47 protein-coding genes and 2 tRNA genes (1 of these 49 running past the window's edge) are annotated in these 57,671 nt (G+C 38.4%); 30 read left to right on the top strand and 19 right to left on the bottom strand.

Going from position 1 to position 57,671, the window contains the following annotated elements; all coding sequences use genetic code 11:
• Positions 1–419, top strand: partial view of a pyridoxal-dependent decarboxylase gene (locus AC4IF5_RS19160; RefSeq protein ID WP_490737363.1) — the end only. It extends 826 nt beyond the left edge of the window; 419 of the gene's 1,245 nt are visible here — the last part of the coding sequence; its start codon lies off the left edge, out of view; it ends in the stop codon at positions 417–419.
• An 8-nt stretch (positions 420–427) separates the two neighbouring features.
• On the opposite strand, the gene AC4IF5_RS19155 is transcribed toward AC4IF5_RS19160, so the two are convergent.
• From AC4IF5_RS19155 to AC4IF5_RS19140, 4 genes are all read right to left on the bottom strand, one after another.
• The gene (locus AC4IF5_RS19155; protein ID WP_490737362.1) at positions 428–1,051 is read right to left on the bottom strand and encodes a DUF502 domain-containing protein; all 624 of its coding nucleotides are present in this window, start codon (positions 1,049–1,051) and stop codon (positions 428–430) included.
• Positions 1,052–1,075: 24 nt separating this feature from the next.
• Positions 1,076–1,654 (bottom strand): MiaE family protein, encoded by a 579-nt coding sequence (locus AC4IF5_RS19150; RefSeq protein ID WP_490737361.1) that lies wholly within the window; start codon positions 1,652–1,654, stop codon positions 1,076–1,078.
• A 76-nt stretch (positions 1,655–1,730) separates the two neighbouring features.
• Positions 1,731–2,819, bottom strand: a complete 1,089-nt coding sequence (locus AC4IF5_RS19145; RefSeq protein ID WP_490737359.1) for an acyltransferase family protein — start codon at positions 2,817–2,819, stop codon at positions 1,731–1,733.
• A gap of 119 nt (positions 2,820–2,938) precedes the next feature.
• Positions 2,939–3,826 (bottom strand): neutral zinc metallopeptidase, encoded by an 888-nt coding sequence (locus AC4IF5_RS19140; RefSeq protein WP_490737357.1) that lies wholly within the window; start codon positions 3,824–3,826, stop codon positions 2,939–2,941.
• A gap of 185 nt (positions 3,827–4,011) precedes the next feature.
• Between AC4IF5_RS19140 and rplU the strand changes: the two genes are divergently transcribed.
• The gene (rplU, locus tag AC4IF5_RS19135) at positions 4,012–4,587 is read left to right on the top strand and encodes a 50S ribosomal protein L21 (RefSeq protein ID WP_490737355.1); all 576 of its coding nucleotides are present in this window, start codon (positions 4,012–4,014) and stop codon (positions 4,585–4,587) included.
• Positions 4,588–4,605: 18 nt separating this feature from the next.
• Positions 4,606–4,863: a 50S ribosomal protein L27 gene (rpmA, locus tag AC4IF5_RS19130; protein WP_027372929.1), complete on the top strand. Its 258-nt coding sequence runs from the start codon at positions 4,606–4,608 to the stop codon at positions 4,861–4,863.
• Positions 4,864–5,145: 282 nt separating this feature from the next.
• Here the strand turns inward: rpmA and AC4IF5_RS19125 are convergent, their stop codons facing one another.
• Both AC4IF5_RS19125 and AC4IF5_RS19120 read right to left on the bottom strand, forming a co-directional pair.
• On the bottom strand, positions 5,146–7,677 hold the full coding sequence (locus AC4IF5_RS19125) for a DUF5686 family protein (RefSeq protein WP_490737353.1): 2,532 nt from the start codon (positions 7,675–7,677) through the stop codon (positions 5,146–5,148).
• 263 nt (positions 7,678–7,940) lie between these two features.
• Positions 7,941–9,566, bottom strand: coding sequence for an AraC family transcriptional regulator (locus tag AC4IF5_RS19120; RefSeq protein ID WP_490737351.1), 1,626 nt, complete (start codon positions 9,564–9,566; stop codon positions 7,941–7,943).
• A gap of 619 nt (positions 9,567–10,185) precedes the next feature.
• On the opposite strand from AC4IF5_RS19120, the gene AC4IF5_RS19115 reads away from it, so the two are divergent.
• The 6 genes from AC4IF5_RS19115 to AC4IF5_RS19090 all read left to right on the top strand — a co-directional run bounded on the left by AC4IF5_RS19115 (position 10,186) and on the right by AC4IF5_RS19090 (position 15,162).
• Positions 10,186–12,051, top strand: a complete 1,866-nt coding sequence (locus tag AC4IF5_RS19115) for a phage tail-like protein (protein ID WP_490737349.1) — start codon at positions 10,186–10,188, stop codon at positions 12,049–12,051.
• Positions 12,052–12,138: 87 nt separating this feature from the next.
• Positions 12,139–12,306 carry a hypothetical protein gene (locus AC4IF5_RS19110; protein WP_490737347.1) on the top strand — a complete coding sequence of 56 codons (168 nt, stop codon included), beginning with the start codon at positions 12,139–12,141 and terminating at the stop codon, positions 12,304–12,306.
• 202 nt (positions 12,307–12,508) lie between these two features.
• A complete protein-coding gene (locus AC4IF5_RS19105) occupies positions 12,509–13,861 on the top strand; it encodes a TlpA family protein disulfide reductase (protein ID WP_490737345.1) in 1,353 nt (450 codons plus the stop codon).
• A 195-nt stretch (positions 13,862–14,056) separates the two neighbouring features.
• Entirely contained in the window at positions 14,057–14,494 is a 438-nt protein-coding gene (locus tag AC4IF5_RS19100; RefSeq protein WP_490737343.1) for a transposase, read from the top strand.
• Positions 14,495–14,618: 124 nt separating this feature from the next.
• On the top strand, positions 14,619–14,828 hold the full coding sequence (locus AC4IF5_RS19095; protein ID WP_490737341.1) for a hypothetical protein: 210 nt from the start codon (positions 14,619–14,621) through the stop codon (positions 14,826–14,828).
• The gene (locus AC4IF5_RS19090) at positions 14,815–15,162 is read left to right on the top strand and encodes a helix-turn-helix domain-containing protein (RefSeq protein ID WP_490737339.1); all 348 of its coding nucleotides are present in this window, start codon (positions 14,815–14,817) and stop codon (positions 15,160–15,162) included. Before AC4IF5_RS19095 ends, AC4IF5_RS19090 begins: the two co-directional genes overlap by 14 nt.
• A 245-nt stretch (positions 15,163–15,407) precedes the next feature.
• Here the strand turns inward: AC4IF5_RS19090 and AC4IF5_RS19085 are convergent.
• From AC4IF5_RS19085 to AC4IF5_RS19065, 5 genes are all read right to left on the bottom strand, one after another.
• Positions 15,408–15,481 (bottom strand) — tRNA-Asn (locus AC4IF5_RS19085).
• Between the two features lie 382 nt (positions 15,482–15,863).
• Positions 15,864–19,046 carry a S41 family peptidase gene (locus AC4IF5_RS19080; RefSeq protein ID WP_490737337.1) on the bottom strand — a complete coding sequence of 1,061 codons (3,183 nt, stop codon included), beginning with the start codon at positions 19,044–19,046 and terminating at the stop codon, positions 15,864–15,866.
• 569 nt (positions 19,047–19,615) lie between these two features.
• Positions 19,616–19,689 (bottom strand) — tRNA-Asn (locus AC4IF5_RS19075).
• A gap of 81 nt (positions 19,690–19,770) precedes the next feature.
• Complete coding sequence (gene rseP, locus AC4IF5_RS19070) at positions 19,771–21,261, bottom strand: RIP metalloprotease RseP (protein ID WP_490737336.1); 1,491 nt, start codon at positions 21,259–21,261, stop codon at positions 19,771–19,773.
• Positions 21,262–21,367: 106 nt separating this feature from the next.
• A complete protein-coding gene (locus AC4IF5_RS19065; RefSeq protein ID WP_490737335.1) occupies positions 21,368–21,808 on the bottom strand; it encodes a DUF6646 family protein in 441 nt (146 codons plus the stop codon).
• Positions 21,809–22,009: 201 nt separating this feature from the next.
• On the opposite strand from AC4IF5_RS19065, the gene AC4IF5_RS19060 reads away from it, so the two are divergent.
• Complete coding sequence (locus AC4IF5_RS19060) at positions 22,010–22,762, top strand: nitrilase-related carbon-nitrogen hydrolase (RefSeq protein WP_490737333.1); 753 nt, start codon at positions 22,010–22,012, stop codon at positions 22,760–22,762.
• A 44-nt stretch (positions 22,763–22,806) separates the two neighbouring features.
• Here the strand turns inward: AC4IF5_RS19060 and AC4IF5_RS19055 are convergent, their stop codons facing one another.
• The 3 genes from AC4IF5_RS19055 to AC4IF5_RS19045 all read right to left on the bottom strand — a co-directional run bounded on the left by AC4IF5_RS19055 (position 22,807) and on the right by AC4IF5_RS19045 (position 25,966).
• Positions 22,807–23,106 carry a thioredoxin family protein gene (locus AC4IF5_RS19055; RefSeq protein ID WP_490737331.1) on the bottom strand — a complete coding sequence of 100 codons (300 nt, stop codon included), beginning with the start codon at positions 23,104–23,106 and terminating at the stop codon, positions 22,807–22,809.
• Positions 23,107–23,284: 178 nt separating this feature from the next.
• Positions 23,285–24,694 (bottom strand): MBL fold metallo-hydrolase, encoded by a 1,410-nt coding sequence (locus AC4IF5_RS19050; protein ID WP_490737329.1) that lies wholly within the window; start codon positions 24,692–24,694, stop codon positions 23,285–23,287.
• A 207-nt stretch (positions 24,695–24,901) separates the two neighbouring features.
• On the bottom strand, positions 24,902–25,966 hold the full coding sequence (locus AC4IF5_RS19045; protein ID WP_490737328.1) for a hypothetical protein: 1,065 nt from the start codon (positions 25,964–25,966) through the stop codon (positions 24,902–24,904).
• 140 nt (positions 25,967–26,106) lie between these two features.
• Between AC4IF5_RS19045 and AC4IF5_RS19040 the strand changes: the two genes are divergently transcribed.
• The 11 genes from AC4IF5_RS19040 to AC4IF5_RS18990 all read left to right on the top strand — a co-directional run bounded on the left by AC4IF5_RS19040 (position 26,107) and on the right by AC4IF5_RS18990 (position 40,079).
• Positions 26,107–27,633: a helicase HerA-like domain-containing protein gene (locus AC4IF5_RS19040; protein WP_490737326.1), complete on the top strand. Its 1,527-nt coding sequence runs from the start codon at positions 26,107–26,109 to the stop codon at positions 27,631–27,633.
• A 156-nt stretch (positions 27,634–27,789) separates the two neighbouring features.
• Entirely contained in the window at positions 27,790–29,013 is a 1,224-nt protein-coding gene (locus AC4IF5_RS19035) for a 3'-5' exonuclease (protein ID WP_490737324.1), read from the top strand.
• A 262-nt stretch (positions 29,014–29,275) separates the two neighbouring features.
• Positions 29,276–30,478, top strand: a complete 1,203-nt coding sequence (gene lysA / locus AC4IF5_RS19030; RefSeq protein ID WP_490737323.1) for a diaminopimelate decarboxylase — start codon at positions 29,276–29,278, stop codon at positions 30,476–30,478.
• 275 nt (positions 30,479–30,753) lie between these two features.
• Entirely contained in the window at positions 30,754–32,487 is a 1,734-nt protein-coding gene (locus tag AC4IF5_RS19025) for a thiamine pyrophosphate-dependent enzyme (protein ID WP_490737321.1), read from the top strand.
• 129 nt (positions 32,488–32,616) lie between these two features.
• On the top strand, positions 32,617–33,099 hold the full coding sequence (locus tag AC4IF5_RS19020) for a hypothetical protein (RefSeq protein WP_490737319.1): 483 nt from the start codon (positions 32,617–32,619) through the stop codon (positions 33,097–33,099).
• Positions 33,100–33,395: 296 nt separating this feature from the next.
• Entirely contained in the window at positions 33,396–34,838 is a 1,443-nt protein-coding gene (miaB, locus tag AC4IF5_RS19015) for a tRNA (N6-isopentenyl adenosine(37)-C2)-methylthiotransferase MiaB (RefSeq protein ID WP_490737389.1), read from the top strand.
• A gap of 4 nt (positions 34,839–34,842) precedes the next feature.
• Entirely contained in the window at positions 34,843–35,361 is a 519-nt protein-coding gene (locus AC4IF5_RS19010) for a hypothetical protein (RefSeq protein WP_490737317.1), read from the top strand.
• A complete protein-coding gene (locus AC4IF5_RS19005; protein ID WP_490737315.1) occupies positions 35,333–36,130 on the top strand; it encodes a tetratricopeptide repeat protein in 798 nt (265 codons plus the stop codon). The genes AC4IF5_RS19010 and AC4IF5_RS19005 overlap by 29 nt, the downstream gene beginning before the upstream one ends.
• Before the next feature lie 36 nt (positions 36,131–36,166).
• On the top strand, positions 36,167–37,456 hold the full coding sequence (locus AC4IF5_RS19000) for a sigma-54 interaction domain-containing protein (RefSeq protein ID WP_490737313.1): 1,290 nt from the start codon (positions 36,167–36,169) through the stop codon (positions 37,454–37,456).
• 51 nt (positions 37,457–37,507) lie between these two features.
• Entirely contained in the window at positions 37,508–38,062 is a 555-nt protein-coding gene (locus AC4IF5_RS18995) for an LptE family protein (RefSeq protein WP_490737311.1), read from the top strand.
• A 1-nt stretch (position 38,063) separates the two neighbouring features.
• Positions 38,064–40,079, top strand: a complete 2,016-nt coding sequence (locus tag AC4IF5_RS18990) for a DUF8458 domain-containing protein (RefSeq protein ID WP_490737309.1) — start codon at positions 38,064–38,066, stop codon at positions 40,077–40,079.
• A 38-nt stretch (positions 40,080–40,117) separates the two neighbouring features.
• Here the strand turns inward: AC4IF5_RS18990 and AC4IF5_RS18985 are convergent, their stop codons facing one another.
• The 4 genes from AC4IF5_RS18985 to AC4IF5_RS18970 form a co-directional block, all read right to left on the bottom strand.
• Positions 40,118–40,729, bottom strand: coding sequence for a DUF4126 domain-containing protein (locus AC4IF5_RS18985; RefSeq protein WP_490737307.1), 612 nt, complete (start codon positions 40,727–40,729; stop codon positions 40,118–40,120).
• Between the two features lie 575 nt (positions 40,730–41,304).
• Complete coding sequence (gene rnpA, locus AC4IF5_RS18980; protein WP_490737306.1) at positions 41,305–41,676, bottom strand: ribonuclease P protein component; 372 nt, start codon at positions 41,674–41,676, stop codon at positions 41,305–41,307.
• Positions 41,676–42,401: a tRNA threonylcarbamoyladenosine dehydratase gene (locus tag AC4IF5_RS18975; protein ID WP_490737304.1), complete on the bottom strand. Its 726-nt coding sequence runs from the start codon at positions 42,399–42,401 to the stop codon at positions 41,676–41,678. Before AC4IF5_RS18975 ends, rnpA begins: the two co-directional genes overlap by 1 nt.
• Positions 42,394–43,020 carry a TatD family hydrolase gene (locus tag AC4IF5_RS18970; protein WP_490737302.1) on the bottom strand — a complete coding sequence of 209 codons (627 nt, stop codon included), beginning with the start codon at positions 43,018–43,020 and terminating at the stop codon, positions 42,394–42,396. Before AC4IF5_RS18970 ends, AC4IF5_RS18975 begins: the two co-directional genes overlap by 8 nt.
• Before the next feature lie 97 nt (positions 43,021–43,117).
• Here AC4IF5_RS18970 and AC4IF5_RS18965 point away from each other — a divergent pair, with 97 nt between their 5' ends.
• The 6 genes from AC4IF5_RS18965 to AC4IF5_RS18940 all read left to right on the top strand — a co-directional run bounded on the left by AC4IF5_RS18965 (position 43,118) and on the right by AC4IF5_RS18940 (position 49,535).
• Positions 43,118–43,747, top strand: a complete 630-nt coding sequence (locus AC4IF5_RS18965) for a TetR/AcrR family transcriptional regulator (RefSeq protein ID WP_066693165.1) — start codon at positions 43,118–43,120, stop codon at positions 43,745–43,747.
• A gap of 103 nt (positions 43,748–43,850) precedes the next feature.
• Positions 43,851–44,846, top strand: coding sequence for an outer membrane protein assembly factor BamD (locus AC4IF5_RS18960; RefSeq protein ID WP_490737300.1), 996 nt, complete (start codon positions 43,851–43,853; stop codon positions 44,844–44,846).
• A 42-nt stretch (positions 44,847–44,888) separates the two neighbouring features.
• Positions 44,889–45,212, top strand: coding sequence for a DNA-directed RNA polymerase subunit omega (locus AC4IF5_RS18955; protein ID WP_027372958.1), 324 nt, complete (start codon positions 44,889–44,891; stop codon positions 45,210–45,212).
• Positions 45,213–45,333: 121 nt separating this feature from the next.
• Positions 45,334–46,539 (top strand): bifunctional phosphopantothenoylcysteine decarboxylase/phosphopantothenate--cysteine ligase CoaBC, encoded by a 1,206-nt coding sequence (gene coaBC / locus AC4IF5_RS18950; protein WP_490737298.1) that lies wholly within the window; start codon positions 45,334–45,336, stop codon positions 46,537–46,539.
• A gap of 122 nt (positions 46,540–46,661) precedes the next feature.
• Positions 46,662–47,567 (top strand): type IX secretion system protein PorD, encoded by a 906-nt coding sequence (gene porD, locus AC4IF5_RS18945; protein WP_490737296.1) that lies wholly within the window; start codon positions 46,662–46,664, stop codon positions 47,565–47,567.
• A gap of 318 nt (positions 47,568–47,885) precedes the next feature.
• Positions 47,886–49,535, top strand: a complete 1,650-nt coding sequence (locus tag AC4IF5_RS18940; RefSeq protein WP_490737294.1) for a DNA repair protein RecN — start codon at positions 47,886–47,888, stop codon at positions 49,533–49,535.
• 112 nt (positions 49,536–49,647) lie between these two features.
• Here AC4IF5_RS18940 and AC4IF5_RS18935 read toward each other — a convergent pair whose 3' ends face one another.
• Positions 49,648–50,040, bottom strand: a complete 393-nt coding sequence (locus AC4IF5_RS18935) for a helix-turn-helix transcriptional regulator (protein ID WP_490737292.1) — start codon at positions 50,038–50,040, stop codon at positions 49,648–49,650.
• Positions 50,041–50,413: 373 nt separating this feature from the next.
• Between AC4IF5_RS18935 and AC4IF5_RS18930 the strand changes: the two genes are divergently transcribed.
• The 3 genes from AC4IF5_RS18930 to AC4IF5_RS18920 all read left to right on the top strand — a co-directional run.
• Entirely contained in the window at positions 50,414–52,075 is a 1,662-nt protein-coding gene (locus AC4IF5_RS18930; protein WP_490737290.1) for a T9SS type A sorting domain-containing protein, read from the top strand.
• A gap of 9 nt (positions 52,076–52,084) precedes the next feature.
• Positions 52,085–54,835: a hypothetical protein gene (locus AC4IF5_RS18925; RefSeq protein ID WP_490737288.1), complete on the top strand. Its 2,751-nt coding sequence runs from the start codon at positions 52,085–52,087 to the stop codon at positions 54,833–54,835.
• 16 nt (positions 54,836–54,851) lie between these two features.
• A partial coding sequence (locus AC4IF5_RS18920) for a DUF6443 domain-containing protein (protein WP_490737286.1) occupies positions 54,852–57,671 on the top strand: 2,820 nt, incomplete at its 3' end.

Below are 57,671 nucleotides of genomic sequence, written 5' to 3'. Positions count from 1 at the left end.
AGTCATTGATAGAATATGTACAGACAAAAGAAGCAGCATATGTATATGGGTCTGATTTTACGCTTTGTGGCAGCCGGTCCGGAGCGAATGCCATCTCTATGTGGATGATACTGATGACCCATGGATCTGATGGTTGGACTCATGTAATACAGCAATTGATAAATCGGACAAATTATTTATGTGATGCTTTGGATGAGATGGGGATTAAATATTATAGAAATCCTAACATGAATATTGTTACGATTGATTCTAATGAAATATCTGAAGACCTTGCTGAAAAGTACTACCTTGTAGCAGATAATTATTTACATCCACAATGGAGGAAAGTAGTTGTAATGAGCCATGTCAAAAAAGAATTGATAGATAGCTTTTTGGCTGATTTAAAAAAAGAAAGACAAATAGCAGGCTCTATTAAATAAACAATCAGCTAGTCTGCTGATTTAAATATATTAGGGTCATCTACAGAATTAAAACCAGCTACACCGCCGCTTACCGCAAACTTCATGGCAGAAGCGGCGGTCATTCCCACTACAGGCTTGATGTTTTTTTCTTCAGTAACAATTACCCATCCCGAAATCGCATAGGAATGGGGAAGGTATACCGCAACATAATTATGTTTGTCAACGTCTGACATTTCTTTTTGCGTCAGAAAACCGATTCTCCAGATCTCCGGATTCTCATTGGTCTTTACCCATACCGGATCGTTGAATTTTTTCTTATCACCTACAAATGAAGACATTACATCTTTTGTAGGAGTGTAGATGTGCTTTACTCCGGGAGTCTTTTCCAGTAAGCTGTCCATGGTGTCGAAAAAGAATTTTCCCACCACAAACTTGTTTCCCAGGTAGCCTAAAATAGCAGTAAACAATATAATTGAGACGAAAACAAGCCCTGGAATCTGTTTTGCCAGGGAAGGGATAAGATTATCGATTGCACTGACAATATACCAGATCACAAAAATGGTAAGTCCGATAGGTCCGATAATAACCAGTCCCTGAAAAAAGTTTTTCAGAAATACATTGGCAATACTTTCAAAGGTTGGTTTCTTCAATGTCTGTTTTTTACTGTTTATAGTTTAGCCGTGAATGGTTTCTTTGTTTCCATAGGATTTAATAATGCTAGCTTCATATTCCAGCCATTCTTCCCAACGCTGGTTTACCTTTTCAGGATTTCCAAGCTGCCTTGCAAATCCGATGAATGTGGTGTAGTGGTTGGCTTCAGAAATCATGAGTTCTCTGTAGAAGACCTTAAGCTCTTCATCCTTGATGTTTTCAGTAAGAACTTTAAACCTTTCACAGCTTCTGGCCTCGATCATTGCGGCAAAAAGCATTTTGTCTGCGATGAGGTCCTCTCTGCTTCCCTGAATGATAAATTTTGCCAGCTCATTCACATAATCATCTTTTCGGGCTCTTCCAAAAGTATAGCCTCTTTTTTTGATGATCTCATGGACCTGATTAAAATGGTCAAGCTCTTCCTGTGCAATGGCAAGAAGTTCTGTAACGATCTCCGGATATTCAGGAAGCATTGTGATCAGGCCAATAGCGTTGGTCGCTGCTTTTTGTTCGCACCATGCATGATCCGTTAAAATTTCTTCAATGTTTCCTTCTGCAATATTTGCCCACCTTGGGTCGGTAGGGAGTTTCAACTTAAACATGTTGTAAAATTTTTTGTAAATTTAAAACAAATTGAAGTAAGAAATGTGACTTTATTTCAATTTGATCCCCAAAGTATTAAGAAGCGGTCTTTCTTCTTAGGAATTCCAAAATATTCCATCCTGAAGCATCTACCTTTTTCAGGCCTGCTGAGATAATAAATGCCAGAAGGATATTAATACCATAAATGATGATCATCAGAAGCCACCAGGGCATATTTTCTTTTAACGGAACTACCAGAAAATAAACCAGCGATGAGCTTATTCCCTGGGCAAAGTAGAAGAAAATGGCATTTTTACCAATGTGAGTAATGAAATTTTCTTTTGTGATCTTTAATCTGTTATATAGAACAAACAGAGTTACCAGAGAGAATTGTGCCCAAATGATATAAGGGATCTTTGGAGGAAATTTATTTTTATTGATTTTGTAAAAGATCTCATTCCCGTAATACCAGAACATCCATATCAGAAGTCCTGCCACCAGGGCATATAAAACAGGGACTATCTTATCGGGAATCCTTTTTCCACGCATTCTGTTGCCTGCTAAAAATACCGCGAGATAAAATGTGACATAGCCTGCCTGTCCCGTCGGGTAATATTCAGGGAAGATATTGAATAATAACGTTAAGGTGATACAAAGTCCAATGAACCAGTTGATGTGCTTGGGAAAAAACCTTAAAATCAATACCCCGAATACGGTGAGAATAAAATACACTTTAAGATACCAGAAGCTTCCCATAACCACAGGGAAAGTATCCGCATTAGTGTATTGGTGGACATACCAGTTCCCAAGATTCTGCCACTGTGGAGAAGCGGAAATGTTTGTGGCTGAGTATTTGGATCCGAATGTTGAGTAAAAATTCTGAAGCCACTCTATGGAGAAGAAAGTAAGTCCAAAGACTTTAAAGAAGTAATCTAAAAAGAAAAGGAAGGTTACAAAGATCATATAGGTAATCTGCAGTTTCAGCAATCTGTAAAAAGTTTTTTCAATATTGGCTCCTGAAGTAATCCCACTGAGCGCATAGAAAAGAGCTACATCAAAAACAAGAGAGAATACCCTTACTTCTGCGGGAATATAGAATTGTCCGGACCAGAACGCTGTATGGATGAATATGATGGAGAGTGTTGCCAGCCCTTTAGCAAAGTCAATGTAGAGATCTCTGTTCATTATAAATAGGATATGGGTCAAAAGTAAATAAACTTCCGTTATTTTTCAAGACAAATAAAAAGAGGCAGAACAAATAGCCTGCCTCCTTTCTTAAAATATGCTAAAAATGAATGTTTGCGTTATTTAAGATTTTTAAATTCTTCCGCAGAAATTTCCCCGGACTGAATTTTTCTCAATTCATCAATATATTGACTCATGTAAGCGTCAATCTCCGGATTTACTGTGTTTTTAGCCATCTTATAGGTGCCGTTCAGGACTCCCTGATAGTAATAGAAGAAATTGTAATCAAAATTGGAAGCGGAAAGGTCATACTGTCCTAAAAGGAATCCCAGACGAACAGCGGATCTTCTTTGTGCAGGTGTTCCGTGGTGATTGACGTTGTTGGTCTGATAGTCACCTATGCTTTGAGCAAATTCATAAGCTGCTGCAATCTCTGAGAAGTTGGTTTTATTGTAACCATTTGGTCTTCTTAAATAGTATCCTGCAAAACCATCTGCTTCCAGCTCGTTGGGTCTGTAGGTGGATTCTGATACGGAAGGGAGATTAAAGATATACTGCAGCTGATGTCCGTACTCATGGGCAAGAATCATTGCGTTTACGATATCTCCGCCTTTTGATTTTGCATCATAGTAAATGGCATACCCATAATAAATTCTTCCATTACTATAAGAGATAGCATTGTAGGTAGAGTTAAAATTTGTAGGGTCATTGACAAAACGTAAAGTAGGATTGCTTCTTCCCCACATGCTTGCAATTTTAGTCATTTGTGAATTCATAAAATTGGTGTCTGCAGAGTTTTGAAGTCCAGTCATTAAAACTGAATTAGTGCTCCAGTAGCTGTCCACATAAGAGCAGCTTTTTTCAAGATCTCCGGGCTGATCGATTTTTGCGTTGAGTGTCTCTTGTTGAGGTTGAGCACTGTTATCCATCTGATCATCACTACATGCTGTCAATGAAGTTACAGCAATGGCGCCTGCTAATAAGCAGAGATTAAAGTTTTTTTTCATATTAAAATTTAATTTGGTAAAACGAATATATGAAATTATCTCTTAATTGTGAATACATTATTGCAAAAAATTATTCAAAATATAGTGAATAGGATAATTATTGCAAAAAACATTGCTTTGATTGTAAGCTATTTAGATTTTTATTTGTATATTTGCACCTCGAAATAACTAAAAATTTATAAACAATGTTTGCAATTGTAGAAATAGCAGGGCTTCAATATAAAGTTGAGCAAGACCAGAAGTTGTTTGTAAACCGTTTAAAAGGAGACAAAGGAGGAAAAGTTTCTTTCGATAAAGTACTTCTTACTGTAAACGGTGCAATCACTGTAGGCGCCCCAGCTGTAAACGGAATCACTGTGGAAGCAGAGATCCTTGACCACGTAAAAGCTGATAAAGTAATCGTTTTCAAAAAGAAAAGAAGAAAAGGTTACAAAGTGAAAAACGGTCACAGACAATCTTTAACTCAAATCGTAATCACTGGTATTACAGGTTTTGAAGGAGGAGCAAAAAAAGCTGCTAAAAAAGAAACTGTGAAAGGTGAAGTTCTTTCTGACCATGCAACTGTTAACTTTGGTGAAGATCACGAGCTGAACTATCACTTAAAGAAAAACGGATTGTCTCAGTCTAAAGAAAACAGAGAAGCTTTAATCGCTTTAGGTAAAGAGGTAAAAGCTGAATTAGGTAAAGATGTTCTTACTCATGAAGATGTAGATGCGGCAATCGTTAAGAATATCGAATCTTTTAAAGCACTTAACAAATAATAATAATCCACTAATAAAATGGCACACAAGAAAGGAGTCGGTAGTTCCAAGAACGGTAGAGAGTCTCACTCTAAAAGATTAGGTGTGAAGATTTTCGGAGGACAAGCAGCTATTGCCGGAAATATTATTGTTAGACAAAGAGGTACTCAGCACCACCCAGGTGATAACGTGGGAATCGGTAAAGACCACACTTTGTTTGCATTAGTAGATGGTAAAGTAGTTTTCAGAAAAAAAGCAAACAACAGATCTTTCGTATCTGTAGAACCAAACGCATAATTTTTAAGCGTTTTATAAAAATTAAATCCTCAGCAAATGCGCTGAGGATTTTTTGTTATGTAAATATGAAACAGATAGTGGCATAGGATTGATCAGAGGCGGAAAGAGATTATGTATGTTCGGGAACATGATAGCAATAGCTATAGAATGATACAGAGTGGTTACATGGTAATAGCAATTATGGTTTAATGAAGTAGTTGACCCTTTCTGTATTTCTTTAAATTAAATAAGAACGGGCGGCTTCGAAGAAGCCGCCCGATTTTGTCCGTTATATTGTTTTGTTTAAAATCCTACCTGAAAACCTGCCTTCACTCCGAATTTTGAGATATCCGGTCTGTCAAGATAGTTTCCTCTCCAGTTAAAATCAACCCTGAATATTCTAAGGTTGCCAATTCCTATATTTTCAATACCAAATCCATACTCATAATAGATATGCTCGCTTGGAGCTGAATATTTGAATCCTTCAACGTTAATGGCTTTAGAAGCATCGCTTAAGGTTCCGTATGCTCCTCTGATAAAAGCAACTTCCCTGAGCTTCAGCTTTTTGATCAAAGGAATATAAGAAAGAATTTTACCATTAAAATGGTGTTCCAGATGAAGAGTCGTATAAGCATCCGCTACAAATTCATAATAGTTAAGCTGTGAAAAGGTATAGGGCACCAAACCATAGGAGAGGTTGGCCGGAATGATATTCTGTAATGCTAAAGGAACTGTGTTAAAATTCTTTCCTGCTTCGAAATTAACAACCATTTTCCCCAGGCTTCCTATCAAAAACGGCTTTTCTAACATAAACTGAAGCTTGTTATAATTAAAATCAGCATTGAAAAGACCTTCTATCCCACGGGTATATCTTAAAACAATGGTAGGGGCTAAATTTCTGGCCTGGTACCGGTCTATTCCGGTTTGGGAAAACTTAGCTCCCGGTTTTGCAATTAAACTGATCGTTACATGGGAATCGTTGACCGTTTTTCTCAGGTTTCCATCCTGGTAATACATGAGGTTGAACTTCTCGGGAATGGCGGATTTAATACTCTGCATTACGCCGTCAACCCTTATCTGTATGTTCTTCCATGGTTCTATGGCAGCAAATACATTAGTCTGATTTACTGAACTTAAAGAAATATTTTCTCCCCTTGCAAAAAAGGTGCTGGAAGATGAAGAACGGGATGCAAGCCCGTCACCTGATGTGAGCTGTCCGCCAAGCTGAACGATATCCCGGCTGGTTCCGGCCCCAATCATAAAACGGTTCAGCCTGTTGAACATAAACCGTGCATCAACACCGTATTTTACCTGTTGATCTTTAAATCCGTAAGCTGTATAGAACTGAACCCTCCACGGATCATTTAATCCAAAGTATGATCTGGCTCCTAATCTTATTCTGTCACCTTCTACCTCATTTCTTCCGTATATCGAGAAAATAGGGCCGATATCTATCCCTTTAAAGGCATTATAATAGCGGGAACCAAGCGTTTCAAACAGCTTTACCATTCTGTTGAACTTTGGAGTCTGCTGAAGCTGATCGAGCATGTCATAAACGCCCTGCTCTGATTTGGATAAGCTATCAGGTCTGGCTTTTGTCCAGTAAGTATCATCCTTATTGGTAAATTTATCTTCATATTCCTCCTCCTTTCGTTTGAATACATTAGGATCGAGAGGTTTATTAAACTCGTAGTCGGAATAATCTACCGATCTCTTAGCTATAATGCTTTTGGATCCTTTCTTTTTTGAGAAAGGGCTCATTTCAAATTCTGTAACCAGTTTTTTAGGGAGGAATGTTGTTTCGTCAGGATTGTCATATTCCAACTGAGTATACACACTGTTGACGAAGTTTACGTTGATCTTTTGTGTTGATTTTAAGGTGGCGCCTAAAACCGCATAAGTATCTGTGTCAATATAAAGGTTACCCTGGAAAGCAAGAATATCTTTTCTTTTAGGCTGATATCTTATCTGAAAAGCCTGCTCGCCACGGATAGAAATAGTATCTACCAGGCTATAATCATAGGTGCTGAAACCATCTGTTCCTACAGGACTCTGAAATCCTATATCAAAATAATTGAGGGTATTATCATAAATATTGATATCCCGGTACAGGTTTTTAGCCGAAACGGTAATGACCTGATTGTCCTGGAATCCGGAAGTTTTCTGAGCCACCAATGTTCTTTTGCTGTCCTTATCAGGTTTGTTCTTACCATAATTTTCATAAACAGCTTCATTCAGAAAGATCGGAAGTCCCAGTCTGCCGCTGGCAGTAGAATCTGCATAATCGAAAATGAAGTCCAGCTTATTGAAGATCTTCCTTTTCATGAATGCGCTATCCAGATTGTTCAGATCAAACTGGGTCTTTTCATATTCTTTGAACGAATAGGTATCAAACTTTTCAAGTCCGTTATTTCTTTTTTGAGCCCATACTTTTTGCATGATAGCGTAAGCCGGGTTTTCTTTTTTGTTTTTGTATTTGGGTTTTCCGCTCTGAATGACAATTTCCTGGATATCACTTACTTTAGCCTGGGAAAGCTGTACGAAAATATTTTCGGCATTCTCAGGAGTGATTTCTAGCGTTTCTGTAGTATAGCTTTTTCTGGAAAATTTTAAGGTATGGATGATGCTGTCCGACTGAACACTAAAACTGCCGGATGTAGTAGTAAGGGAAGGAGTCGTATTATTGTTGATAAAGATGTCAACTTTGCTAAGTTCCTTTTTGCTTTTTTCATCGACAATCCTGCCACTGACCCGGTTCTGGGCATATACTGATCCGGTAAGTATCAGAAAAAAAAATAAAAAATAGTGTTTTTTAGAATTATTATTTAACATCATTCGTTTCTTCAGGCAATTAGCAAAACAAAAAGTATGCAGATTATTAAAAAAATACATAAAAAAATAAAATATTTTTACTGTTCTATGTAAAACGGCAAATGTAGCGAAAATAACGATAAAATATTGTGATAATAATCCATTTGACGGTAATCAATTTTAGAATGAAATACTAATATGGTCAAAGTTTATAATGTAGATAGGGAAGTGAACTAAAAATTTTGCTATTCACAGTTTTTATACATGAGCTGAGCCATGCGGTTGTCCTATTTATTGTTAGCTGAAATTTGAGTACTATCTTTTTTAAGATTCTTAATAAAATAAGAAGGAGTAACTCCTGTTTCTTTCTTGAAGGCAATTACGAAAACCTGAGAAGAAGAATAACCACATTCCTCAGCCAGATAGCTTATTTTGTATTCCCGATATAAAGAGTTTTTGAATAATTTTTTGGTTATATAGTTGATTTTTAAACCATTAATGTAGCTGCTGAAAGTTTTGTTTTTGTTGATTTTTATGATCTCTGAAAGATATTTAGGGTTGGTATTAAGCTGATGGGCAAGAAGAGTAAGTGTAATATCCTTTTGCAGGAATTCCAAAGATCTTTCGAATGTGCTCAGTTTAGACAGAATTTGCTGCTGGGTTTCATTTGATATATTAAGGCTATATGATTCTTTCTCTGATTTTTTTTCAGGTATTTTTTCTTCAGCCATGTCCTCGTTTTTTTCTGTTTTAAGGTGATCTATAACCTTTTGATAACTCCTGTGCAGTTTTTTGATATTCCTCTTCCATACTAAGAAAGTAATCGTAACAAGCAGGATAATAGTACCTGAGGCAATGTATATAATCAGATTGATTTTTTTAGTACCATCTTTTTCTTTTTTGGAAATTATTTTTTCAGCTGATTGATCAGCCCTGACTTTAATACTCCTATTGATGCTGTCACTAAGTCTGAAATAAGCATCCATATACTCCTGTGATTCTTTTTTCTTTCCTAGCTCGAGGTATGATTTGGACAGGAACTCATAAATATTTTTTCTATCTCCCGGGGAAGATGCTTTTTGACTTGCTTTTAATGCTTTTTGGCCAAATTCAATAGCTTTTTCAAAATTTTTGTCTGTATAATAAAACCTGCATAAAAAAGAAAGAAATCTCACTTCATTTTCTGCGATCATTTTGGTGTCAGAGGTTTCATATATTTCCTGGGCATGCATAAAATATTTTCTGGCCAGGATCATATCAGGCTCTCTGGCTGTCATATAGTTAGTGCCTAAAAAGTAGTTTAGCATAATGATCCATTCATTTCTGGCTCCTGTTTCTGCCAGCTTGCCGTCTTTACTTATAAGCTCTCCTACTTTCAGCCCTTTTAATAAATAATAGTCTATAAATTTTTCTTCAGAAGGCTGGGGAGATTGGGCATAATAATATGAAAGATCAACGTATATGGCAGATATTCTGTAATATCTTTCATCATTATCCGGTATTTTTTCTGCCATTTTGAGAGCCTTCTGGTACTCCCGGTAGCTTTCACCTGACAACCCCAGAATTGTATAGTTCAATGCCCTGTTCTTATAAAATTCAGTGGCAATGATATAGTTATCACTGGATTTTTCCACTAAGTTTTCTATCTCATCTGAAATTTTGATAGACTTTTCAAAATCTCCTTTGCTGTAATATAAAAAGGCAAGGCTTAAGCCGCTGAGTCTGATTCCGTAACTATATTTTATCAGTTTTGAATCTTTATAGCACTGATCTGCAATGGAAATTGCAGTATTTGTGGTTATGGTTTGTTTGAAATTTGCATCTTTAAGTTCGTTCAATCTTTTATCAATACTTTGCCGGGTAGGTTGTGATGCTGATAAAAGCTGAAATAAAAATAAAATGAAAAGCAACATTATTTTTTTTTGTAAAAATTTACAGAAAAATAATCTCCTTATTAAACTTAAGAAATGTAGAAATTTTTCCATAATCAGTATTTTTCAATGTTTTTATATAAAAACAAAATTAGATATTATACTTTGAACTTTTAATTGTGTTTCGGAATTATTTCAATATGATCCTTGTCGCTGTCAACTAATTGATTATCATGTGTTAAAATTTGTAAAACATGTTTTTTAATGCTTGTTGTTTTTCATTTTTTCTGTAATCATTCCATTATTAATTTGTCACGGTTATTTGCCACAACTAATTTCGCATCAGAAATTTATCCAATAAAAAGAGAAATTTTTATTGATTTTTTTCAGATTGTTAATCAGGCACACGATAGAAATGCAATTGATGAATTATTGTTCCCCTAAGAAAATAAACCTCTTCCTTTTTTATGGAAGGGGGTGTTTCTTATTGTTACTGTTTCCTTTCCATACTTTTTGTTTGAGATTGCAAGGACCGGGTGCGGTTCTAACTATAGAGGAGCTGTATGTGCAGTATATCATTTTGAAATAGCAGGTGAGTTTCACAAAACAGTGTGTTTTAATGGTGTATTAAATAATTTTTTAACATTAAACAATTATAGCGATGAAAAAACAAAATTTATTATTGATGGCAGGTGTATTTCTCACGGTCATGGTACAGGGGCAGGTAGGTATGAATACGGCCTCTCCAAATGCTACTCTGGATGTGGTAGCCAAGAATACTGACGGGAGCAGTCCTGAAGGCATAATTGCCCCGAGGCTTATCGGGGATGCTCTGTTTGCTGCATCCGGTACAGGGCAGTACGGAAGTCTTCAGGATGGAGCAATCGTGTATGTAACAGAAGCTGTTTCACCAGGTAATGATACGGGTCAGACTGTTAATGTGGATGCTCCGGGGTACTACTATTTCAATGCATTATCTAACCAATGGAGTAAGATTGGGCTGGGGAATAATATTTACAATTCTAATGGAACGCTTACCAACCCTCGTACAATGGATATGGCTGAGAGTACGTTAGGATTTGTGAATGGAAGAGTTGGGATAGGTGTTAGCGCTTCTCATCCCTCTTCAATCCTGGAGCTGCAAAGCACAACGAGGGGTTTTCTCCCTCCAAGGATGACCAAAGCGCAGATGGATGCCATTGTAAATCCTGCTTTAGGGCTGATTGTATATTGTACGGATTGCTTTGCTAATGAGACAGGCTGCCTGATGGTCAATGACTCTTCTGTTGAGACTGCTCCTAAATGGGGATCTCTTTGCTCATCGAATGCTACCCCTCCTTTTGTTTTTGTGTTAAACTGTGCTTCAGCAGTGACCTCAGGTGGATTGTATGCAGGGGTGGCTGCCAGCGGCGTAACGACTACGGTTCCTTATGAAGGAGGTAACGGTAGTTCCTATCAGGCAATGACCTTCAACTCGACAGGGGTTAGCGGGCTTGTTGCAAGTCTCTCCGCCGGAGCTCTGAACAATGGTAACGGCAACCTAGTATTCAATATAACAGGGACCCCAAATTCATTGGGAACAGCCACTTTCGGGATATCGGTAGCAGGTCAGTCATGCAGTTTCAGCATTCCTGTCACTGCGTTATCTGCCTCTATAAGTTCGCTGAATTGTGGCTCTGCGGCATTTTCCCCGGCATCAATTTCCCAGGGAACAGCCTACAGTGGAACGCTGACGGTGCCATATACCGGAGGTAACGGAGGGGATTATCCTCAGTCATCCTTTATCCATAACGGTCTTACCTTCACCCTTCCTACAGGTACCCTGGCTACAGGTGGAGGAAGCTTAGTGTATAACGTATCGGGGACTCCTTCCAGCTCGGGAGCGATGAGTGTTCCGGTTTCGTTTGGAGGGGTGTCATGTAATGTAAATACTACGGTGTCAACCGGGCAAACCATCGTGATGCCTGGCAATCCCCAGCCATGGATGAGACATAACCTGGGTGCTGATACGAGCCTGGATCCGGATGTGCCTGTTCAGGCAATTCATGGAAATTATTATCAATGGGGAAGATCTGTTCCTGTGGCTAATGCGAGCACTCCTCCCGAGGCAATCAGTGGCTGGAATACAATGGGTGCATCTTCTAGTGCCTGGGAGAACACCTTCAAGACAGCTAACGACCCATGTCCTGCTGGTTTTAGAGTGCCTACAAGGGCCCAGTTCGAGAACTTGATTGCAAACAATGCGACTGTCAAGATTGGTACATTTGGTGGGAGTCCTACCAATTTCGGAGCAGCTATACAGTTTATCAGTGGTGGAAATAAGCTGACATTCCCTGCCGCCGGACACCGCCTACCCGCAAATGGTGCCCTAAATTCTCGTGGATCTACTATTGCTTATTGGAGTACTTCATGGGATCATGTGACCCTTCTCCCAACAAAGTTGCATTTCACCGATCCTCCCTATTCTGTAAACATCGGCAATATTAATGGTGCTGCAGGCAGTAGTGTTCGCTGTATCGCACAATAGATTCTGTTGATTGTATTCATTTAACTATTTTCCGGCGGCAAAGCCGCCGGTTTTCACAAAAAAACATCATGAGATTAATCCAACCAAATGCCTGCACAAGAAAGTAATCATGCTGTACAGCTGTACAGACAGAGTGTATCCCGGACCATTTATGAGAATTATATGAATGTTTTTTATATTTTCCTTTCTTCAAATTTCATTACAGAAAATCCACCATCCGAAGAAAAATTTCCGGAAAAGGAAGAGAAGAATTAAGATCAATGCTAAATTTTTCTCAGGGACTTTTGCAGCATTACAACAGTACTTATCATTTACGCTATAAGGCATTGCTTAAAATACCGTCTTGTGTTTTTTACCAGCAAGGATGCTTTTCTCCATCCCTAAATAAAATTATAATTAATAAACCTTTCAAAGAAAGCTATTTGAATAAAGGTCATCAATAAAACTTTAATACTATATGAATGCACCTATAAAATTTATTTTTTTCTTTTTGTTCAGCCTGTCCTTGTATCCTTCCCAAACGATCAACATGGAGTTTCCCTATTTTGCCGGAAAAACCTATGATTTTATTATTTTCCAGGGAGGCCAGCCGAAAAGAGTATACCAGGGAACGATTCCTTCTGACGGGAAGTTTACCCTTACAATTCCGGCAGAATATGCACCTTATACCGGTATGAGCCGTTGGCTGATCACAGGTACCCGGGAAGGAGGCGGATTGGATATGGTGATTCCGGGCAGGGATTTTTCAGTGAGCTGTCTTTCAGTGCAGCCTGACAATGGGAACGTCATCTATACCGGAAACACAGAAAACGCCAGAATGAATGACATCTATAAGAAACAGCAGGAAATATTTGCACGCCATGATGCCATGCTTCAGGCTTCCAGAGCGTTTCCTAAGACAGACAAAAATTATCCTGTCTTTGAGCAGGAATACAGGAATCAGGTTAAAGCCTATGATAAACTTCAGGAAAGCCTGAAGAAAGATAAATCCTATTCCACAGAGTTTTTGAGGATTGTCAACATTACGATGGGCATCGGGACCAGGATGGAGGAATCGGAAGAGAATCGTGCACGCAATATAGCCGGTTACATAACTGATGAGCTGGACTGGGAAGCGCTTTATACTTCCGGACACTGGAGCACGGTGATTTCCTCATGGATAGATATCCATACACGAGTGCTGAAAGAAGATAATGCCTTTGTCGCTGATTTTGCCAAAATAAGCAGTAAGATAAACAGGGCTGACCTGTATACAGATTTTGCAGGCAGGGTAGCCGACTTTCTTACAGGGCAAGGAAAAGATGATCTTATTGATGGCATTTCACCCCTGGTAAGGGCTTCTGGCAAAATAGCAAAATATGAAGGTTCACTGGCAGCCTATAACAGGGATGGGGCCGGGTCTCCGGCACCGGATCTTGTGGTGCCAAAGGAAGGCAGAGATGAGAAAATATCGCTGAAAAGTACTGAGCTAACAGGGAAGGACTATCAAAAGGTGCTGCTGGTGTTTTATGAATCAGGCTGTGGGGCTTGTGAAAGCTTGTTTCAGGAGCTTCCGGCAGGCTATGAACGAATGAAATCAGCAGGAGTGAAAGTTATTTCTGTTTCAGCGGACAAAGACAAAGCATCATTTGAAAGTGAGGCAAAGAGCTTTCCATGGAAAGATTCTTATTGTGATTTTGAAGGCCTTAAGGGAGTTAATTTCCGGAGCTATGGTGTGACCGGTACTCCTACCCTTGTTTTAATTGATAATAAGGGGCGCATCTTAAAGCGCGGCGTTTCGCTGATGGAAATGAATGGATTTCTTCAATAAAAGAGGATGGACACAGTATCAATGCAGGCGTATAGGGAAATAGAAGTGTTTGTTATTTCCAATGAGACAACTATTTTTTGAGAAAGAACCCTGAAAATGGATCAACATAAGCTGTGGTAAGGCAATTGGATTGCCATATGGTAGCCACTTTATACAAGGATAATCATAGTGACAACATTAGAACAAATAGAAAGCATGAACTTTAAAGAAATCCATATGGGAAATTTAATCTATCAATATGTTACAGAAAGTGGGATCGAATTATCCCGCATCTGTAAATTTTTAAAGTGTACAGAAGAAGAGATCAAAAAAATGTATGCCTCAGATAGTCTGGATACCAAAGTGTTATTACGCTGGAGTAAACTATTGGGATACGATTTCTTCAGACTATATAGCCAGCACCTTATTCTATATGCACCTCAGATGGGCATCAATTATAATCAGTCGAAAGCTGGAAAAACAAAATTATCACTTCCTCAGTTTCGCAAGAATATTTACACCAGAGAGCTGATAGATTTCATTTTGGAACAAATAACTGCCGGAGAAATGACTAAGCTGCAAGTAATGGAACAGTATCATATTCCCAAAACTACTCTATACAAATGGATGAACAAATATAGGAAGCCATCATAACGAATATTATAGAAGGCGGTTTCTGGGAATCTCTATGGAAATCTGCTATTAAAATTAAACTGTTTTTGAAATAAGGCAGCCCCTTTTTTATAAATCTATTATATAGGACTTTTAAACCTAATGAATGATTAAACAAAAATACCATTATCTTCTGGGAAAAGACAGGAAGCAGGTTATGGATGAACTTGGGGATGAATTCAATTTTTATCCATCAGAGGTCTGGAAATATATTCTGGACAGAAACTGGTTAGGAGGAAAAACTATCCTGATACTGTATTTTAAAGATAATAAGGTAGTAGAATTAAAAATAAAAAAATACTATGGAAAAACCTAGTCCCGATTATAAGAAAATTTACTTCGATATTCTGAATAAAAAATATCCTCATAAGAAGGAAGAATGTATCATCCTGCTGGAGAAGTCAACACTTTCAGCAATTGATATCATCAGGCTGAATGAGAAAATCTTTGGAAAACCTGATAAGGAATCAGAAATATTTAATCAAAAGCACCGTTCTTATAGCCGATCCGATATACTCAAAATACTGGATTACCAGAAAAAGAATAAACTGACTAACAGCCAAATAGCTATTCATTTTAAACTAAGCAGAAATACACTTGCGAAATGGAAAAAAATATTTTTGGTTTCTCCTCATTTCTCATCAACCTAATTCATAGACAAAATATAAGATCTTGCTGCTGTAGCTCCTACGATAATCTTGTATTCTTCTACTGTAGCTACTCCCTGTTGGTCTTTATCATTAAGGGTCAGGATTTTAAAGCTAGCATCTACTCTGATTACTTTTTTCTATAAATTTGTCATAAGAAACTTTCTTTATGGAATTTTACCAAAACAGCATTTTATTCGGTTGTTAGAAAACCAAAAAAAGACCTACATTTCTGTAAGTCTTTTTTGCTCCTCCTGCTGGGCTCGAACCAGCGACCCTCTGATTAACAGTCAGATGCTCTAACCAACTGAGCTAAGGAGGAATGTCCTTTGTTTAAGTGGTGCAAATATAATAGGAATATTTGTTCGAAGCAAGTTTTCTCCCTTATTCTGAGTGATTTTTAACTAAATGTATTGAATTTCAATAAGAAATATTTTGATTGTTTTTTATTGAATTCTAAATATTCTCAAATAAATATCGGAATAGAGCTCATGAATTTCTGAAAAATCATTTCAAAGGAGGCTTTTCAGGTTCCTTTTACAGGATCTAGTCCTGAAATAACGATGAAAAAGAATCGTTATTTCAGGCAGCTAAATGGGTTTGTGGTATCTGAATAGCCATTATTCCGGCAACATTCACTATAAGGTCTTTTTGCCTTATAGACCGTTGGAAATACATATAGTGATAGTTATTCGTATTGCTTTTTATTTCTTCAGGTCTTTAAGTATTTCCTGAATAGCCCGTTCCAGCTGAGGATCTTTGTCCAGCTGTCGGTCTATAAAAGTATTTTTAACATAAATATCAGGCTTTACACCGGTTTTTTCCAGGTTCTGCCCATCCAGAGTGTAAGTTCCCCATGAAGGAAGTCTGTAAGAAGAGCCGTCTACCAAACTTTTAGCAGAAGTGAAAATAATCCAGCGATACGTGTCCTGACCGATAACTTTGCCCAGTTTCAATGCTTTAAAGCCGGCGGCGGTCATTTCAGCATCGCTTAATGAGCCCTCGTTGATCAGCAGGACAATAGGCTTTCCGGAAGGAGCAAAATTGGGCTGTGCAGTCATTTTCCCCTCACGGTACTTCCATTGTAAATAAGGTTTCTGGGCAAGGAAGTTTAATACTTTATCATGAACATTTCCACCGGTGTTATAACGCAGATCGAGAATAACAGCATCTTTTCTGTTTTCCTGTTCCACCATATCCAAAAGAAAGCGGTCTAGTTCATTGGTAGACATATTTTTCATGTATGAATAAGCAATACGGTTATTGCTTAGCTGGTTAACCCGCTGGCGGTTGTTGAATATCCATTCATCATAAAGTAATCCTTTTAATTCCGTATTTGAAATCGGATGTACTTTGGTTGTGATGTTTTTTCCTCCGCGGCTGAAAGTAAGAACAAGCTCATCCTGTTTTTTGGGGGTGGTAAAATACATTTCAGAGCTTTCACGAGGATCAATATTTTTCCCGTTTACGGCAATCAGCTGATCACCTGGTTTAACATCAACCCCGGAACGGAATGCCGGAGACTTTCGCACAATACTTTCCACAGTATAAGGTTCATCTTTTTTAAAGATAATCCCGGTCTCATTTGTAAAGTAGTTCAGGTATGTGGCTTCTTCCTTGCCTGATGAAGAAAATCCGATGTGTGAAGAATTGAGCTCCCCTAAAAGATCGTTAAGCAGAATGCGAAGATCATTTCTGTTGTTTACATACGGGAGATATTTGGCATACTGCTCCTTCTTTGCTTTCCAGTCAATGCCGTGGAACTTTTCATCGTAGAAGTTTTCTTCAACGCCGGTCCAGGCTTCATCGTACATCTGGCTGAATTCAGATGCCAGATTTTTGTTAAAAGAATATTGAATATTTATTTTCTCAGGTTTTAGGGTCGCCAGAGTCATTTTATAAATATTACCTTCTATGAGTGCAAAAAGATTTTTATCATTTTTGGTGATATAGGAAGCTGCTTTATCAAATACTTTCTCAGATTTAGCGGGTTCAAAATCAGTGAATACTTTTTTGAACAGCTGCCTTTTTCCGTTATCCTGATTGGAATTGAATAACAGGATCTCCTTTTTATCATGGGCAAAAACCGAAGGATCATTCTGATATCCGTACCGGTCAGTAACCAGTTCAATTCTTTCCAGGGTATTTTCCGGATTCACTTTCAGCTCTTTTATAACAGGCTCTTTATTCTCCTCCTTTTTATCCTTATTTTCTTCTTTTTTATCTTTTTCGTCCTTGCTGTCTTTTTCTGTTTTATCGGGCTTTGTTTCTTTTTTTTCTTCTGTAAAAAGCTTGTCGAATTTTTCAGATTTATAAGGTTCATCAAACCAATCCAGAGCCATGCGGTAAATGTTGGATTTCTGCATGCCTAAAGGATAGGAAGGGTTGGTTCTGTCACTGGCAAAGTAAATATACTTACCATTGGGTGACCAGAAAGGATCTTCTTCCGAAACCCCGGTGTTGGTGAGGTTGATGGTCTGACCTTTTTTAATGTTATAAATGAAAATGTCCAGCTCGAAATTCCTTTTGGCGGAGAATAGCACGTATTCATTATTAGGAGAGAAAGAAGGACTTGAATTTTGGAAAGCCCAGATTTCGTCTTTTACAATGGTTGTAGAGCTGAGGGTCTTCAGATCCATTACTCTTACTTCATCACGACCACTTAAATAAACCGCTTTTGAAAGATCATTATTGAAGGTGATGTTACGGTTATTACGCAAGTCATGAGTCAATTGCTTTAGCTGACCTTTTCCGTCCGCAGAAATACTGAACCAGTTTTGATAGCCTTTATCGGTTTGATTGAATACTAATGTTCGGTTATCTTTCAGCCATTTTACTTCCATTACCCGTTCTTTTCCGTCGGAAACCTGTTGGGTAAATTTTCCTTCAATATCTGAAACGAATAGGACGCCACGGCTTACAAAGGCCATTTTCTTACCATCCGGTGAAACATCATAATAGGAAATGGTATTTTCAACGCTGAAATTTTGTTCTTTTTCCAGTGTTTTATTTGTGTTCAGACTGGTATTCAGAACCTTTGCGCTTTTTGTAGCGACATCGTAAATATAGAGCTGGTAATCCTTTTCAAATATTACTTTAGACCCATTTGCGGCAACAAAAGGCTTTTTAATAGAGGTGTCAAACCTGGTTAAAGGAGTTTTTTCACCGTTCTGAATTTTATAGAGGTTGTATTCATTATTATTCTCATCAGAAATAAAATAAATGACTCCATTTTTATCTACACTTGGACTGAAATCTTTTCCTTCATAGTTCGTATACTGTTTGAAAGAGCTGTTCTTTGGATTGTACCCTAAAATATCGGGATTGTTTTCCCCCTTATAACGTTTACGGTGTACCTGGTGAGCGCTTTCTGATGAGCTTGTGAAAAGATATTCTCCGGCAGGGGTCTCCGCAAGACCATTCGTATTATTAAAATAATTGTTGAAAAGCTTTTGTGGAGTCTTTCCTTCAATGGTTGTTTTAAAGCTTCCGAAATTATTATTTCTGTTTGAGGTAAAATAAAGCGTTTTGCTGTCCCATCCCCAGTTTTCCATTTCGTCCTTTCCGGTATGAAAGGTCAGTTGTTTGATCGTTCCACCTTCAACAGGCATTACATAAACATCATAATTTCCATACTGATTGGAGCTGAATGCCAGCCATTTTCCATCAGGAGAAACCCGGGGGTTAATTTCTTCACCGTCCAGAGCTGTGATTCTCGATGCATTTCCGCCATTGGAATCTACTTTCCAGATATCCCCGTCATAAGCAAAATAAGCGGTTTTTCCATCAGGACTCAGTGAAGGACTTGATAAAAAATAAGACTTTTCCTGCGCTGATAATTGGATCATAGCAAAGGCGGTTAATAATGAAATAAAGGTTTTCTTCATGGGATAATTTGATATTTATGCAGTATTATAATGCTGTTTGATTGTTTTTTGGGGGAGAAGTTATAAGAGGAATCTCTGAAAAGAAGAGTTTTTTCTTAAAACCAAGAAATCTCAGTATCTGATTTTGTGAAACGTAATAAATTTCAAGAGGTTAAGAAACCGACTGATAAAAAACAGAACTCTTTAAAAATAAGCTATATAAATAACCGGAATATTTCAGGATCAAAAAATTATTGCAACGGTTTTTATTTTGCCAATCAGATAAATACTTTTCTACCATAATAATTCAATAATAAGTTGCAAATATCCAATTTTTTTAAAGATATCAGTAATCTGATCCAAAATTTTGAGCAGTACAAGCGGATAGGATGGCCAACTAATTATTCTGAACTTTATACAGGTAAAGCTGTTTATCTGTGTAATGTCATTTTTTAATAAGGTAAAGATTGAATGGGGTTCCCGTTTTTGCTGTCTCAGGATCTCCACAGTATAAGGTAAAACGTGGTGATGAAATGATATTTGAAAAATTAAGACACAAAAAAAGACTTACATTTCTGTAAGTCTTTCTGCTCCTCCTGCTGGGCTCGAACCAGCGACCCTCTGATTAACAGTCAGATGCTCTAACCAACTGAGCTAAGGAGGAATGTCCTTCGTTTTAAGTGGTGCAAATATAGGACGAATATTTATACCCTACAAATATTTTTAAGAAAAATTTTCAAAAAAATTATAGTTTCCCTGTAAATACCTTAAAGATATCACTTCCGAAAATCAGTAACATTAAGCCTAACAGGAAGATAACTCCAATCATCTGTGCATTTTCCAATACCTTTTGGGGAACCGGTTTTCCTACAATAATTTCATATAAAGTAAACAAAACGTGTCCGCCATCCAGCCCCGGAATAGGAATCAGGTTAAGGAATGCTAACCATACGGAGAACATAGCCGTAAAGCTCCAGAAAGCAACCCAGTTGATCGTAAAGCTTCCGTCTGCATCCTTGCTAACCGGCATGTTCTTTACAATAGCGATAGGTCCTCCTACATTCTTATATCCCTGAACTTTGGAGTTGAACATGATCTTGAATTGCTTAACCTGTGTGGTAAGCGCTTCGATCGTTCTTGTAAACCCTCTTGGGATAGCTTCTCCAAATGAATATTTCTTATTCGTAACAATAGATTTTGCGATTCCTTTCGTGTCAAGTGCTACCCCCAGCTTTCCATTCTTATCAACAGAAACTGCCGGTAATGTCTGTAATGCACCGTTTCTTTCAACGTCTACAGTGATGGTCTTTCCTTTATTTTCAGCTAAAAGAGCGGTTACTTCATCAAAGAAAATGGTCTTTTTTCCATTGATTCCTACAATTTTATCCCCTTTTGCCAGGCCAGACGACTGAGACGCCGGAGTAGCCAGTGAATCAATTACCATCGGAACCCTTGGAGTAATATAAAGTTTGGCTTCTTTTTGCTTAAGAACATCTGCTACACCATCTGCATTTACCGGGAAAGTAACTTCCTGCCCGTTTCTTAGAACGGTAACGTTATCTCCTAAAAGAATATTGATTGAGGTGTTTTCCAATCTTTCAGCAGGTTTGCCATCTACGCTGATGATCTTATCTCCATTCTGGAACCCCATTTTCTTTCCCGCATCAGTAGCTTCGATACCGTTATTGAATTTGGTAATATCTGTATACGTTTCTCCGTTGAAGAAAGAAAGACAGCTATAGATCAGCCAGGCCAGGAAAAAATTTACCGTAACTCCTCCCAACATAATGATCAGTCTCTGCCAGGCCGGTTTAGATCTGAATTCCCATGGTTCTGCCGGTTTTTTCATTTGGGCGGTATCCATACTTTCATCCACCATTCCGGCAATTTTTACATACCCTCCGAAAGGAAGCCATCCGATTCCGTATTTAGTTTGTTCAGGATGCTTTCTCCAGTCGTTGTCCGGAAGTTTTGATATATCGATAGGAGCTTCTTCCTTCTTTCCGTTTACCTCTATTACTTCTGAATCCGGCAGATTCCGTGACAAGAATTTATACTGCCATTTCCCGTTGATCTTCTTCATCGAGAACAGGGAGAAATAAGGATCAAAGAACAGGAAAAACTTCTCTGCTCTGGTCTTGAACCATATTGCCGGTAAAAAATGCCCAAGCTCATGAAGAAGCACAAGTATAGAGATGCTCAGAATGAACTGAAAGAGTTTGATTGCTATTTCCATTAATAAATTTTAGATTTTAATTTGCAAAGGTAACAATTATCAAAACTATGCCAAATAAAAAAGCTCCCCGAAACGAGAAGCTTTGTCATATTTAAAGACGATTTGATTATAAATTGAAAGAAACCCCAAGACTTCCGTTATTACCCACCTCTGCAAAGACGCCTATTTTCTCTGTAAAGAAATAACGTGCTCCGATGTGAGCGCCTATTCCAAAATCTTTTCCGAGAACGCCAAGGTCAACCCCTGGATAAATATCCCATTTTGCAGGAAGATTTAAGGCATCCTGTAAATGAAAATTCAGTCTTCCGAATACAAAAACACGATTGTCCTTATCGTTGTCTTTATAATTGTCAAAGTAGCCGTTGATACCGGCTCCTACTGAGATAAGTCTATTCAGCCCGTAATCATAAGTTCCTGTTATACCGGTTCCATATCCCCAGGCGCTCAGGCCCAGTTGAATTTTCTGATCTCCTTTTCCGGTCCAGGCCTGAGCGTTGGCCATTGCTCCAAAAAAGAATATCATCACCATAAAAACCAATTTCTTCATAAATTTTTCAATTTTTAATGATATTAATAAAGAATATCTGCATCAAAAATGAAACCGAAAGAGATCAGTACCTGAAAAAAATCAGACTTTAATACATATTAAGAAATGAAATGCCTGGTCTCTGTAGGGCGTTTTCTTTTGTAAAGATAAAAGACGTATTTTTATAGATTGGTAATGGTAATAATTTAAAGAAAATAAAAGATGAAAGTTGTAGGGCTGAATTTAGATATCATCTGGAAAAATAAAACTGAAAATTTTAAAATTATAGAGAACAGGCTCCTGAATCAGGAAGCTGACCTGTTTCTTCTGCCGGAAATGTTTTCAACAGGTTTTTGTATGGATGCTTCTGAAGTCTCGGACAGAAATGAAGAATCGCTGGAATTTTTGAAAAATATTTCAAAAGAGAAAAACGCGGCTTTCTGCGGAAGTGCTCCTGTAGAGCAGGATGGACACTTTTATAACAGAATGTATTTTGTGAAGCCGGATGCTGAAACGGTTTTTTACGATAAACGTCATCTTTTTTCGTTCTCAGGAGAAGATAAAGTATATACGCCGGGAAAGAACAGGGTAATTGTTGAGTATAAAGGAATACGGTTCCTGCTTCAGGTTTGCTATGATCTCCGTTTTCCGGTGTTTGCGAGAAATAATGATGACTATGATGCTGTCCTGTATGTTGCCAACTGGCCTGAAAAGAGAGTAGGGGCGTGGGAACATCTTCTGAAAGCCAGAGCCATTGAAAATCTGTCTTTTGTTTTTGGACTGAACAGGATCGGGACAGATGGGAATAACCTGCTTTATCAGGAAAGCTCTCACTGTTTCTTTGCAGACGGAAGAGAAATATCCCAAAAAGAAGAAAATATTGTATCTGCAAATCTGGATATGGACCAATTGGCAGACTTTAGAAAGCATTTCCAGTTTCTGAATGACCGGGATGCTTTTTCAATTCAATTATAGCAATGATTAAGGCTGAGATCAATGTCTCAGCCTTAATTTTATCTTTAGATATATTTTTGTAAAAGTTGGGTCAGCGTATTCACATCATGTACCCCGCTTTCTTTCCAAAGCAATTCTCCATTTTTGAATACCGCCAGAGTAGGTACCCCACGAACTCCATACTGAGCAGCTAAGGCAGGATATTGATCTATATCTACCTTTATAATTCTGGCACTCTCACCAATGTTTTCTTTTACCGTATTCAAAACAGAAGACTGGACCTTACAAGGCTGGCACCATGTTGCGAAAAAGTCGATAAGCACCGGTCGTTCGGAATTGATGATTTCCTGAAATTTTTGTGACATAATTTGGTTTTTATGAGTTTATTTTTTTGTCAGCTTCGTTCTGGATGGCCTTTTCAAGGTCTACAGTGTTATATCAGCACTGTTTATTACTTCTTTGATGTTGATGTAATTTGTTTTACAGGCACTTAGCCCAAAATCCAAAGCTAAAGCAAAACCGTAAAATTGAACCCTCGAGCCCTTATGATGTTTTGGACTGGCATACAAAATCAGAAGTTGGAAATTTTTCTGTTTTTTTGATTCCGTTGAAGCCTCCTTCGATTTCAGTAAAATTTCTGATTCCGTGTGAGTTAAGGATGCTTGCGGCAATCATGCTTCTGTATCCTCCTGCACAGTGAAGGAAGAAATGCTCTGAATCGTCAATAGTGCGTGCCCAGTCACTGATAGCGTCTAATGGTTTATTGTAGGCATCATCAATATGCTCTGCGGAATACTCGGTCAGTTTTCTTACATCGATTACTTTTGAACTTTCTGTAAACTGTTCAGCAAATTCAGCAGGTGTGATTCTTTTGATCTCATCAGTTTCTTTCCCTGCATTTTTCCAGGCTTCAAAACTCCCTTTCAGATATCCTACAACATTATCAAAGCCCACTCTGCTTAACCTGGTGATGACTTCTTCCTCAGTTCCTTCATCTGTTACCAGCAATAAAGGATGCTTTACATCTATGATCAAGGTTCCGACCCACGGTGCAAAATCTCCTTTCAATCCTATATTGATAGAGTTGGGAACAAAACCTTTATGGAATTCCGCAGCTCCTCTTGTATCTAAAATTAATGCTCCTGTTTCCTCTGCCAATGCTTCAAAATCTTCCGGTGCAACCGGATGTAGTCCTTTGTTCATTACGACATCCAGGCTTTCATAGCCGCCTTTATTCAAAGCCACATTCATTCCGAAATATTTTGGAGGAGCTGTCAGGCCGTCAAGTACCTCTCTGATGAAAGAGGCTTTATCCGGTTGATTAAGAGCGTAATTGGTCTTTTTCTGGTTTCCTAAGGTGTCCACTGTTTCTTTCTGCATATTTTTTCCACATGCGGAACCCGCCCCGTGAGCAGGATAAACTGTTATACTGTCATCCAGCGGCATGATCTTGTTTTGAAGACTGTCATACAGAATGCCTGCAAGATCTTCCTGGGTAAGGTTGGTTGCTTTCTGGGCAAGGTCAGGTCTTCCTACATCCCCTAAAAACAGGGTGTCACCTGTAAAAATGGCAGTTTCAACACCGTTTTCGTCAATTAAAAGATAGGTGCTGCTTTCCATAGTATGTCCCGGAGTGTGCAATACCTTTATTTTTATTTTTCCGATCTCAAAGATCTGGTTATCTTCTGCAATGATTGCTTCAAATTCAGGAGCTGCAGTAGGTCCGTATACAATCGGAGCGCCGGTTTTCTGGCTTAGATCCAGGTGTCCTGAAACGAAATCCGCATGGAAGTGCGTTTCAAAAATATATTTTAAAGTGACCTGATCTTTTTCCAGACGATCCAGATAAGGTTTTACTTCTCTTAACGGATCAATGATAGCCGCCTCATTTTCTGATACAATATAATAGGCACCCTGAGCCAGGCATCCCGTATATATTTGTTCAATTTTCATTGTGGTCTTTTTTTATTAGTTAAAGATACAAAGTATTAGATGAATTCTAAATGAAATGTTAAATCCCATCGATAGTTTCTTTCAATACTGTGTTAAACGGACGTTTAATGATTTTATTTTTAAGCAAAAAGAATGCCTTACATCATGTTAATATGTAAATGCTGTTTTTTATCATACTAATCGACGAAATAAACCTATAATTCTTACTTATTCTAATTTTTTGTAATATATCTTGTATAAAATTTCATTGGTGTCCTCTGATATATTCTTGTCTATTTTGAACTGAATATAATCATCTTTTCTAGCTGCACCCTGTTCATAGTTGATCAGCCTGTTATATTTTTCATAGATATGATCTTTAATTCTTTCATTATCTGCTATTCTGATCATTTCATCAAAATATTTCTTAGTATCCTCATGTATTGGCCAATCCTTTTCATGTTTTTTATAGAATTCCAGCATTTTCTCAATGGCGTATACTTCAGACTCAATATTCATGTCATTGAATCCTGTCAGAAGCTCCCTTTTTTCTAAATTTTTACCCAACCACTCTATCTTAGCCTGAGCCGCCACAATAGTTGAATAATTCATCATAGAATCTCTTTTAATAACAGGAGACAGAATAATATCTGGTGCCTTGCTGATGGGAAGAGGCTTTTTAGTTGCTACCTGTAGCAGTTCAAAATAGCTTTCAGCCTTGTCTTTTATTTCTCTTAGCTGATCATGCGTCATGTCATCGCTTGATATCCTGATTTTAAATCCCCAGCCCCCGCATTCATAAATAGAAAGAAGGGATTTCTTGTCCGTATATTTTACCCCCTTAAAAAAATCACGCTCACCCATTGAGTGATCAAATACAGAATAGATATAATTTACCTTAATATTATCGTTGGAGGCACTGCCAAATGAGGGCTTTAAATCGACGCTTTTATTAGAGTTCTGATTCAGAACATATTCATACGATGAAAACTCGTCTCTAAGAAGCTGATTATCCGTTGAGCTCTTTGGATAGAGATATAAGGTAAATACGGTTTTATTTTTTTTATCTTTTTGCTGTACATAGCTTACAACAATATGCTTATTCTGTAAATCATAAGAATGTATAGTCTCTCTTTGAAAACCGGACCATAAAGCTGGGAAGATTACTGAGGTAGACGGATGAGTAAAATCTCCTTTTATGGGTAAAACTGTAGCTTCTTTCCTTTTTTGAGAAAAAAATAGAGTGAAGAAAAGAGAGAGAATAATGACTAGATTTTTCTTAAATAGCATCATGAGTGGTATATATGTTGTTGTGAACGCTAAATTAAATATTAATTTAATGATGTTAGAACAAAATTTAATCACATAATATTATTGAAAGCACTCAATTTTTTACAAAAACTTTTATATTTATAAGTTTAAAAAGCGATCAGATGGCAGACAAAGCACAATTTATTGAAGAATTAAATGCAAAATATACTCCCAAAGGAGAACATATTATACTAGGAAAAGGAATGCTGGATGGGGAAGTGGTTCCGGAAGTGAATGTGACGATTCCGTTAAAAACGATCAACCGCCATGGTCTTATTGCCGGAGCTACCGGAACGGGGAAGACCAAAACATTGCAGGTTTTTGCAGAACAGCTTTCTCACGCGGGAATTCCCTCTCTTGTTCTGGATATCAAAGGAGATTTTTCCGGAATTGCAGAAGCTGGGCAGATGAATCCGGTCATTGAAGAAAGATATGCGAAAACACAGCTTCCTTACAATCCGCAAGGATTTCCGGTAGAGCTGATGAGCATCTCAGGAGGAAAAGGAGTGAAACTAAGAGCGACCGTTACAGAATTCGGTCCGGTTTTATTAAGTAAGATCCTTGAGCTTAATGATACTCAGCAAAGCATAATGTCTATTGTCTTTAAATACTGTGATGATAAAGGGTTGCCTTTGATTGATCTGAACGATCTGAAGAAAGTACTGCAATATGTAACCGATAATGCACAGGGAAAAGCGGAGCTTGCAGCCAATTACGGATCTATCGCTCCGGCTTCTTTAGGCGCAATTTTAAGATCTATTGTAGCATTAGAGCAACAGGGAGCGGCAGGATTCTTCGGAGAATTAAGTTTTGATGTTCAGGACTTGCTGGAAACCAGAGATGGAAAAGGAGTTGTTAATATTCTGAGAGTATCAGACATTCAGAATAAGCCACAGCTGTTCTCTACATTCATGCTTTCGCTTTTTGCGGAAATTTATATGACATTCCCTGAAGAGGGAGACAGCGGTAAGCCAAAGCTGGTATTGTTCATTGATGAGGCCCACCTGATCTTTGATGAAGCTTCAAAAGCCCTTCTTTCACAGATCGAAACAATGGTGAAGCTGATCCGTTCCAAAGGAGTCGGGATTTATTTTATTACACAGATCCCCGGGGACGTACCCGAAAATGTACTTTCCCAACTAGGATTGAAGATACAGCATGCATTAAGAGGCTTTACGGCAAAAGATAAAAAAGAAATTTCTAAAGCGGTAGAAAACTATCCTACTACAGAATATTACAATGCGTCAAGTCTGATCCAGAATCTGGGAATTGGGGAAGCGTTTGTAACGGCGCTGGATGAAAAAGGAATTCCGACTCCATTGGTACACACCTACCTTATCTCTCCGGAATCCAGAATGGATGTCCTGAATGAAACGGAAATTTCGGAACTTACTGCAAGGTCACCATTGGTCGCCAAATATGAGCAGGCTGTCGATCGGGAATCTGCTTATGAAATATTGACAAGCAGAATGGAGCAGGCTGCCCAAAATCCAGCACCTGCACAACGGACAAGGACGGTGAAAGAAGAACCGGGAATGTTTGAGCAGGTGCTGCAGAGTAAAGCCGGCCGGACTTTTACCAATACATTGATGCGGGAAGGAGCCAAAGCCATTCTCGGAATGTTTGGCCTGGGAGGCAGAAAAAGGTAGTTTTAAAGCATAATTCGGGATGGCCTGTTATATTTTAACCTATTTTTTGTTATTTTAGCAGGTTATCTACTTAAATAAAAAAGGAGGCCGGGTCTATTGGGGGAATGAAGCGAAGGCTTTAAATATAATCAGAAAAACAGCAGTAACAGAAATCAGATGTATTCAATTATAGATATAGAAAGTAATGGTGCAGGTTATAGAAATGAATGCATTATAGACATTGCCATCTACAGATATGATGGTCAGAAAATCACGGACCAGTTTATATCGTTGGTAAACCCTGAAAGTGATATCACTCCTTTTGTTCAGAAGCTGACCAGCATTACCCCGAAAATGGTCAGAACGGCCCCGAAATTTCATGAAATAGCCAAAAGAGTTATTGAAATTACTCAAAATACAACGCTGGTAGGACACAATATCGACTTCGATTACCGGATGCTGCGTCAGTCGTTCAAAAGGCTGGGTTATGATTTTAAAATCAATACTTTAGATACGATTCCGTTAGCTAAAAAGCTGATTCCTGATGAGGTAAGCTACTCATTGGGTAAACTGGTGAAATCATTAGGGATTCCTTTGACCAACCATCACAGGGCTGAAGGAGATGCAAGGGCGACATTAGAGCTTTTTAAGCTTCTGATTTCGAAAGATACAGAAAATGAGATCATTCAGAAGCAGCACGAGGAATCGAATGCGAAAACTTATATCAACAAGGTCAAAGCACTGACTCAGGATCTCCCTAACGAAAAAGGATTTGTCTATTTTCAGGATGAAACAGGAAAGATCATTTTCTCTGACTATGTCCAGGATATCAATAAATTCTCGAAAAAGGTTTTCAATTCCAAATCAAAAAAATGGGAACAGATCCAGAAAGGCGTAGAGCAGATTAATTTTGAACCGACCGGAACAGATATTATTGCCAAGCTGATCCTGAACTCCAAGAATATTAAAAAGAAAGAGGTTTTGCCGTTCGGACTTTATTTCAGGAACAATAAATATGTGGTTGAAAAAAATAAGCTCAATAAAACAGAAAAGCCTGCTTTAAAATTCAGATCGTTCACTCAGGGGACAAAAGCTGTTCAGTTTATTGATTCTCAGGAAGAATATCATGACTTTTCCGTGCTGAAACAAAAGATCGAGTTCAGAAAAAGGAATGAATTATGGCTGGGTCCCGGAAAAAAATTAGGTGAAAAACTGTTTTTAATCATTGAAAACGGAAAAGTCGTTTCCTTCGGCTTTTATGAACTGTTTACGCAGATTCAGACCATAAGCAAGCTTGCTAAATTAAAAATTGATCTTCCGTTATCTTCCACAGATTTGAATAATGAATTGCAGCTGGCGTTGCTTCGTGGTGATTTTGAAACGTTACCGTTGCCGAAATGATAGAAAAATTTACACTTTACAAGTTTTTACCAGGGAGAATCTGCTTTTGAAATCAATTTTCTTAAAATAAAAAATAAATAGTACTTTTGCAAAAAATAAAAAGAAGCAATGCAAAATTTTAAACAAATAAAAACTGGAAAAAAGGGAGCTGTAAAGTTTTCTAAGGTTTGGAATATTTAAAAGAGTTGTCTTGCATAAAAAATAATCAATGCGGCAGACTCTTTTTTGAAGAATCTGCCTTTTTTTATGTTAAAATGAAATTATGAATTCAAAAGAATTATTAAAGATTGCCAATGAGTTTGGCACACCGGTGTATGTTTACGATGTAGAATCCATCAAAGTTCAATACGAGAAACTTACATCTTCTTTTTTAAAACACACAAAGTTTTTCTATGCAGCGAAGGCGTTGACAAATATCAATATCCTTAAGTATATCAGGAACTTGGGTGCTTCTTTGGATTGTGTATCTATTAATGAAGTTAAGCTTGGATTAAAGGCAGGATTTCCAAAAGAAAAAATACTGTTTACTCCAAATTGTGTTGACTTGGCGGAAATAGAAGAGGCAATGACTTTCGGAGTTCATATTAACATTGATAACATTTCTATTCTTGAGCAGTTCGGAAATAAATACGGGAATTCTTACCCTATTTTTGTGAGGATCAATCCGCATATTTTTGCAGGAGGAAACTATAAAATCTCAACAGGACATATCGACAGCAAGTTTGGGATCTCCATCCATCAGCTTCGTCATATCGAAAGAGTGATGAAAAGTACCAATGTGAATGTGGAAGGTCTTCATATGCATACCGGAAGTGAGATCAAAGATCCTGAAGTATTTCTTCAGGCTTTGGATATCATGCTTGAGCTTTCTGAGCATTTCCCTAACCTGAAGTATCTGGATATGGGAAGCGGATTCAAAATCCCTTATCAGGATACTGAAGAAGAAACAGATGTTAAAACTTTAGGCAAAAGAGTAGAAAAAGTTTTAGGAGAATTTGCTAAAACGACAGGAAGAAAATTTGAACTATGGTTTGAACCTGGAAAGTTCCTGGTAGGGAAAAGCGGTTACCTGCTAGTGAAAGCTAATGTGATCAAGCAGACAACGGCTACAGTTTTCGTAGGGGTGAATTCAGGGTTTAACCATCTGATTCGTCCTATGTTCTATGATTCTTATCATGTGATTGAGAACTTATCCAATCCGAAAGGGGCAGAAAGGATTTATACGGTGGTAGGAAACATCTGTGAGACGGATACGTTCGCATGGGACAGAAAGCTGCATGAAGTAAGAGAAGGAGATATCCTTGCCTTCCATAATGCGGGAGCTTACGGTTTCGAAATGAGCTCAAACTTTAATTCAAGATTGAAGCCTGCGGAAGTTATGTTTTTAGATGGAAAAGCTCACCTGATCCGTAAGAGAGACGAATTTGAAGATCTGCTGAGAAATCAGATCGAAATAGTGATGTAAGATTAAAAAAAATAATAATATAAACGGTTGTCCTCTGGATGGCCGTTTTTTGTTTTTTAGTAGAATTTATTTTAAAAATCTGTATTAAAAATAACAGAGAGGTTCGCCAATAAACCTAACAGGTTTTCAAAACCTGTTAGGTTTGATGATAATAAAATTACAAATTTTTAACAGTGAAACCCTAGGGAAGGTTCAATTTAATTAGCTAATTTTGATAGGAATACAGATTTAATGCTGTATTTTATCCAGAAATAATCACCAAATCTATTATAATTATGGCTAAAAATATAGCAGAGCAAATTGTCGAAATGCTCGAAAATGCCAATGTGAAAAGAATTTATGCGGTAACCGGAGATAGTCTCAATCATCTCAATATTGCAGTCAAAAAAAGCAGCATTCAATGGATTCATGTACGTCATGAAGAGGTAGGAGCTTATGCAGCCGCTGCGGAGGCTGAGCTGGACGGATTGGCGGTGTGTGCAGGCAGCTGCGGTCCGGGACACGTTCATCTGATCAATGGAGTTTACGAGGCGCACCGTTCCCATGTTCCTATGTTGGTGATCGCTTCTACGATTCCCAGTGAAGAGATGGGAATGGATTACTTTCAGGAGACCAATACGATAAAGCTGTTTGATGATTGTAGCTATTATAATCAGATGATTACACGGCCTGAGCAGGTACAGAGGACTGTTCAGACAGCTATCCAGCATGCCATTTCTAAAAAAGGAGTTGCTGTGATAGGCCTTCCGGGAGATGTTTCTGAGCTGGAGGCCGAGGAAGCAGCCACTTCTGCTCAAATTTTCAAAACCAATCCTGTGATCCGCCCTTCAGATGATGAGCTGAGTAATTTGGCAAAACTTGTGAATGAAAGCAGGAAGGTGACACTTTATTGTGGGATAGGGGCGGCAGGAGCAAGTGCTGAAGTAATAGCATTATCTAAACATGTAAAAGCTCCTGTAGGATATTCATTCCGTGGAAAAATGGATATTCAGCCCAATAATCCTAATGAAGTGGGGCTTACCGGCTTATTGGGATTGCCTTCAGCATACCATGCGATGCATGAGGCAGATCTTGTTATCCTTCTTGGGACGGATTTTCCATATCAGAAATTCATGCCGGTAAAGAATAAGATTGTACAGATAGATGAAAGCCCGGAGAGACTGGGGCGAAGGGCAAAATTAGAATTGGGGCTTGCAGGAGATGTCGGAGAAACGATTAAAGCACTACTTCCATTACTGAAAGAAAAAGCAGATGATCATTTCCTGAATGAACAGCTTGCTTTTTATGAAAAGGTAAAAGAGAATCAGATGGAGTATGTAAAAGATTTTGGTAAAGAGGATGCTATTCAGCCGGAGTATGTTGCTCATACCCTGGACCGACTTGCTGAAAGAGATGCTGTTTTTACGGTTGATACCGGAATGTGCTGCGTTTGGGGAGCCAGATTTATTACAGGGACCGGAGCCAGAAAAATGTTAGGCTCTTTTAATCATGGTTCAATGGCTAATGCAATGCCTATGGCTATTGGAGCATCGTTGGCACATCCGGAAAGGCAAGTGATCGCGATGTGCGGAGATGGAGGATTATCTATGCTTTTGGGAGATATGGCGACTATTTTCCAGTATAAACTTCCGGTGAAACTGATTGTTTTCAATAACAGGACCCTTGGAATGGTAAAGCTGGAGATGGAGGTAGGCGGAATGCCCGATAATGAAACGGATATGATCAATCCTGACTTTGCGATGGTAGCGCAGGCGATGGGATATCCGGGTAAAAATGTACATAAACCGGAAGAAGTGGAGAATGCTATCAAAGAATGTCTGGAGCATAATGGTCCCTATCTTTTGAATATTTTCACCAATCCTAATGCGCTGGCACTTCCTCCTAAAATTGAATTTGAGCAAATCATGGGAATGACAAAATCTATGGCGCAGCTAATGCTTGGAGGAAAAATGGATGAGGTCTTTGAAACAGTGAAGAGCAATTATAAACATATCAAAGGTTTATTATAAGAAAGAGATAAAATACAGTTTAACTTTAGAATACTTATATTTTAAAAACTTCATGCTTTGTGTGAAGTTTTTCTTTTTTATAAATGGACTAAATATTTACCTTTGTTTATTATTAGTAATATCAAAATTATGAGAACTATATTATTATTCCTGGCTTTATGTGCTGTCAATTTTTCATTTGCCCAGGATCAGGAAGAACGGGATGACTCTTTTATCAGAGAAAGTAATAAAAATCTTTTAACGATAGATATTAAAGAACCTTTTATGCAGGTTGCCGTTAAGTGTAATGATTTTAAGCCCGCAGGATTTGAAGGCGGTATTGCAGAATATAAGAAAATGCTGACTAAGTATATGTATGCTTATCTGAATTCGGATTTCTACGCATTAGCAGGAGATTTTACATTTACCTTGGCAATCGATGCCGGTGGAAAGGTGATTGATGTTACAGGTTCTCCTAAAGTTACCAATAGTGAAGTTTTCTTTGATGATATGCAGTATGTAGTAAGAAGAATCAAGAAAAACTGGACTCCGGCATCTTGTAACGGACAACCTGTAGCTTCACAGATAAAAGTTAAGATGAACTTCTCTTCTATTTCAGCAGATATTGATTAATGGAGGAAAAAATACCTTTTAATTTTATCTAAATGGGGAAGGCTTTTCTCAGGCAGCAAAAAAGCTCCGATTGAAGTTTAACCGGAAAGCAGAATTTCTGAGAATAAGATTAGCTTTTCAAAAGGGAAAGTGGCAGCCGGAAACAGGAATTGATATTCAGGTTGATAATCCTTTTCAAAATTTATCTGATTTAGGATTTTGTTAAAATATTTACGCTGACATTCTGTCACAATATTTTGTATCTTTGCAGACTCATCTGTTCGTAATTTTAAATTATGAACCCTAAATTGATTATTGTGCAGGAAAAATATATAGACGAAACAAAACAGGGCGAGGCTTTTGCCATCGCCGAAAGACCGGAAAATTCTAAGAAACTGTTCTTAGAAAGCTATGGTTGTCAGATGAACTTCTCTGACTCCGAGATTGTTGCATCTATTCTTAACGAACAGGGCTACAATACAACGATGAAAGTCGAAGAAGCAGATCTGATCCTGTTGAATACCTGTTCTATCCGTGAAAAAGCTGAACAGACCGTAAGAATGCGTCTTTCCCAGTTCAAAAATCTGAAGAAAGAAAAACCGAATATGACGGTAGGCGTTCTGGGATGTATGGCGGAAAGGTTGAAAACCAAATTTCTGGAAGAAGAACAGCTGGTTGACCTTGTCGTTGGCCCGGATGCATATAGAGATCTGCCGAATCTTTTGAAAGAGACGGATGATGGCAGAGATGCGATCAACGTTATTCTCTCTAAAGAAGAAACTTATGCGGACATTAACCCTGTACGTTTAGGGGGGAACGGAGTTACAGCCTTTGTTACCATTACCAGAGGTTGTGATAATATGTGTACATTCTGTGTTGTGCCGTTTACCAGAGGAAGAGAAAGAAGCCGTGACCCGCACTCTATCATTGAAGAATGTAAAGATCTGGCCAATAACGGATACAAAGAAATTACCCTTTTAGGACAAAATGTAGACTCATACCTGTGGTATGGAGGCGGTCCTAAAAAAGATTTTGCCAAAGCTTCCGAAATGCAGAAAGCTACTGCTGTGAATTTTGCACAGTTGCTTGATCTGGTAGCTAAAGCAGTTCCTGAAATGAGAATCAGGTTCTCAACTTCCAATCCTCAGGATATGAGCCTGGATGTATTCAGAATGATGGCAAAGCACAATAATATCTGTAAATATGTACACCTTCCTGTACAGAGCGGAAGCAACAATATGCTTGCAGCAATGAACAGACAGCATACCCGTGAGGAATATCTGGAGCTTATTAAAAAAGCGAAGGAAATTGTTCCTGAAGTGGCCTTTTCCCAGGATATGATCGTTGGTTTCTGCAATGAGACAGAAGAAGATCATCAGGATACATTAAGTCTGATGAGAGAGGTGGAGTATGACTACGGTTATATGTTTGCCTACTCGGAAAGACCGGGAACACCTGCACACAAAAAGATGGAGGACAATATTCCGGCTGATGTGAAGCAGAGACGCCTTGCTGAGGTGATTGCTTTACAGGGAGAGCTTTCCAGGATGAGAATGAAATCTTATGTTGGAAAAGTACATCAGATCCTGATCGAGGGAATTTCCAAGAAAAATGAAAATCAGTGGAAAGGAAGAAACTCTCAGAATGCGGTATGCGTTTTCGATAAGCTTCCTGGCCAGAAAATAGGTGACATTGTGGACGTTTTTGTTCATGACAATACCCAAGGCACACTTTTAGGGAGAACGGTAGAGCTAAACTAAGATTTTGATAAAAGCTATTTATCTTTTCACACTGCTTTCTTTTGTTCTCATTTCCTGTCAGGTAGAGAAAAGGATAAGCAAATATCCGGATACTGTAGGAGATATTGCTTTTGATGAAAAGCTGGATGAAGTTGGTTTTCAAAAGTGTGGAGCAGGAAAAAGCAGACCTTTTAGCTTTCAGTATTATCATGGGGCGAAAGGGTTTAGTTATAAAGGGGAAAAAATAGCGATTGTTGAAAAGCTTAAAAAAGAAAACATATATTCCGAAAAGAAGATCAATGGTTATATTACCATAAGATTTTTAGTAAATTGTGAAGGAAAAGCAGGACTGTTCAGACTGAAGCATATGAGTTCAGATCTGATGGACGATGTTTTGGATGAAGAATTGGAAAATAGGCTGCTTACATTCACAAAATCACTGGATGGCTGGATGCAGAAGGAGATAGAAGGTTTAAAAGTAGATTATTATCAGTATTTAACCTATAAAATTGAAAATGGAAAAGTTTCAGAGGTATTACCTTAGCTTTTTATTACTTATAGTTTATACCAATACTATTGCACAGGTCAACTGTAATGCAGTAGAGGGAGAGGACTGTAAAAAAGCTTGTGAGTTATACAACTGGGCTTCAGATTTACAGGGCTCTGCGGAATCCCAGGAAGGATTTGACAAAGCGATTGAACTTTGCCCGGATTTTTCCAATTCCTATATGGAAAAAGCGGTTCCCTATCTTAAAAACGGAGATTTTGCGACCTGGAAAATCTTAATTGATAGGGCTGTTGCCTTAAATCCCAAAATGCATCTTGGCTACAGAGGCTGGTGCAAATTTCAGTTTTTGGGCGACTATAAAGGCGCTATTCGGGATCTGGAAGAATTTCAGAAATATTATCCTGAAGATTTAGGAAGATCCTTAAACGGGGATTATCATTTAGATGTAGTGAGAGCTATGTCTTACAGTGCTTTAGGGCAGAAGGTGAAGGCTGCAGGAATAGTAGAGAAGCTGCTGGCTACACGAGGTTATGTAAAAGGGATGTTTGATCATTACCAGCTGGGAGTCACTTATTTTGAGTTGGGAAGGTATGACAAAGCCCTTGAAAATTTTGAAAATCAAGGCAAAGAATACGACTTTGCTGAGAACATATATTTTAAAAGTAAAGTTTCTAAGATCAGAAACAAAGATTATTTGGATTTAAAAACGTTGGCATTGAAAACGTACGATGAAGGAAAGACGATGAAAGACGTCTATACTCATCATTTTAACAAAATCTACAGAAAACAGATTGAAGAACTGTAGATCATCAACATTAAATCAATAATCAAAAATTTACTTATGAGCAACGAGCTACAAAACATAAAAAACCGTTTCGGAATTATCGGGAACTTTCCGGCACTCAACAGGGCTTTGGAAAAATCGATCCAGGTCGCTCCTACAGATATTTCCGTACTGGTGATTGGAGAAAGTGGAGTGGGAAAAGAATTTATCCCGAAGATCATCCATTCAGAATCAAGAAGAAAACATCAGCCTTATATCGTTGTCAATTGCGGGGCAATCCCTGAAGGAACTATAGATTCCGAATTGTTCGGGCACGAAAAGGGAGCCTTTACAGGGGCCACTGCAACCCGAAAGGGATACTTTGAGGTGGCGGATGGTGGAACGATCTTCCTGGATGAGGTGGGAGAGCTTCCGTTACAGACCCAGGTTCGCCTTTTAAGAGTTCTGGAAAGCGGTGAATTTATGAAAGTAGGTTCTTCACAGGTACAGAAGACCAATGTAAGAATTGTGGCAGCTACCAATGTCAATATGATGAAGGCTATTCATGACGGAAGATTCCGTGAGGATCTGTATTACCGTTTGAATACCGTTCAGATCGATATGCCGCCTTTAAGAGAAAGAAAAGGGGATATCCATTTGCTGTTCAGAAAATTTGCAATAGATTTTGCAGAAAAGTACAGGATGCCTGAGCTGGAGCTGGAACCCAGTGCCGTACACTATATTGAAAGCTATTCTTTCCCGGGAAATGTGCGTCAATTGAGAAATCTTGTTGAGCAGATGACCGTTGTAGAGAGAAACAGAAATATAACGGCAGAAAAACTTGCAGAGTATATTCCGATGGAAACCCATCTTCCGATGGTGGTGAATACACCGAACACGCCCAAGCAGAATGATTTCGGAAGCGAGAGAGAGATCATGTATAAAATTCTCTTCGATATGAGAAATGATATTAATGATTTAAAATCCTTAACTTCGGAATTGATCAAGAACAGAGGTGCAGGAGATCTAAGCAGTCATGAGAAAAACCTGATCAACAGGATTTATACTCAGGAAAGCCAGCCACAGGCCAATTCAGGGTCTTTGCTGTATTTTGAGAAAAATAATGATGCTCCGGCTGTTCAGACCCCTACCATCATTTCAACGCCTGAAGACAGCTACGAAGATGTCGAGGATATTGAAGTGGAAGAAAACAGACCGGAATCCCTTTCTCTTCAGAATAATGAAAAAGATTTGATTATCAAAGCGTTGGAGAAGCATAAAGGCCGTAGGAACAGAGCCGCAGATGAATTGGGTATCTCACAGAGAACCTTATATAGAAAAATAAAACAGTATAATCTGGAAGATTAAAACCTTGATAATTAATGAAATACGGGTTTAATCATACGAAATAAATAAAAAATGAATATCAAGATCAAAAATATGAGTCTGAGGCAGTCGATGCTGGCAGGAGTGCTTTTGGCATTACTGGGAATTTTAAATTCATGCTACAGCTTTACGGGGGGAGGATCCCTGACAGATGAAAAGACGATTCAGATCAATGAATTTCCGAATAATGCACCACTTGTGAATCCTGCATTGTCACAACAGTTTTCTACTGATATTCAGAACCGGTTTCTGCAGAGAACAACGTTGAAAGGAACAAAAGAAAATCCTGATATTCTGATAGAAGGGGAAATTACAGACTATTCCATTACCCCTACTACGATCAGCTCCAATACACAGACGAACTCTGCCGGTGGGGTGATACAGCAAGCTCAGAATAAGCTTACGATTACGGTGAAAGTACATTATGAAAATAAAGTACGACCGGAGGCCAGCTTTGATAGAAGTTATACTGACGAAGCAGCTTTTAGCAGTGATTTATCACAAAGTGATATCGAAGGTTCACAAGTGAAAATTGCGACTGAAAGGATTATTAACAAGATATTTAACGACATTGTAGCGAATTGGTAAGATGAATCCAAGAGTTTTAGAATTAATAAAAAATCCGAAAAATATTCAGTTAGAAGACCTTAGTCTTCTGAAAGAAGAGATTCACACTTTTCCTTATATTCAAAATATCAGGGCGCTTCATCTGTATGGAGTGCATCTGTATGAAAAAGAAAATTATCAGAAAGAACTCTCTATTACTGCGGCTTATACCACAGATAAAAAGATTCTTTACCAGCTAATCAACGGAAAGATCAGGCAGGAGCCTACGCCGGAACCGGTTGTAGAAAAACAGCCTTCACAGTCTGTTGAAAAAGCAGTTCAGTATGCTTATAAAAGCAAAGACTTTCCGCTTAAAAGAGAATCAGAGGTTTCTTCTGAAAAGCAGGCAGAAGAGAACGATAATGCTTGTCTGTTGCCTGTTTCACAGGAGATTAAACCTATCTATGTGAATGGAGAACGCAACAGGATCCTGTTTGAAGGAGAAGAAAACTTTCTGGATGAAAAAAATTCTGAGACTATTGATATTGAATCTACCCTGGAGTCAGGAACGCTGGTAACTCACAAACCTGAAGCTGTCACAGAACCTGTTCAGAGGAAACAAGAGGAAACACAAGCGGCAATAGAAGAAAATGCCGGTGAAGACTTTAGTCCGGAGACACTTATTAATGAAGATGAAATTTCCTCAGAACCGGAAGAAGCAAAAGTTGAAGAAGAAGAAAACCTAAGTTTTCAGGAAACAGAATCAATACTGCCTGAGGTTAATATTGAAGAAAATAGCCCTGAAGAACTGATAGCATCTGAAACGGCTGTTGAAAATGAAGAGATTCCAGCTTCAGAAGCAGAACAGCAACCGGATGAATCTGATGCAGAAATAAGCTTCCATGGAACAGATACTTTCCTGCCAGATGTAAAAATACAGACCAATAGCGAAGAAGTTACCGGAACGGCTGAAATTTCCCAATCTAATGTAAACAAACATGAGGAGGAAATGAGACGTCTGATCGAAGAGGTTGAGAAAAAGATGAAGGAGACCAAATCTGTTCCGCAACAGGAAAGAGAGGAGGCAGAACCTGCTTTGGACCATGAGATCAGTTTTGCAGAGACGCAGAGTTTCCATTTCTGGTCGACCAGTGAAGAAGCTCCTGTGGCTGAAGAAGTAAAAGCTGAGCCGGTGCAGGAAGAAATTCCCGAAGCTCAGAAATCGGAAGAAGAAGAGCCTAAAGAAGAAATCACGGAAGAAGTTTCTGAAGTACAGCCGGCATGGAAACCGATGAGCGTTGAATCTAATCTGCCGGATTCTTTAATCAGTAAGTCAGCAGAGACTCCGGTCCCTATAGCTGAACCTTCTGTAAAAGAAGAACGTGTAGAAGAGGCTGAGGAAGAAATAAAAACAGAACATAAGAAATCTGAAGGGGCAGAAGAGGCGTCTCATGAAGAGATTTTGCCTGCTGCGGAGGAAATTTCTGAAGAAACAGATAAGCAGATTGAAAAGACTGGAGATCATGCGGTAAGCCCTGATGGGGTTGCTTTAAAAGCAGAAGCTCCCGTGATGAATGTTTCGTTCTTTGGAGCAGATATTTCGAGCCTTAGAGTTGAAGAAAAGCAAAAAGAAAATAAAGAGGAACCTGTAGGAGAAAGAACGGTGCAGGAGGAGGTTATCATGAAGGAAAAAACACAATCTCCGGCTGACAGTAATGTTCCCGGATTTATCAATACATGGCAAAGCTGGCTGAAAATCGACAGAAAAGAGGCTGTTGAAAAGGAAAAGGAGGTGATCAAGGAAAAAGCAATTGAAAATTTTATTGAAAATAACCCAAGAATCAGTCAGTTAAAAGAGGAAAGCACCTATGTGGTGAAAGAAAAAAATGATGATATTTCCCATTTGATGACAGAGACACTTGCCAACCTTTATTTTGAACAAAAACTCTATACCAAAGCAATCAAAGCATTTGAAATATTGATGAAAAAGAATCCGGGAAAGAAAGACTATTTCGAATCAAAAATTCAGGAGATCAAAGATTTCAGAAGTAAAAACTAAAATAAAAAAGGTACAGTCTCAAAGCATTGTACCTTTTTTTATTTAATAGGTTTGGGCGTGTTTTTATTGCCCCGTAGCTTTTTCCATGCTTTCCGTCCGTAGACAATTACCAGAACCAGTAAAACAATAGCGGCAATTGCTGCAATAACCGGTACTGCCATTGCAAGAACAGACATAATGCCCGCTCCGGCTGTTTCAGTAGTTCCTACCACAGAATTTCCCAGACCGCCTGTCGTTGCTGTAGAAGCGGCCCGTATTCCGGCAAAGCCTGAGCTTATGGTAGCGGCAGTTCCTCCACCGGCAATTAATGCCAATGCCCACTGTGGAAAAGTCCCCAAATCGGCAAACTGGCTGGCAAATAATATAGAACCTGCAACGGTAGCCATAGGAATAGAGGCCGTATCCAGCAAATGATCTACAAAAGGAATATAATAGGCCAGAATTTCAGCGATTGTCGCAATTCCTGTTGTTATTAAGGTAGGTAACCCTGCGAGCCATTCAAAGTTTTCATTCATCGGAATCCAATGGAAATAAGACGAAAGGCTTACTATAAACATGGGCAGAAAGACCCGGAAGCCTGTGGCTGCAGCCAATCCGATACCGATAAAGGCACTCAGAATATAAGAAAGATAGGGAACGTTGTCTAACATATTAATTTTCAGATTTATTGTTTTCCCTAAAATTACAAAAAGTATGCGAGATTTGAAGGATTCCAGGATATGGGATTCGTGCTTCGAAGTATTATGAAAGAATACAAATGCTGAAACTATCAAATAAAATATGCACAATTATCCGTATAAATCAGTGCTAAAAATCTGCAAGATCTGCAAAATCTGCGAGAGAAAAACAACCACATTTACAAATATTTATACATTATTATGTAAGATATATGCGCAATGATCTGTGTAAATCAGTGTCATCTGTGGTAAAAAATCTGCAAAATCTGCGAGAGAAAAACAACCACATTTACAAATATTTATATATTATTATGTAAGATATATGCGTAATGATCTGTGTAAATCAGTGTCATCTGTGGTAAAAAATCTGTAAGATCAGCAAAATTAGTGAGAGAAAAACAGCCACATTTACAGATGTTTATGCATTCTTATGCAAGAATATATGCGCAATGATCCGTGTAAATCAGTGCTATCCGTGGTAAAAAATCTGCACCATCAGCCAATCAGCGAGATAAACACAAATCATTATGGATTTACACAGACGTTTCTTATTTCTTTTGAGCTTCACAGAGCCTGATAAACTGTGCTTCAACATCCTGATATTTCGGAGGCATCTGTGGGGAAACCCAGAACAGCATTGCCATGGTCTTTTCACCAAAAGCTTCTCTAAATAAGCTTTTATTCAGGCGGTAGCACTCCCTTAGCAGTCTTTTTATACGGTTTCTGTGAACCGCTTTCTTAAAATATCTTTTAGAAACAGAAACTCCGAATCTGGGAGCTTCTACCGGAAGAGTGGGTTTGTCTTTCAGGATGATGATTCTCAGATTTCCGCTGGTTCTCCATTTACCTTTATCAAAAAGTAAACTGATGTCCGTGTTTTTTTTGAGCTTTTCAGCTCTGGGATATTTGGAATTCTGCATTAATCTTTTTTCACTAAATAATTGATCACTTCAGCGGCAGCATACAGTCCGAAAATAGCGGGCATAAAGCTGATGGTACCGTAAAATGATTTTTTGAAGTTGCTTCCGTCGGTCATCTTAAGGCTTTCTTCCTTTTGAATTTCATTGGAGAATACACACCTGAAACCCTTATTGATCTTTTCCTTCTTTAATCTTTTTCTTACCTGCTTGGCAAGGAAGCAATTATGTGTTTTGCTGATGTCCCTTACCATGACCATACTCGGATCGGTTTTCCCCCCGGCCCCCATGGAGCTGATGACCTTTATCTTTCTTTTTCTGGCAGCCTTTATTAAACAAATTTTTGGAGTTACACTGTCGATACAGTCCAGAACATAATCAAACTTTCCGGCATCAAGCACTTCATCCATTCTCTCAGGATTCAGGAACTCATTGATCTTGATGAGGTTCAGCTGGGGATTAATATCGAGAAGTCTTTCGGCTACTACTTCTACTTTATGTTTTCCAACAGTAGAATGTAAAGCCGGAAGCTGTCTGTTGATATTCGTAATATCTACCGTATCACCATCTACAATGGTCATATTTCCAACGCCTGCTCTTGCCAGGAATTCTGCGGCAAAAGAACCTACTCCTCCCAGTCCTATCACAAGAACGTTTGCCTTGATCAGCTTTTCCAGTCCCTCTTCCTTTATCAAAAGTTCAGTTCTCTCCAGCCAGTATTTATCCATTTTTTATCGTGTGTAAATTTTCTAAAATTTGTTCATTGAGTTGTTCTAAAGAAATTCCTTTTATTTCTGAAGCTTTAAGGTAAAGTTCTTCGATATTAAAATCTTCATTATCCGTTTCTAAAAAGATCTTGTCTAATGGAGTATTCTTTAAAATATCCTGCAAAGATAAATTATACAAAACAGCTTTTCCAAAACTCAGATAAAAATTATTGGCAAGAAGATCATCTGCGATTTTACGTTTCTTATTAAAACCGTGAATAATCATGGGTTGTTCAGCCTTCTTTTTAAAAGAAATTACCTCATAAAATTTTCTGACACAATGTACAATGATGGGTTTTTTTATTTCATTGGCCATTCTGATCTGTCTTAAAAAAACTTCCTCCTGAATTTTCTGATCAATAGAAACCAGGGAATCCAGTCCACATTCACCGATGGCAAAACAGCTTTGAAACAACATGCTACTCATCCGGCTAAATTGCTGTTCGATGCTATTAATATCAATGTCTTTGGGGTGAATGCCAATGGAATATGGAAAATCTGGCGGGATTTCCTCTATATCGAGATTGTAAATTCCGTTTTGTATGTATTTCTTATGATGGTGAAAATCAAAAAATTCCATTCTCAAAATTAGTGTTATTTTAGAATTAACTTAAAATTACTAAACGAACGTTTATAAATGTGTTAAAAATTTCTTAACTTTACTCAAAGTACACTTCATGAAAAAAAAATTTACAGAAAAACAGATCCACATACTTGATATTGCAGAGGAATTGATTGCAAAAAAAGGATATGAGGGAACTTCTGTAAGGGATATCTGTTCTAAAGCAAATATTAATGTCGCAATGATCTCTTATTACTTCGGTTCTAAAGAGAAAATGATGTCTTACCTCTATCAGTACAGGGTTTTGAAGACCAGGGAAAATTTTTCAGAATTTGCGGATACCATTAAAGAAGGAAAGCCTGAAATGCAGATGCGTGAGATGATCAAATATATCGTTTCCCAATTGTTCAAATATAATTATTTTCATGGGTTTGTGACTCAGGAACTCCGTCATACAGAAAACCTGAAAGACGAGCTGCTGGATTTTTATCAGCTTTTTGTCAAAAAGCTGGATGAGGTTATTAAGAAAGGAGTAGCTTCCGGGGTTTTTACCTTTACTCCAAAACCTGAAGATATTCTTACCATGATCATCGGTTCCACGTTATTTGTGATCCGGAATAAGAATTTTTATGAGCTTTACGTTCCCAGTAAAAATGAAGAAGCTTATGCTAAAGAAGCTGAAAAAAAGGTGAGAATGAATCTTTTATTAAGTGTTTTTGCCATTTTGGGATACGCTGCAGACTAAAATTACGTTAAATATTCATAAAAAAAAATCTATTGACAAAAAAGTTATATTTTTGCAAATTAGTAAATCGGCTGTATAATCCGAAAACTGTTGAATTTTTTATATGAAAAAATATATTTTAGGTCTTTTTGCTGTAGCAGTGGTTACGTCTTGTGTAAGCCAGCAGGAAAGAGCCATGAGGAGTGCTGATAAAGATTTTATCTTAAAAGCGGCTAATGAAAATTTTGCTAAGAAAAAGTGGAAAAATGCATTGGCGCTTTACGACAGACTTGCTAATCTTGTGGCAGGAACGGATGATTTTCCTAATGTGGGCTTCAATACCGCTTATGCTAACTATTATGACAAGAGTTATAAGTTGGCAGGTCATCAGTTTAAAAATTTTGCAGTCAATTTTCCAAAAGATCCGAGAGCAGAAGAAGCGGCTTATATGTCTGCTTTATGTTATTATGAAGGATCTATGGATTACAACCTGGACCAGTCCAGCACAGAATTGGCGATCAACGAGCTTCAGGACTTCCTGACCAACTATCCGAATTCTGAAAGATCTAAGAATATTACCCAGCTTATTGACGAGCTGTCTTATAAATTAGAGTTTAAGGCTTATGAGAACGGACGTCAGTACTTTAAAATGGGTGAATATAAAGCGGCGAATGTAGCATTGGAGAATGTGCTGGAAGATTTTCCGGGTACAAAGCTTCGTCCGAAAATTTATGATTATATCATGAAATCCCGCTATGAGCTGGCAATGAAATCTATTTTTGATCTTAAAGAAGAACGTATAGAAAGCGCATTGACCTATACCAAACTGGTAGAGAAAGAACTTCCTAATACGGAATACTCTAAGGCTGCTGTGGATCTTAGAGGAAAACTGGAGAAAGAAAGACAAAACTTTGCTGTGGTAAAGAAGCAGACCGAAGCAAGAATCGCTGCTTTAAATGCAAGACAGAAAAAACAGGCTGAAAAATTGGCGGAAATGAATAAAACCGAGCAGCAGATCAAGGATCAGATCGGTCATGAAAAGCAGGCAAAGCAGATGCAGAGGGACAGCGCAGCGCTTCAGACCCCTCCACCGGCAGCGACTTTCAAAATTCAAAGATAATTCGTAAATTTGCCATCTTATAAATAAAATAATTTTCTCAAAATGAGTGTAAAAGATACAAAAGCAGAAGTAAATACAATTACTTACGATAAAGATAAGATTGAAGATAAAGTAGGTTCAATCTATGAAGCTATTGTTATCATGGGAAAGAGAGCAGAGCAGATCAATGCGGAGATCCGTACGGAACTTCACAACAAATTGGATGAATTTGCCGTTCACAATTCTACATTAGAAGAGGTTTTCGAAAACAGAGAACAGATTGAGATCTCTAAACATTACGAAAAGCTTCCGAAGCCAACTTCAATTGCCATTGAAGAATGGTTAAATGAAGATATCTATTTCAGAAAAACAGAAGACAGAAAATAATCATCTGTGCTTTTATAAACGAAGGTCATAAAGGAATTGAGTTCTTTTATGACCTTTGTCGTTTTAAAGCCTGATTGTGGGAAAAAATAAGTATTTTAGTATCTCAAAAAATTAAAACTAAATGAGTGTTTCCGGTAAAAAGATACTGATCGCCGTCTCTGGAGGAATTGCAGCCTATAAAATTCATTTTCTGATAAGGGATTTTATTAAAAAAGGAGCTGAAGTACAGGTTATTATGACACCCGATTCAGAACATTTTGTAACGAAACTGAGCTTGTCTACCTTATCAAAAAAACCTGTATATTCAGATTTTTATGGTGATAACGGAACCTGGAACAGCCATGTAGAGCTGGCGTTATGGGCTGATGTTATGATTGTAGCTCCATGTACGGCCAATACCTTGTCTAAAATGGTTCACGGGATGTGTGATAATCTGTTGATTGCTACCTATATGTCTGCAAAATGTCCCGTATTCATTGTGCCTGCTATGGACCTGGATATGTATGCGCACCCATCTACCCGGAAAAACCTGGAATTGGCAGAAAGCTTCGGACATACCATTATCCCGGCAGAAAACGGAGAATTAGCAAGCGGACTGATCGGACAGGGAAGGATGGCAGAACCGGCAACTGTCTTTAATACCATTGAAAATTTCTTTACTGAAGCTACCCATATAAAAAGCCTTGAAGGAAAAACTGTTTTAATCACGGCAGGACCTACTTATGAAGCCATTGACCCTGTAAGGTTCATCGGGAATCATTCTTCCGGAAAAATGGGCTTTTCTCTGGCTGCAGAAGCGTCAAAAAGAGGAGCAAGAGTCATTCTGATCTCAGGACCAAGCTCCCAGACTCTTAATGATCCGAATGTAGAGCTGCATAAAGTAACCTCTGCCAAAGAAATGCTGGCAAAAGTATTTGAATTTTATGACGGAATCGATATCGGAATTGCAAGCGCAGCTGTAGCTGATTATGCCCCGAAAGAAGTGGCCAGGGAAAAGATCAAGAAAAATGATGAAAACCTTACCATCGAGCTGGTCAAAAATCCGGATATTCTAAAAACAATGGGTGAAAAGAAAACGCATCAGTTCCTGGTAGGATTTGCACTGGAAACCCAGAATGAAGAAGAAAATGCCAAAGGAAAGCTGGAAAAGAAAAACCTCGATATGATCGTTTTAAATTCTTTGCGTGACGAAGGAGCGGGGTTCAAGAATGATACCAATAAGATCAGAATATTTACCAAAACGGAAAAGAAAGAATTTGACCTGAAGTCTAAAGGAGATGTCGCAAGAGACATTCTGAATTTTGTTGAATCTCAGCTTTTAAAATAATTTTAATAAATTTCCGTTCTCAATTTTTAATAGACAATGAAATCGTTATGATTCACAAAGACCAATATCTATGAAGGTGATGCGATTACATATGACCTTTAAAAAACAATAAGTATCTCCATATGAAAAAAATTATAAGTTTCTTTTTTCTGTTTTTTCTGTATACCCAAAGTTTTTCCCAGGAATTGCTGGCTACAGTGCAGGTAAACTCCCAGCAGATAGGAGGAAGTAACCAGCAGGCTTTTAAAGCGTTGGAAAAAAGTCTCAGAGACTTTATTAATAATACCAGCTGGACAGGGAAAAAGCTCCAGAATTTTGAAAAAATCAAATGTGGATTTGCAATTGTTATTGCAGAAAGAGACGTTAATAAGTTCAAAGGTTCAATCGTAATTCAGGCGGTACGTCCTGTTTATAATACTACCTATGAGACCCCCCTGCTGAACCTTCAGGATCAGAGATTTGCCTTTGAATATATTGAAAATGAAAATCTTATTTTTAACGAAAGACAGTTTTCCGGTAAAAATCTTACCGATGTGATCAGCTATTATATCTATCTTATTCTGGGGTATGATGCGGACAGTTTTCAGTCTATGGGAGGTACGCAATGGTTTTCCAAAGCTCAGCAGATCGCCCAAAATTCACAGAACAGAAACTATGAAGGCTGGAATACCATCAATGAGCCGAGAAGCCGTACGATCCTGATCAATGAAATTCTTAACCCGAACTGGAGCCAGCTCCGTTCCACGATCTATACCTATCACAGAGCAGGACTGGATAATCTTTTCAACCAGGACCAGACCGCAGGAAAAAAAGTAATCTTTGATGCCCTGATGCAGCTGAAAATGTATGAAAACTCATTCCAGCAAGCTTTCTTCTTCAACTTGTTTATGGATACTAAAAGTGATGAGATCTTCAATATTTTCAATTCCGGAAATAATGGAGGGCTTATGCTTAATGATTTAAAACAGACCATGATCACTCTTTCCCCGAAAAACATTGATAACAAGTGGAATAAGTGGAAAATCTAATCTTTTAATAAGTAACAACAGACAATAAAACTTTTCTTGGGATATCGGGACAGGAAAAACTTCTGTTCCCTGAAACACTCTTAGAGTCTGTTTAAGTTTAATTGTTAATAATTTTGTCTAATTAATTTAACGCTTTATTTTTTATTTTCCCGCTGATTTTGCAGATTCAGCAGATCATTATTCGTAAATCAAATCAGCGAGATTTGCAAAATCAGCGAGAAATAATATTTTAATACAAATTTAAACAGGCTCTTAATTCATTTAAAAAAACTTATTTTTACAGTTCAGATTCAAATTGAATTATAATCCGGATTATCAATGCTTTCGAGAATTTACATTAAAAATTTTGCCTTGATTGATACCCTTGAAGTATCATTGAAAAATGGTTTACAGGTAATAACCGGTGAAACCGGAGCTGGGAAGTCTATTATTTTAGGGGCTCTCCGGCTTATTTTAGGGGAAAGGGCAGATGTAAAATCAATTGCAAAGACTGAGGAAAAAAGTGTGGTGGAAACTGAGTTTGACCTTAATAACCAGTTTAAAAAGTTCTTTATTGAAAACGATCTGGATTATGAGCTTCAGACGATTATCAGAAGAGAGATCCTTCCTTCCGGAAAGTCCAGGGCATTCATCAATGATGTTCCGGTGACGCTGGATATTCTTAGAGAACTTTCCTCTCAGCTGATCGATATCCATTCCCAGTTTGAAACATCCAATCTCTTTACGTCGGAATATCAGTTTAAAATTATTGACGGACTTTCTGAAAATAAAAAGGTCATTGAGCAATATCAGCAGGAATTTTCAGACTTTCAGAGCCTGAAACTGCAGCTTAAAAAATTAAAGACCCAGCTTTCAGAGACAAATAAAGAAAGCGATTACAAAGAATTTTTATTGAATGAGCTGGAAGAATTAAAGCTGGATGATGTTGACTATGAAGATATCCAAAACCAGCTTTCCATCCAGGAAAATGCAGGAATGATCTCCGAGAATGTAGGGCAGATCCTATCCCGTTTCCATCAGGAGGAAATCGGAATCCTTTCTTTTTTCAATGAAGCTAAAAATAAGCTTTCAAAGATTTCTGAAGTTTCTACCAGCTTTGCTGAGCTTGATGAAAGATTTGAAACTTCTTTTGTTGAATTGAAAGATATCATTTCCGAGCTGGAAAGCGAGGCGGACAGGGTAGAGATCAACCCGGAAAACCTGTTATATCTTACCGATCTTAATAACAGGATCAATGCTTTATTCCTTAAGCATAATGTTTCAGACCTTAATGAGCTGATCGGGATCCGAAACCAGCTGGCAGGAGACCAGAAAGGCGCTTCCGAGCTGGAATCGCAGATCGCTGAAACAGAAGAAAATATAGCTAAAAAAGAAAAGGCGCTTCAGGCCCTGGCAGAAAAGCTCTCAAAGAACCGGAAAAAAAATGTTCCCGTTTTTGTAAAAAAAGCGGAAGGACTTCTTAAAAAACTTGGGCTTGAAAAGGCCAAAGTAGATATAGAATTACAGGATGCCCCGGAATTTAATCCTTTTGGAAAAGAAAATATCCAACTGCTGTTCCAGGCCAATTCAGGTTTCCCGTTAAAACCAATTCAGACGGCCATTTCCGGAGGAGAAAGGTCCAGGGTGATGCTTGCCGTAAAAAAGATCATTGCAGAAAGCGATGAGCTTCCGACGCTGATTTTAGATGAGATCGATACCGGGGTTTCAGGTAAGGTTGCAGAAGAGATCGGAAACCTCATGAGAGAAATGTCCGGAGACATGCAGCTGATCGTTATTTCCCATCTGGCACAGGTTGCTGCTAAAGGAAATGATAACTATAAAGTGATCAAACAGGATATTTCAGGAAGAACACAATCTACGATCATCCCGCTGAACGATGATGAAAAGCTGAATGAAATCGCACAGCTCCTTTCCGGAAGCAAAATTACAGAAGCCGCTTTAGCACAGGCAAAAGTATTGATTGGCTGAAAGATAGATGCTTTCAATACATTTTAATTGTCATTCTGAATGGAGCGAGAGCGGAATGAAGAATCTCAGCTTTGAGTACATTAAAAATTATGGGATTGGGTTTTACGGGTAATTATTTTTCTAGATCTTCAATGCTCTTTCTTAGAGCTTCTATTTCTGCATCTTTTTGTTGGATTTCCTTTTTCAGCATCTCAATGAATTCTTTTTGACTTTCTAATAAGAATTCAGGAACATTACAATAATAGTTACCGCTAATACTTCCATTATTACTGGTAATAGTATTCTCAAAATAATTAGTAACATTTTTGTTTGGATCAGTCTCTCTTATATCTTCAACGTTTGTTTCCAATAATTTTGAAATTCTGTCCCATTCTTCATCAGAAATTTCTACTTCCCCTTTTTCTTTTCTGCTGTATTGGGTCTGGCTGATGTTAAGATATTCTGCCAGATCTTTCTGGGTGAAAGCCTTTTCGTTTCTTTTTCTGATTAACTTTTCCTTTACCATAACGCATTTTTTACAAATGTAGAAATTATTCGAATATAACCGAATAAAGGTGAATAAAAAAATCTGTTGTGGTGTCATGAAAAAATAGTTATTTTGAGGTGTTAAAAATTCACAAAGAGATGAAAAATATTATTTCAACGCCATTTTTTTTCTAGTTACGAAGATGTATTTAAAATACGACAGGTTCTGTCGCTATCCTGTCATAGCTTTGTATTAGTTAACCGAAGTACAAACTTTAAAACCCTATTTTTATGAAAGCATTGTATTTATCAGGGTAGATTCATTTACCGTAAAATCCCCATGTTAAAAATAGGGGTTTTCCCTGTTGTGGGAATTCTTAACATTTTTTATATTCGCGCAAAAATTACAATTAATGAAGAAAAATTACTTAAGTGCACTATTCTTATGCATTACTTTGGGCGTTTCTGCCCAGGAAATTTTATGGCAACGGGATATTAAATCGAATACACAGGATTTTATAAGCCAGGTTACCACAACGATCGATCAGCAATACCTTATCACGGGCAGTTCTATTCAAAGCAAAAGCCAGCCGCCAGCTGCTAACAGCCAAAAGCAAAACAACGGTTATGATTTTCATTTGGTAAAACTCAACCAACAGGGCGAAGAAGTCTGGGAAAAGTATTTCTCCGGTCAGAATCATGATTACCTGTCGGCAACAGTTACCACACAGGACGGTGGATTTTTAGTTTCAGGTACCTCGTATTCTAATAAGGGTCTGGATAAAAAAGATGATTCCAAAGGAGGCTCTGACATATGGCTGATCCGGCTTAATGAATTTGGAGACGAATTATGGCAGAAAACCTTGGGAACATCTTCTGATGAAGAAGCCAGAGCAGTGATCCAAACCACAGATCTGGGCTTCTTTGTAGCCGGAAATGTACAGAATTCATCCAAAGGCTATGGTTCTAAAGATGCCTGGATCATCAGGCTGGATAAGGACGGAAAAGAATTATCCCAACTTATCTTAGGAGGAAAAGGTTTGGATGAAGTTGAAAAAATGATACCAACGAAAGACGGCGGAGCGCTCCTTGGTATTTATTCCAGAAGCTCCGAAGTTCGTGATTCTGGAGTAAGAAATCCAGAGACCAAACTTCCGACCGGTCAATCTGCCAACCGAAACTTATCATCTGCAACCTCTACAGCTATTAGCCAGTTGCCAAAAGCCAGCAGCAATTTCGGTGAAGGCGACTACTGGATCGTAAAGCTGGATAAGAACGGAAAAGTAGAATGGGAAAAGAACTATGGAGGGAAAGGAGATGATCATATCAGAACTTTGGCCTTGACTTCAAACGGATATATTGTTGGAGGAGAATCGAGATCAGAAAGATCCGGTAATAAAACCGTGGGTATAGAAGAAGGCACAGACCTTTGGCTGATCGCTTTGAATGAAAGAGGAGAAGAGCAGTGGCAGAAATCTTACAACTTTGGCAACCGTGATATTCTGATGAGTATGAGTACCATTCAGAGTCAAGATACCAGAGCCAGGAACCAGGACCTGACCAAAGGAATTCTTTTAGGGGGTTATACCCATGCTGAGGGAAGAATAGAGAAGAATGATGAGACATTTTGGATGCTGTATGTGGATGGGAATGGCAATGAGCAGTGGAGGAAGCATGTGAGTGGAGAATCGAGACAAAGAGAGGAAAGGCTTTCAGATTTGAAGCTGAACAGAGATGGATCTATAGTTCTGGCTGGTACCAGTGCCACGGAATTAGGAAAGGAGAACTGGAAGATTGTAAAACTAGGAGATAAGCAAGTGGACCAGCTGATCGAGAAATATGACATCAGGATCTACCCGAATCCTGTATCTGATTATGCTTATGTAGAAATCGGCTTTGATTTCAAGGAAGCTGATATTATGCTGTATGATATGAGTGGAAGACAGATCCAGAATCTGAAGACGAAAAATAAGGTGACTAAGATTAATACCCAGTCTCTGGTACAGGGAGCTTATCTGGTGACCATAAAAACAGATACCAATAAAACAGCAAATGCTAAACTGATTAAGAAATAAAACATAGATATGAGAAAAAAATATATACCCATAGTATTTCTGTTGGCTTTTGGTGAGTACAATGCCCAAAATGCATTGCTTCCTGAGCCTACGACATCATCATTTTCAAGCTATATCAATACCCCTGCTTCACCTGCAACGGGAATTCCTGAGGTAGGAGTTCCGCTATATCAGCTGGAAACAGGAAATAAAAATATCTCTGCACGTGTAGCCCTGTCCTATCATGTATATAATTCCGCTTATAATATTCCCGGAAGCGAAGTAGGATCAGGCTGGTCATTGTTTAAATCCGGTATCATTTCCAGAACTGTTGTAGGTGTGCTGGATGAAACACTCAACTGGAGTGATACGGAACCTGATAATGCCGATGTGTTTTATTATTCTGTTCCAGGGCATTCCGGAAAGTTTAAAGTATACAGGGATGCCGCTACCGGCCAAATGGCAATTATCAATATTACAGGAGAAAAAATAAAAATTGAATGTGAAAGAAATACGACCGATACAAAATTCATTATCAATTCATTTAAAATAACAGACGATAACGGATTACAGTATTTCTTCCAGGATAATGATTTTGCTTTGGCAAGGCCCAGCCATTCTTATATCAATTATAAATCGGCTTTTGTTCTTACTAAAGTTCTGGATGAAAATGATCATGAAATTGTAACCTATCAGTATGATAAAAAAACAAAATATCTGGGGGCTTCTACCACAAAGAAATATGAATATAATAAGCTGGTCAATATAACAACAAGAGCAGGAAAGATAAAATTTGAATATAATTATAATCCATCGGAGGATAATAATACGGAGTTTAATAATAATGATCCTTACAGCATTTCATATGTCAGCCTTACCGATACCAAAGACAGGGTGATTTCAAGATATGAGCTTTCTTATGGCGGGTTAGGTCATTATGACCCTATAAAAAAAGAGACTGTAGGAAAAAGAAGCCTGTCTGCTGTCAAAAAACAGAATAAATCTCTGGTGACGGAGGAAGTTACTTCATTTGAATATACTACCAATCTTAATCTGCCGGAATATACTCCCTGGGGAGACAGTTTTTTCTGCCCGTCATACAATACCATAGCAAATCCCAAAAATTATCTTCAGGGATATCTTAAAAAAGTTACATTTCCTACCAAAGGGTATATCGTATATAATTTTGAAGCTAATGAAGTATATAATGATAAGACGCAGGTTGATTATTCTGATAAAAAAATGATTATAGATCCTCAGAATCAGTATTACAGCCAGACCGATGAATTTTCCGTCGATACTCATACTACAAGGACCTATACCGTTCAGGTGCCTTCTGAAAGCTTTTTGCAATTTGAAATGACGGATGATTATATGGAAACGGACATTCATGGTCATGATGTAATTTTTAATTATACAATAAAAAGAAACGGAGTTACTCCCTCTACAATACCTTCATGTCCTTATGTAACCTATAAATTAACAGACGGAGGCGCTTACACCATTCAATTCAAAGGAGGTGGAAAAGGAATGTTTAAAGTATACAGTCTGAAAGCCAGGCCAAAACCCTATAAGAACATGGAGTTTGCCACTGAAGGAGTAAGGGTAAAAAGAATTCAGTCATTTGATGCCGATGGTACTTTGGCCAAATCCAAAAGCTATGAATATAATGACTTTAGCAACCCTCTGAGCTCAACCGGATATAGTTTTCATCATGAAAACTGTACGGAGGAAGGATCATCGTATGTTTTATATAAGAATGTAAAAGAAACTGATGAAATAGGTTCTTCCCATAACGGATATACGAAATATTATTTCAAAACCCCGATGGACTATGTTTCAGGGACACTTTCAAAACCTTTTTATAATCTTACCTCTTCAGGAGTTTTAGCCAGAAGAGAGATCTACAATAAGCAAAATCAGATGGTGGAATCCTCAGACTATGACTATGAGTTTGAGAATATGGCGGATACCGGAGAATATAACATATGTGGCGGTAGGACGATGCCGGCCTGGATGAAATATACCAAAGAAACTCATAAAACCTATTTTGACAGCCAGCAATATTATACAACAACAGCTGAAACTACTTTCAGCCCCTTCAACCATAAGGAATCGGTAAGTAAAACAACAGATGCTGAAGGTAACATTACTGAATCTGTCATCCGCTATGCTATGGATATAAACAATCAGAAGTTCATTTCCCGAAATATAATATCAGCAGCTTTGGAGGGAGAAACCAAGGTTAACGGAATAATGATGTCTAAGCTGGAAACCAGATATGATAATCCTTCCCACTTCTATCCCACATCCATAGTCAGTTATGATCTGGCCCAGACCCCTGAAACATCAGTTACCTTTGATCTTTATGATTCTAAGGGGAATCTGTTGCAGTCTACAGATAAAGCAGGAGTATCCACCACGACGATCTGGGGGTATCACCAGACTTTACCCATTGCACAGGTTGTAGGCGCTAAATATAATGATATAGCCTCTCTGCCTGCCGTTACATCAGCCATTACGGCTTCAGATGCAGATGATGACAACCCTGCCGGTGAACCTGCTCTGGTGGCTGCTTTGGAAAACCTGCGTAAAGATCAGCAGCTGAAAAATCATATCATCACCCTCTATACCCATAATCCGTTGACAGGCATTACCAACACCATATCCCCCAATGGGATGAAAGCAACCTATGAATATGACGATTACAGCCGTTTGATAAAAATTAAAAATGCTTCCTCCCAGGTAATTAAAGAAAACCAATACAACTTTAAGCAATAATACCATGAAACATAATATGATAAAAAATACAGGATTATTGTTTGTTGTCCTTTCACAGACATTATCCGCCCAGCTATCCCCTTCGGAGAACTATATATATTCCAAAACCTGTCTTAATGAAGACTGCAGTAAGAAAACAGAATCGGTGGAATATAAAGACGGCCTTGGAAGACCAAAACAGCTCATAGGCATTAAAGCTTCCCCTTCCGGGAAAGATGTGGTCACACCGATAGAATATGACCCTTTCGGAAGACAGCTGAAATCTTATCTTCCTGTACCGCAGCAGGGTACTAACAATGGCGGAATACATACAGATCCGCTCAATAACGCTTCTACGATATATGGAAATGAAAAGATCTATACCGAAACTATTGTTGAAGAATCCCCTGTGGGAAAACCGACACAAGTTTATTCGGTGGGAAACGCATGGTCAGCCCGTCCGAAAAAATTCGCTTATGATGCGAATGCCGTTACCCACGAAGAGGTAAAAAAATATACTGTTTCCACATCATGGGTTAATGGTGCTACCCAAAATACCATTGCCCTGTCAGGCAGCTATCCTACAGGAACACTGATAAAAACAACAGTGACCGATGAAGACGGCAATACCGCCATTGAGTTTAAAAACGGTCTGGGCCATACAGTGCTGGTAAGAAAAGAACTAAGCAGCACCCGGAATGCAGATACCTATTATGTGTATAACCCATACGGCCAGCTTGCTTTTGTTATTCCCCCTAATGCCGTAGAAACCGTATTAAGCCCTGAAAACCTGGATATGCTTTGCTATCAGTATAAATATGATCCCAAAGGCAGACAGGTGGAGAAAAAGATGCCGGGCAAAGGCTGGGAATATTTCGTATATGACAGGGTAAACAGATTGGTTCTGTCCCAGGATGCCAATATGGGGACATCGAAGATGTGGCTGTTCAGCAAATATGACCAGCTGGGAAGAGTGCTGTATACCGGAACGTATACGGGAAGCCACAATTACGGAAGCGAAGGCAGACAGGCGGAGCAGAACAGCGTAAATGCCAATGCCGTACTTCATGAAAGCAGAAGCACGGGAGGATTTAATGCCACAGGAATCACCGCTTATTATACCAATAATGCTTACCCTACAGCATTCACAAAGATTCTTTCGGCGAGCTATTATGATACCTATCCCCAGGGAGGTCCCGGCAGGCCGGCACAGATCATGGGGCAAAATACCATAAGCGATGCTATGGAAGCTTCCGTCAATACCAAGGGGCTTCCTACAGCATCTTATGTAAAGAATATTGAAGATGACAGCTGGACGAAAAGCCATATCTGGTATGATGAAAAATCCAGAGCCATAGGAACCTATTCCATCAATCATCTGGGAGGATATACGAAAACGGAGAGCGAGCTGGATTTTGCAGGCTTGCCAAAACAGACTAAGGCATATCATAAAAGATTAGATACAGATCCCGAAAAAGTCATTGCCCAGACTTTTGAATATGACAGCCAAAACAGGCTTCTGGTCCATAAGCATCAGGTAGGAAGCAATCCTGTTGAGATCCTGGCACAGAATGAATATAATGAGTTGTCCCAGGTGAAAAATAAAAAAGTAGGCGGAACCTCTGCGGCTTCACCCCTGCAAAGCATTGATTATACCTATAATATCAGGGGCTCACTTACCAGGATTAATGACCCTTCCGATCTTAATGGTAAGCTTTTCGGGTATGAAATAAAATATACCAATCCCAATAATACCTCCACAAAATATGATGGGTCCATTACTGAAACAGACTGGAAAACAGCAACAGACAATGTGCTGAGAAGATATTCTTATTCATATGATGGATTGGGAAGGCTTAAAAAAGGAATGTATTCCGAGCCATTATCATCTGTGCCGCAAAACGATTGGTTTAATGAAATCATAAGCTACGATCTGAGCGGGAATATAACCACCATGCAGAGGAACGGAGGATTATATTCAGGCGCAGTCCAGCTTATTGATGATCTTACCTACAATTATACCGGAAACAGGCTCAATGCTGTTACTGATGCTTCAGGGAATTATAACGGCTACCCCGATACTTCAGGTACTCCGATTTCTTATGATGCTAACGGAAATATGAAGGACCATAAGGATAAGGGCATTTTACAGATCGATTATAATTTTCTTAACCTTCCGAAATATATTAAGTTTAATCAGGCTGTAGCCAGCAGAGGAGGCGCAAGATATGTGAACACGTCATATACTTATCGTAGTGACGGTACTAAGCTGAGAAAAATACACCAATATAAAGACGGGGCAAACGAATACCTGGCTTCAAAAACTACGGATTATTCAGATGGTTTTCAGTATGAAGCGGTTGCAACGCTGGCAAACCCTTCGGCTCCTTTTATTTTAAAGTTTGTACCAACAGCAGAGGGCTATTATAATTTTGAAAATAATAAGTATATTTACAGCTATACGGATCACTTGGGAAATGTGCGTTTAAGCTACACGAAAAACGGTTCAGGAACGGAGATCATTGAAGAGAACAATTATTACCCATTCGGGATGAAACATGAAGGTTACAATGCATTAGCAGGAAATCCTTCTTACAATTACCAATATAATGGAAAAGAATTGCAGACGGAAACGGGTTGGAATGATTATGGCGCCAGAATGTATATGGCAGACATTGGCAGATGGGGCGTTGTGGATCCATTAGCAGAGACCACAAGAAGGTTTTCACCTTATAATTATGCATTAAATAATCCTGTGAGCTTTATCGACCCGGATGGTCGAAAAGCTTATGCTCCTGATACGTGGAGCTGGAATATAAGTTCTGGCGGAGCCGCTTCGTATTATCTTGCAGGCGGA

The organism is Chryseobacterium sp. UF-290 (assembly GCF_058245615.1).
The sequence above is the reverse complement of the archived record's forward strand: the minus strand, read 5'-3'. Positions and strand labels throughout refer to the sequence as shown.

What these genes read in the sequence shown, in the direction of transcription:
- AC4IF5_RS19150 (WP_490737361.1), bottom strand. Translation starts at nt 1,654, where the DNA reads ATGTTTAAGTTGAAACTCCCTACCGACCCAAGGTGGGCAAATATTGCA.
- AC4IF5_RS19145 (WP_490737359.1), bottom strand. Translation starts at nt 2,819, where the DNA reads ATGAACAGAGATCTCTACATTGACTTTGCTAAAGGGCTGGCAACACTC.
- AC4IF5_RS19140 (WP_490737357.1), bottom strand. Translation starts at nt 3,826, where the DNA reads ATGAAAAAAAACTTTAATCTCTGCTTATTAGCAGGCGCCATTGCTGTA.
- rplU (WP_490737355.1), top strand. Translation starts at nt 4,012, where the DNA reads ATGTTTGCAATTGTAGAAATAGCAGGGCTTCAATATAAAGTTGAGCAA.
- rpmA (WP_027372929.1), top strand. Translation starts at nt 4,606, where the DNA reads ATGGCACACAAGAAAGGAGTCGGTAGTTCCAAGAACGGTAGAGAGTCT.
- AC4IF5_RS19125 (WP_490737353.1), bottom strand. Translation starts at nt 7,677, where the DNA reads ATGATGTTAAATAATAATTCTAAAAAACACTATTTTTTATTTTTTTTT.
- AC4IF5_RS19120 (WP_490737351.1), bottom strand. Translation starts at nt 9,566, where the DNA reads ATGTTGCTTTTCATTTTATTTTTATTTCAGCTTTTATCAGCATCACAA.
- AC4IF5_RS19115 (WP_490737349.1), top strand. Translation starts at nt 10,186, where the DNA reads ATGAAAAAACAAAATTTATTATTGATGGCAGGTGTATTTCTCACGGTC.
- AC4IF5_RS19110 (WP_490737347.1), top strand. Translation starts at nt 12,139, where the DNA reads ATGCCTGCACAAGAAAGTAATCATGCTGTACAGCTGTACAGACAGAGT.
- AC4IF5_RS19105 (WP_490737345.1), top strand. Translation starts at nt 12,509, where the DNA reads ATGAATGCACCTATAAAATTTATTTTTTTCTTTTTGTTCAGCCTGTCC.
- AC4IF5_RS19100 (WP_490737343.1), top strand. Translation starts at nt 14,057, where the DNA reads ATGAACTTTAAAGAAATCCATATGGGAAATTTAATCTATCAATATGTT.
- AC4IF5_RS19095 (WP_490737341.1), top strand. Translation starts at nt 14,619, where the DNA reads ATGATTAAACAAAAATACCATTATCTTCTGGGAAAAGACAGGAAGCAG.
- AC4IF5_RS19090 (WP_490737339.1), top strand. Translation starts at nt 14,815, where the DNA reads ATGGAAAAACCTAGTCCCGATTATAAGAAAATTTACTTCGATATTCTG.
- AC4IF5_RS19080 (WP_490737337.1), bottom strand. Translation starts at nt 19,046, where the DNA reads ATGAAGAAAACCTTTATTTCATTATTAACCGCCTTTGCTATGATCCAA.
- rseP (WP_490737336.1), bottom strand. Translation starts at nt 21,261, where the DNA reads ATGGAAATAGCAATCAAACTCTTTCAGTTCATTCTGAGCATCTCTATA.
- AC4IF5_RS19065 (WP_490737335.1), bottom strand. Translation starts at nt 21,808, where the DNA reads ATGAAGAAATTGGTTTTTATGGTGATGATATTCTTTTTTGGAGCAATG.
- AC4IF5_RS19060 (WP_490737333.1), top strand. Translation starts at nt 22,010, where the DNA reads ATGAAAGTTGTAGGGCTGAATTTAGATATCATCTGGAAAAATAAAACT.
- AC4IF5_RS19055 (WP_490737331.1), bottom strand. Translation starts at nt 23,106, where the DNA reads ATGTCACAAAAATTTCAGGAAATCATCAATTCCGAACGACCGGTGCTT.
- AC4IF5_RS19050 (WP_490737329.1), bottom strand. Translation starts at nt 24,694, where the DNA reads ATGAAAATTGAACAAATATATACGGGATGCCTGGCTCAGGGTGCCTAT.
- AC4IF5_RS19045 (WP_490737328.1), bottom strand. Translation starts at nt 25,966, where the DNA reads ATGATGCTATTTAAGAAAAATCTAGTCATTATTCTCTCTCTTTTCTTC.
- AC4IF5_RS19040 (WP_490737326.1), top strand. Translation starts at nt 26,107, where the DNA reads ATGGCAGACAAAGCACAATTTATTGAAGAATTAAATGCAAAATATACT.
- AC4IF5_RS19035 (WP_490737324.1), top strand. Translation starts at nt 27,790, where the DNA reads ATGTATTCAATTATAGATATAGAAAGTAATGGTGCAGGTTATAGAAAT.
- lysA (WP_490737323.1), top strand. Translation starts at nt 29,276, where the DNA reads ATGAATTCAAAAGAATTATTAAAGATTGCCAATGAGTTTGGCACACCG.
- AC4IF5_RS19025 (WP_490737321.1), top strand. Translation starts at nt 30,754, where the DNA reads ATGGCTAAAAATATAGCAGAGCAAATTGTCGAAATGCTCGAAAATGCC.
- AC4IF5_RS19020 (WP_490737319.1), top strand. Translation starts at nt 32,617, where the DNA reads ATGAGAACTATATTATTATTCCTGGCTTTATGTGCTGTCAATTTTTCA.
- AC4IF5_RS19005 (WP_490737315.1), top strand. Translation starts at nt 35,333, where the DNA reads ATGGAAAAGTTTCAGAGGTATTACCTTAGCTTTTTATTACTTATAGTT.
- AC4IF5_RS19000 (WP_490737313.1), top strand. Translation starts at nt 36,167, where the DNA reads ATGAGCAACGAGCTACAAAACATAAAAAACCGTTTCGGAATTATCGGG.
- AC4IF5_RS18995 (WP_490737311.1), top strand. Translation starts at nt 37,508, where the DNA reads ATGAATATCAAGATCAAAAATATGAGTCTGAGGCAGTCGATGCTGGCA.
- AC4IF5_RS18990 (WP_490737309.1), top strand. Translation starts at nt 38,064, where the DNA reads ATGAATCCAAGAGTTTTAGAATTAATAAAAAATCCGAAAAATATTCAG.
- AC4IF5_RS18985 (WP_490737307.1), bottom strand. Translation starts at nt 40,729, where the DNA reads ATGTTAGACAACGTTCCCTATCTTTCTTATATTCTGAGTGCCTTTATC.
- rnpA (WP_490737306.1), bottom strand. Translation starts at nt 41,676, where the DNA reads ATGCAGAATTCCAAATATCCCAGAGCTGAAAAGCTCAAAAAAAACACG.
- AC4IF5_RS18975 (WP_490737304.1), bottom strand. Translation starts at nt 42,401, where the DNA reads ATGGATAAATACTGGCTGGAGAGAACTGAACTTTTGATAAAGGAAGAG.
- AC4IF5_RS18970 (WP_490737302.1), bottom strand. Translation starts at nt 43,020, where the DNA reads ATGGAATTTTTTGATTTTCACCATCATAAGAAATACATACAAAACGGA.
- AC4IF5_RS18965 (WP_066693165.1), top strand. Translation starts at nt 43,118, where the DNA reads ATGAAAAAAAAATTTACAGAAAAACAGATCCACATACTTGATATTGCA.
- AC4IF5_RS18960 (WP_490737300.1), top strand. Translation starts at nt 43,851, where the DNA reads ATGAAAAAATATATTTTAGGTCTTTTTGCTGTAGCAGTGGTTACGTCT.
- AC4IF5_RS18955 (WP_027372958.1), top strand. Translation starts at nt 44,889, where the DNA reads ATGAGTGTAAAAGATACAAAAGCAGAAGTAAATACAATTACTTACGAT.
- coaBC (WP_490737298.1), top strand. Translation starts at nt 45,334, where the DNA reads ATGAGTGTTTCCGGTAAAAAGATACTGATCGCCGTCTCTGGAGGAATT.
- porD (WP_490737296.1), top strand. Translation starts at nt 46,662, where the DNA reads ATGAAAAAAATTATAAGTTTCTTTTTTCTGTTTTTTCTGTATACCCAA.
- AC4IF5_RS18940 (WP_490737294.1), top strand. Translation starts at nt 47,886, where the DNA reads ATGCTTTCGAGAATTTACATTAAAAATTTTGCCTTGATTGATACCCTT.
- AC4IF5_RS18935 (WP_490737292.1), bottom strand. Translation starts at nt 50,040, where the DNA reads ATGGTAAAGGAAAAGTTAATCAGAAAAAGAAACGAAAAGGCTTTCACC.
- AC4IF5_RS18930 (WP_490737290.1), top strand. Translation starts at nt 50,414, where the DNA reads ATGAAGAAAAATTACTTAAGTGCACTATTCTTATGCATTACTTTGGGC.
- AC4IF5_RS18925 (WP_490737288.1), top strand. Translation starts at nt 52,085, where the DNA reads ATGAGAAAAAAATATATACCCATAGTATTTCTGTTGGCTTTTGGTGAG.